General features: G+C 68.7%; 59 protein-coding genes, 3 tRNA genes, 1 rRNA gene, 1 other RNA gene and 1 pseudogene (1 of these 65 only partly in view). 43 read left to right on the plus strand and 22 right to left on the minus strand.

Going from position 1 to position 55,509, the window contains the following annotated elements; all coding sequences use genetic code 11:
- Nucleotides 1–105 precede the first annotated feature (105 nt).
- The 3 genes from rrf (at nt 106) to IE307_RS42800 (ending at nt 1,992) form a co-directional block, all read left to right on the plus strand.
- A 5S ribosomal RNA gene (gene rrf, locus IE307_RS42790) occupies nt 106–222 on the plus strand.
- A gap of 109 nt (nt 223–331) precedes the next feature.
- Nucleotides 332–1,156 carry a GNAT family N-acetyltransferase gene (locus tag IE307_RS42795; RefSeq protein WP_191305231.1) on the plus strand — a complete coding sequence of 275 codons (825 nt, stop codon included), beginning with the start codon at nt 332–334 and terminating at the stop codon, nt 1,154–1,156.
- The gene (locus IE307_RS42800) at nt 1,144–1,992 is read left to right on the plus strand and encodes a GNAT family N-acetyltransferase (protein ID WP_191305232.1); all 849 of its coding nucleotides are present in this window, start codon (nt 1,144–1,146) and stop codon (nt 1,990–1,992) included. The genes IE307_RS42795 and IE307_RS42800 overlap by 13 nt, the downstream gene beginning before the upstream one ends.
- Before the next feature lie 19 nt (nt 1,993–2,011).
- Here the strand turns inward: IE307_RS42800 and IE307_RS42805 are convergent, their stop codons facing one another.
- Nucleotides 2,012–2,461, minus strand: a complete 450-nt coding sequence (locus IE307_RS42805) for an Lrp/AsnC family transcriptional regulator (protein WP_191305233.1) — start codon at nt 2,459–2,461, stop codon at nt 2,012–2,014.
- 79 nt (nt 2,462–2,540) lie between these two features.
- On the opposite strand from IE307_RS42805, the gene IE307_RS42810 reads away from it, so the two are divergent.
- The 6 genes from IE307_RS42810 to IE307_RS42835 all read left to right on the plus strand — a co-directional run bounded on the left by IE307_RS42810 (nt 2,541) and on the right by IE307_RS42835 (nt 9,014).
- On the plus strand, nt 2,541–2,972 hold the full coding sequence (locus tag IE307_RS42810; protein ID WP_191305234.1) for a rhodanese-like domain-containing protein: 432 nt from the start codon (nt 2,541–2,543) through the stop codon (nt 2,970–2,972).
- A 25-nt stretch (nt 2,973–2,997) separates the two neighbouring features.
- A complete protein-coding gene (locus IE307_RS42815; protein WP_191305235.1) occupies nt 2,998–3,753 on the plus strand; it encodes a type 1 glutamine amidotransferase in 756 nt (251 codons plus the stop codon).
- A gap of 86 nt (nt 3,754–3,839) precedes the next feature.
- A complete protein-coding gene (locus tag IE307_RS42820; protein WP_191305236.1) occupies nt 3,840–4,973 on the plus strand; it encodes an inorganic phosphate transporter in 1,134 nt (377 codons plus the stop codon).
- Complete coding sequence (locus IE307_RS42825) at nt 4,970–5,155, plus strand: hypothetical protein (protein WP_191305237.1); 186 nt, start codon at nt 4,970–4,972, stop codon at nt 5,153–5,155. Before IE307_RS42820 ends, IE307_RS42825 begins: the two co-directional genes overlap by 4 nt.
- Nucleotides 5,156–5,184: 29 nt before the next feature.
- Nucleotides 5,185–8,085: a bifunctional [glutamine synthetase] adenylyltransferase/[glutamine synthetase]-adenylyl-L-tyrosine phosphorylase gene (locus IE307_RS42830; RefSeq protein WP_191305238.1), complete on the plus strand. Its 2,901-nt coding sequence runs from the start codon at nt 5,185–5,187 to the stop codon at nt 8,083–8,085.
- The gene (locus IE307_RS42835) at nt 8,082–9,014 is read left to right on the plus strand and encodes an NADP-dependent oxidoreductase (protein WP_191305239.1); all 933 of its coding nucleotides are present in this window, start codon (nt 8,082–8,084) and stop codon (nt 9,012–9,014) included. Before IE307_RS42830 ends, IE307_RS42835 begins: the two co-directional genes overlap by 4 nt.
- 63 nt (nt 9,015–9,077) lie before the next feature.
- On the opposite strand, the gene IE307_RS42840 is transcribed toward IE307_RS42835, so the two are convergent.
- Nucleotides 9,078–9,311, minus strand: a complete 234-nt coding sequence (locus IE307_RS42840; protein ID WP_191305240.1) for a hypothetical protein — start codon at nt 9,309–9,311, stop codon at nt 9,078–9,080.
- 136 nt (nt 9,312–9,447) lie between these two features.
- Here IE307_RS42840 and IE307_RS42845 point away from each other — a divergent pair, with 136 nt between their 5' ends.
- From IE307_RS42845 to IE307_RS42865, 5 genes are all read left to right on the plus strand, one after another.
- Nucleotides 9,448–9,987, plus strand: coding sequence for a hypothetical protein (locus IE307_RS42845; RefSeq protein WP_191305241.1), 540 nt, complete (start codon nt 9,448–9,450; stop codon nt 9,985–9,987).
- A gap of 31 nt (nt 9,988–10,018) precedes the next feature.
- A complete protein-coding gene (locus tag IE307_RS42850; protein WP_191305242.1) occupies nt 10,019–10,180 on the plus strand; it encodes a hypothetical protein in 162 nt (53 codons plus the stop codon).
- A gap of 19 nt (nt 10,181–10,199) precedes the next feature.
- On the plus strand, nt 10,200–10,697 hold the full coding sequence (ybiA, locus tag IE307_RS42855; RefSeq protein ID WP_229905597.1) for a riboflavin biosynthesis intermediates N-glycosidase: 498 nt from the start codon (nt 10,200–10,202) through the stop codon (nt 10,695–10,697).
- Between the two features lie 227 nt (nt 10,698–10,924).
- The gene (locus IE307_RS42860) at nt 10,925–11,176 is read left to right on the plus strand and encodes a hypothetical protein (RefSeq protein WP_191305243.1); all 252 of its coding nucleotides are present in this window, start codon (nt 10,925–10,927) and stop codon (nt 11,174–11,176) included.
- Between the two features lie 301 nt (nt 11,177–11,477).
- Nucleotides 11,478–12,053, plus strand: a complete 576-nt coding sequence (locus IE307_RS42865) for a hypothetical protein (RefSeq protein WP_191305244.1) — start codon at nt 11,478–11,480, stop codon at nt 12,051–12,053.
- A 335-nt stretch (nt 12,054–12,388) separates the two neighbouring features.
- Here IE307_RS42865 and IE307_RS42870 read toward each other — a convergent pair whose 3' ends face one another.
- From IE307_RS42870 to IE307_RS47170, 3 genes are all read right to left on the minus strand, one after another.
- Complete coding sequence (locus IE307_RS42870; RefSeq protein WP_191305245.1) at nt 12,389–12,799, minus strand: DUF4145 domain-containing protein; 411 nt, start codon at nt 12,797–12,799, stop codon at nt 12,389–12,391.
- 265 nt (nt 12,800–13,064) lie between these two features.
- Nucleotides 13,065–13,859: an inositol monophosphatase family protein gene (locus IE307_RS42875; RefSeq protein ID WP_191305246.1), complete on the minus strand. Its 795-nt coding sequence runs from the start codon at nt 13,857–13,859 to the stop codon at nt 13,065–13,067.
- Nucleotides 13,859–14,152, minus strand: a complete 294-nt coding sequence (locus IE307_RS47170) for a DUF5919 domain-containing protein (RefSeq protein WP_505744290.1) — start codon at nt 14,150–14,152, stop codon at nt 13,859–13,861. The genes IE307_RS42875 and IE307_RS47170 overlap by 1 nt, the downstream gene beginning before the upstream one ends.
- Between IE307_RS47170 and IE307_RS42885 the strand changes: the two are divergent.
- A pseudogene (locus tag IE307_RS42885) lies at nt 14,057–14,272 on the plus strand (tyrosine-type recombinase/integrase); the annotation flags it as partial. The gene IE307_RS47170 and the pseudogene IE307_RS42885 overlap by 96 nt on opposite strands.
- A 147-nt stretch (nt 14,273–14,419) precedes the next feature.
- Here the strand turns inward: IE307_RS42885 and IE307_RS42890 are convergent.
- Together IE307_RS42890 and glnA are read right to left on the minus strand one after the other, a co-directional pair.
- Nucleotides 14,420–14,734, minus strand: a complete 315-nt coding sequence (locus IE307_RS42890; RefSeq protein WP_191305249.1) for a hypothetical protein — start codon at nt 14,732–14,734, stop codon at nt 14,420–14,422.
- Between the two features lie 381 nt (nt 14,735–15,115).
- On the minus strand, nt 15,116–16,540 hold the full coding sequence (glnA, locus tag IE307_RS42895; RefSeq protein ID WP_191305250.1) for a type I glutamate--ammonia ligase: 1,425 nt from the start codon (nt 16,538–16,540) through the stop codon (nt 15,116–15,118).
- A 211-nt stretch (nt 16,541–16,751) separates the two neighbouring features.
- Here glnA and IE307_RS42900 point away from each other — a divergent pair, with 211 nt between their 5' ends.
- The gene (locus IE307_RS42900; protein WP_308436447.1) at nt 16,752–17,183 is read left to right on the plus strand and encodes an RDD family protein; all 432 of its coding nucleotides are present in this window, start codon (nt 16,752–16,754) and stop codon (nt 17,181–17,183) included.
- Here IE307_RS42900 and IE307_RS42905 read toward each other — a convergent pair.
- On the minus strand, nt 17,170–18,078 hold the full coding sequence (locus tag IE307_RS42905) for an AraC family transcriptional regulator (RefSeq protein ID WP_191305252.1): 909 nt from the start codon (nt 18,076–18,078) through the stop codon (nt 17,170–17,172). The genes IE307_RS42900 and IE307_RS42905 overlap by 14 nt on opposite strands.
- Before the next feature lie 89 nt (nt 18,079–18,167).
- Between IE307_RS42905 and IE307_RS42910 the strand changes: the two genes are divergently transcribed.
- Entirely contained in the window at nt 18,168–18,452 is a 285-nt protein-coding gene (locus IE307_RS42910; protein ID WP_191305253.1) for a DUF1330 domain-containing protein, read from the plus strand.
- Between the two features lie 63 nt (nt 18,453–18,515).
- On the opposite strand, the gene IE307_RS42915 is transcribed toward IE307_RS42910, so the two are convergent.
- A complete protein-coding gene (locus IE307_RS42915; RefSeq protein WP_191305254.1) occupies nt 18,516–19,247 on the minus strand; it encodes a DUF4191 domain-containing protein in 732 nt (243 codons plus the stop codon).
- A gap of 63 nt (nt 19,248–19,310) precedes the next feature.
- Here IE307_RS42915 and IE307_RS42920 point away from each other — a divergent pair, with 63 nt between their 5' ends.
- The 6 genes from IE307_RS42920 to IE307_RS42945 all read left to right on the plus strand — a co-directional run bounded on the left by IE307_RS42920 (nt 19,311) and on the right by IE307_RS42945 (nt 23,572).
- Nucleotides 19,311–21,380 carry an ATP-dependent DNA helicase UvrD2 gene (locus IE307_RS42920; protein WP_191305255.1) on the plus strand — a complete coding sequence of 690 codons (2,070 nt, stop codon included), beginning with the start codon at nt 19,311–19,313 and terminating at the stop codon, nt 21,378–21,380.
- A 152-nt stretch (nt 21,381–21,532) separates the two neighbouring features.
- On the plus strand, nt 21,533–21,808 hold the full coding sequence (locus IE307_RS42925; protein WP_191305256.1) for a hypothetical protein: 276 nt from the start codon (nt 21,533–21,535) through the stop codon (nt 21,806–21,808).
- 96 nt (nt 21,809–21,904) lie between these two features.
- Nucleotides 21,905–22,225, plus strand: a complete 321-nt coding sequence (locus IE307_RS42930; protein WP_191305257.1) for a WhiB family transcriptional regulator — start codon at nt 21,905–21,907, stop codon at nt 22,223–22,225.
- Nucleotides 22,222–22,437, plus strand: coding sequence for a hypothetical protein (locus IE307_RS42935; RefSeq protein WP_191305258.1), 216 nt, complete (start codon nt 22,222–22,224; stop codon nt 22,435–22,437). The genes IE307_RS42930 and IE307_RS42935 overlap by 4 nt, the downstream gene beginning before the upstream one ends.
- 74 nt (nt 22,438–22,511) lie before the next feature.
- The gene (locus IE307_RS42940) at nt 22,512–23,384 is read left to right on the plus strand and encodes a class I SAM-dependent methyltransferase (RefSeq protein ID WP_229905598.1); all 873 of its coding nucleotides are present in this window, start codon (nt 22,512–22,514) and stop codon (nt 23,382–23,384) included.
- Between the two features lie 41 nt (nt 23,385–23,425).
- On the plus strand, nt 23,426–23,572 hold the full coding sequence (locus IE307_RS42945; RefSeq protein WP_229905599.1) for a hypothetical protein: 147 nt from the start codon (nt 23,426–23,428) through the stop codon (nt 23,570–23,572).
- Nucleotides 23,573–24,455: 883 nt separating this feature from the next.
- Here IE307_RS42945 and IE307_RS42950 read toward each other — a convergent pair.
- From IE307_RS42950 to IE307_RS42965, 4 genes are all read right to left on the minus strand, one after another.
- On the minus strand, nt 24,456–24,998 hold the full coding sequence (locus tag IE307_RS42950; protein ID WP_191305260.1) for a hypothetical protein: 543 nt from the start codon (nt 24,996–24,998) through the stop codon (nt 24,456–24,458).
- A gap of 85 nt (nt 24,999–25,083) precedes the next feature.
- Entirely contained in the window at nt 25,084–26,394 is a 1,311-nt protein-coding gene (locus IE307_RS42955; protein WP_191305261.1) for an ABC1 kinase family protein, read from the minus strand.
- Nucleotides 26,391–27,185 (minus strand): cyclodehydratase, encoded by a 795-nt coding sequence (locus tag IE307_RS42960; protein WP_191305262.1) that lies wholly within the window; start codon nt 27,183–27,185, stop codon nt 26,391–26,393. Before IE307_RS42960 ends, IE307_RS42955 begins: the two co-directional genes overlap by 4 nt.
- Before the next feature lie 51 nt (nt 27,186–27,236).
- Nucleotides 27,237–27,392, minus strand: a complete 156-nt coding sequence (locus tag IE307_RS42965) for a DUF5679 domain-containing protein (RefSeq protein ID WP_169746029.1) — start codon at nt 27,390–27,392, stop codon at nt 27,237–27,239.
- Nucleotides 27,393–27,587: 195 nt separating this feature from the next.
- Between IE307_RS42965 and IE307_RS42970 the strand changes: the two genes are divergently transcribed.
- The gene (locus IE307_RS42970) at nt 27,588–28,115 is read left to right on the plus strand and encodes a M48 metallopeptidase family protein (protein WP_189160477.1); all 528 of its coding nucleotides are present in this window, start codon (nt 27,588–27,590) and stop codon (nt 28,113–28,115) included.
- Between the two features lie 145 nt (nt 28,116–28,260).
- Here IE307_RS42970 and IE307_RS42975 read toward each other — a convergent pair whose 3' ends face one another.
- Nucleotides 28,261–29,580, minus strand: coding sequence for a zinc-dependent metalloprotease (locus IE307_RS42975; RefSeq protein WP_191305263.1), 1,320 nt, complete (start codon nt 29,578–29,580; stop codon nt 28,261–28,263).
- Between the two features lie 44 nt (nt 29,581–29,624).
- Between IE307_RS42975 and IE307_RS42980 the strand changes: the two genes are divergently transcribed.
- Nucleotides 29,625–30,704 carry a YlbL family protein gene (locus tag IE307_RS42980; RefSeq protein ID WP_229905600.1) on the plus strand — a complete coding sequence of 360 codons (1,080 nt, stop codon included), beginning with the start codon at nt 29,625–29,627 and terminating at the stop codon, nt 30,702–30,704.
- An 89-nt stretch (nt 30,705–30,793) separates the two neighbouring features.
- Here IE307_RS42980 and IE307_RS42985 read toward each other — a convergent pair whose 3' ends face one another.
- Nucleotides 30,794–31,333 (minus strand): PPA1309 family protein, encoded by a 540-nt coding sequence (locus IE307_RS42985; RefSeq protein ID WP_191305265.1) that lies wholly within the window; start codon nt 31,331–31,333, stop codon nt 30,794–30,796.
- Between the two features lie 94 nt (nt 31,334–31,427).
- On the opposite strand from IE307_RS42985, the gene IE307_RS42990 reads away from it, so the two are divergent.
- From IE307_RS42990 to IE307_RS43000, 3 genes are all read left to right on the plus strand, one after another.
- Nucleotides 31,428–34,439 carry a UPF0182 family protein gene (locus IE307_RS42990; protein WP_268250477.1) on the plus strand — a complete coding sequence of 1,004 codons (3,012 nt, stop codon included), beginning with the start codon at nt 31,428–31,430 and terminating at the stop codon, nt 34,437–34,439.
- Between the two features lie 51 nt (nt 34,440–34,490).
- Nucleotides 34,491–34,564: transfer RNA gene (locus tag IE307_RS42995), tRNA-Met, on the plus strand.
- A 282-nt stretch (nt 34,565–34,846) separates the two neighbouring features.
- Nucleotides 34,847–34,920: transfer RNA gene (locus IE307_RS43000), tRNA-Met, on the plus strand.
- 113 nt (nt 34,921–35,033) lie between these two features.
- Here IE307_RS43000 and IE307_RS43005 read toward each other — a convergent pair.
- Nucleotides 35,034–35,243, minus strand: a complete 210-nt coding sequence (locus tag IE307_RS43005) for a hypothetical protein (RefSeq protein WP_090068106.1) — start codon at nt 35,241–35,243, stop codon at nt 35,034–35,036.
- Between the two features lie 385 nt (nt 35,244–35,628).
- Between IE307_RS43005 and IE307_RS43010 the strand changes: the two genes are divergently transcribed.
- The 6 genes from IE307_RS43010 (at nt 35,629) to IE307_RS43035 (ending at nt 40,434) form a co-directional block, all read left to right on the plus strand.
- Nucleotides 35,629–36,129, plus strand: a complete 501-nt coding sequence (locus IE307_RS43010) for a PadR family transcriptional regulator (RefSeq protein WP_191305266.1) — start codon at nt 35,629–35,631, stop codon at nt 36,127–36,129.
- 60 nt (nt 36,130–36,189) lie between these two features.
- A complete protein-coding gene (gene prfB, locus IE307_RS43015; protein WP_191305267.1) occupies nt 36,190–37,293 on the plus strand; it encodes a peptide chain release factor 2 in 1,104 nt (367 codons plus the stop codon).
- Nucleotides 37,294–37,467: 174 nt separating this feature from the next.
- A complete protein-coding gene (gene ftsE, locus IE307_RS43020) occupies nt 37,468–38,157 on the plus strand; it encodes a cell division ATP-binding protein FtsE (protein ID WP_030470385.1) in 690 nt (229 codons plus the stop codon).
- A gap of 40 nt (nt 38,158–38,197) precedes the next feature.
- Nucleotides 38,198–39,100 (plus strand): permease-like cell division protein FtsX, encoded by a 903-nt coding sequence (gene ftsX, locus IE307_RS43025; RefSeq protein ID WP_191305268.1) that lies wholly within the window; start codon nt 38,198–38,200, stop codon nt 39,098–39,100.
- Nucleotides 39,101–39,130: 30 nt separating this feature from the next.
- A complete protein-coding gene (smpB, locus tag IE307_RS43030; protein ID WP_191305269.1) occupies nt 39,131–39,607 on the plus strand; it encodes an SsrA-binding protein SmpB in 477 nt (158 codons plus the stop codon).
- The gene (locus tag IE307_RS43035; RefSeq protein WP_191305270.1) at nt 39,607–40,434 is read left to right on the plus strand and encodes an amidohydrolase family protein; all 828 of its coding nucleotides are present in this window, start codon (nt 39,607–39,609) and stop codon (nt 40,432–40,434) included. The genes smpB and IE307_RS43035 overlap by 1 nt, the downstream gene beginning before the upstream one ends.
- Here IE307_RS43035 and IE307_RS43040 read toward each other — a convergent pair.
- Nucleotides 40,419–41,060 carry a response regulator transcription factor gene (locus IE307_RS43040; RefSeq protein WP_176929964.1) on the minus strand — a complete coding sequence of 214 codons (642 nt, stop codon included), beginning with the start codon at nt 41,058–41,060 and terminating at the stop codon, nt 40,419–40,421. The two genes, IE307_RS43035 and IE307_RS43040, sit on opposite strands and share 16 nt — an antisense overlap.
- On the minus strand, nt 41,048–42,286 hold the full coding sequence (locus IE307_RS43045) for a sensor histidine kinase (protein ID WP_373306088.1): 1,239 nt from the start codon (nt 42,284–42,286) through the stop codon (nt 41,048–41,050). The genes IE307_RS43040 and IE307_RS43045 overlap by 13 nt, the downstream gene beginning before the upstream one ends.
- 122 nt (nt 42,287–42,408) lie before the next feature.
- On the opposite strand from IE307_RS43045, the gene ssrA reads away from it, so the two are divergent.
- Nucleotides 42,409–42,786: a transfer-messenger RNA gene (ssrA, locus tag IE307_RS43050) on the plus strand.
- Between the two features lie 141 nt (nt 42,787–42,927).
- Here the strand turns inward: ssrA and IE307_RS43055 are convergent.
- On the minus strand, nt 42,928–43,851 hold the full coding sequence (locus IE307_RS43055; protein ID WP_191305272.1) for a saccharopine dehydrogenase family protein: 924 nt from the start codon (nt 43,849–43,851) through the stop codon (nt 42,928–42,930).
- A 53-nt stretch (nt 43,852–43,904) separates the two neighbouring features.
- Here IE307_RS43055 and IE307_RS43060 point away from each other — a divergent pair, with 53 nt between their 5' ends.
- Nucleotides 43,905–44,849 (plus strand): GlxA family transcriptional regulator, encoded by a 945-nt coding sequence (locus IE307_RS43060; RefSeq protein WP_191305273.1) that lies wholly within the window; start codon nt 43,905–43,907, stop codon nt 44,847–44,849.
- Nucleotides 44,850–44,871: 22 nt separating this feature from the next.
- Nucleotides 44,872–46,284 (plus strand): amino acid permease, encoded by a 1,413-nt coding sequence (locus IE307_RS43065; RefSeq protein ID WP_191305274.1) that lies wholly within the window; start codon nt 44,872–44,874, stop codon nt 46,282–46,284.
- Here IE307_RS43065 and IE307_RS43070 read toward each other — a convergent pair.
- The 3 genes from IE307_RS43070 to hrpB all read right to left on the minus strand — a co-directional run bounded on the left by IE307_RS43070 (nt 46,269) and on the right by hrpB (nt 50,282).
- The gene (locus tag IE307_RS43070) at nt 46,269–46,871 is read right to left on the minus strand and encodes an HD domain-containing protein (protein ID WP_191305275.1); all 603 of its coding nucleotides are present in this window, start codon (nt 46,869–46,871) and stop codon (nt 46,269–46,271) included. The genes IE307_RS43065 and IE307_RS43070 overlap by 16 nt on opposite strands.
- A complete protein-coding gene (locus IE307_RS43075; RefSeq protein WP_191305276.1) occupies nt 46,868–47,926 on the minus strand; it encodes a macrolide family glycosyltransferase in 1,059 nt (352 codons plus the stop codon). The genes IE307_RS43070 and IE307_RS43075 overlap by 4 nt, the downstream gene beginning before the upstream one ends.
- Nucleotides 47,927–48,008: 82 nt before the next feature.
- The gene (gene hrpB, locus IE307_RS43080; RefSeq protein ID WP_191305277.1) at nt 48,009–50,282 is read right to left on the minus strand and encodes an ATP-dependent helicase HrpB; all 2,274 of its coding nucleotides are present in this window, start codon (nt 50,280–50,282) and stop codon (nt 48,009–48,011) included.
- A 26-nt stretch (nt 50,283–50,308) separates the two neighbouring features.
- Between hrpB and IE307_RS43085 the strand changes: the two genes are divergently transcribed.
- The 6 genes from IE307_RS43085 to IE307_RS43110 form a co-directional block, all read left to right on the plus strand.
- On the plus strand, nt 50,309–51,358 hold the full coding sequence (locus IE307_RS43085; RefSeq protein ID WP_229905601.1) for a glycosyltransferase family 2 protein: 1,050 nt from the start codon (nt 50,309–50,311) through the stop codon (nt 51,356–51,358).
- Nucleotides 51,351–52,160: a GNAT family N-acetyltransferase gene (locus IE307_RS43090; RefSeq protein WP_191305279.1), complete on the plus strand. Its 810-nt coding sequence runs from the start codon at nt 51,351–51,353 to the stop codon at nt 52,158–52,160. The genes IE307_RS43085 and IE307_RS43090 overlap by 8 nt, the downstream gene beginning before the upstream one ends.
- Nucleotides 52,161–52,210: 50 nt before the next feature.
- Nucleotides 52,211–53,497 carry an MFS transporter gene (locus tag IE307_RS43095; protein ID WP_191305280.1) on the plus strand — a complete coding sequence of 429 codons (1,287 nt, stop codon included), beginning with the start codon at nt 52,211–52,213 and terminating at the stop codon, nt 53,495–53,497.
- A 46-nt stretch (nt 53,498–53,543) separates the two neighbouring features.
- Complete coding sequence (locus tag IE307_RS43100) at nt 53,544–54,329, plus strand: DsbA family protein (protein WP_191305281.1); 786 nt, start codon at nt 53,544–53,546, stop codon at nt 54,327–54,329.
- A 268-nt stretch (nt 54,330–54,597) separates the two neighbouring features.
- Nucleotides 54,598–54,670, plus strand: a tRNA-Ala gene (locus IE307_RS43105).
- 561 nt (nt 54,671–55,231) lie between these two features.
- A protein-coding gene (locus IE307_RS43110; RefSeq protein ID WP_191305282.1) for a glycosyltransferase 87 family protein crosses the window boundary here: on the plus strand, nt 55,232–55,509 show its start. 985 nt of this gene lie beyond the right edge of the window; 278 of the gene's 1,263 nt are visible here — the first part of the coding sequence; its start codon is at nt 55,232–55,234; its stop codon lies beyond the right edge, outside the window.

Below are 55,509 nucleotides of genomic sequence, written 5' to 3' on the forward strand. Positions count from 1 at the left end.
GTACTAATAGGCCGAGGACTTGTTACAAAGACGCTACGCATCCACTGTGCGGTTCTGGAAGAACCGAGCGGCATATCGATCGCCGCACGTACAATTCCACAGAGTTTCGGTGATAATAGCGTTGGGGAAACACCCGGTCCCATTCCGAACCCGGTAGTTAAGCCCTTCTGCGCCGATGGTACTGCACTGGTTACGGTGTGGGAGAGTAGGTCGTCGCCGAACATTCTTTCCAGAAGACCCTTGAGGGTCGAGCACTCCGGTGCTCCCCTCAGGGGTCTTTTGGCGTGCCCGGACGAGGATTTTCGCTTGCCCACCCTGGTCTGATGGACGCATGGACGCGGTCGTGCACGCCACCCTGGAATCGTTCGACGCCGCCACACACGATCGGCTGACAGCCGATCCGGTGCGAAACACCATCGCACTCACGTCGCTGGACCGCATCCGCCGCCTGCCGGCCGAGCACTTCCCGACGCTGATCACCTTCCACGAGGACAACCAGGTCGTGGGTTCCCTGATCCGCACCCCGCCGTGGCCGTTCCAGGCAGCCGACCTACCGCCGGCCGCGGTCGACCTGGCCGTGGCGGTGGCCGCGAAGATCGACCCGGACGCTCCTGGCGTCACCGGCCCGCGGGAGAGATCAGAGGCGTTCGCCACAGCGACGGGCAAGAGCTACACCGAATCCCTGGCCACCAGGCAGTACCGCCTCGGCACGCTCGTGCCCCCGTCCGTCGAAGGCACCGGTCGCATGGCCGCGGAGGACGACGTCGAACTCCTGGCGGCCTGGCGCAAGGCATTCCTCGCAGAAGCCGTGCCGGAAGCACCGGACGAGCCGACGGCCGAGACCATGCGGAGCTCCCTGCGCCTGGGCAACGGCCACGCCCTCTGGGTGATCAACGGCACACCGGTCGCCTGGGCCGTCGCCAGTCTCCCGCAAGCCGGCATGACGAGGGTCGGCCCGGTCTACACCCCGCCCGAACACCGCCGGCACGGCTATGGCGCGGCGGTGAGCGCGATCGTCAGCCGGTGGGCGCTCGACCAGGGCGCCACGGACGTCCTGCTCTTCGCCGACCTGACCAACCCGACCTCGAACTCGATCTACCAGCAGATCGGCTACCAACCACTCGACGACTGGGCGGAGTTCTGGTGGAAGCACTGAGCCACAACGACATCAGGGACTTCCTCGCCGTGGCGGGGGACTTCCTCGGCGCCGATCCGGTGAACCACAGCGTGCACCTGACAGGCCTCGACGCCGCGCTGCAGGGACGCAGACCGGCGGTCACGCTGATCTCCCTGCACGACGACGGAAGCGTCGTCGGCGCGGCGACCAGGATGCAGGGCCGCCCGTTGCACGTCGCCGCGATGCCGGTCACCGCCGCACCGCTGGTGGCGGAGGCCCTGCGCGGCGAGGAGATCACCGAGGTCACCGGCACGCGGGACAAGGTCGAGGCCTTCCGCAGGCTGTGGCGAGAGGGCGGCACGGAGACCTACGCCCTGCGCCTGTACCGACTGGAGGACCTGGTGGTGCCGGACGTGCCGGGGGAGTCGAGGCTCGCCACCCCCGCCGACGACGACCTGATCACCGAGTGGTGGATCCAGTTCGTCGCCGAACTCGACGGCCTCCCGCGCGACGAGGCCGAGAAGCGGGCGGGCGACAGCCGGTGGATGGACGCGGGCCACGTCCTGTGGCTCGTCGACGGCGTCCCCGTGTCCTGGGCCGGGAGCACCGCCCCACTCGCCGGCGTGTCCAGGGTCGGCCCGGTCTACACACCACCCGAGCACCGGCGGCACGGTTACGCGGCCGCCGTCACCGCGGCGGTCAGCCAGTGGGCGTACGGCGAAGGCGTCGAGCACGTCGTGCTGGCGGCGGACCTCGCCAACCCCACGGCCAACTCCATCTACCAGGGCATCGGCTTCCGCCCGGTCTCCGACTGGTCGGAGTACCGCTGGGACCAGGCGCTGCCTCCGGGACCCTCGTCCGCGTCTCTCACCTGACGAACTCGCAGGGCAGCGCCTAGCCGAACAGCTCAGGCGACAGCGGGCGGTTGCGGACGTGGGAGGAGAACACGAGCGACGTGGTGGTGTCGCCGTAGCGCTGCATCACCTCGACGAGCTCCTCCAGTTCGGCCATCGACCGGCAGACGACCCGCAGCAACCAGCAGTCGTCGCCGGTCACGTGGTCGGCGTCGAGGACCTGGGGCAGCACCAGCACCTGCGCGCGGAACCGCGGCGTGTCCAGCGACCGCACCCGCACGCGCACGATCGACTCGATCGGCAGTCCCAGCCGGGCGGGCGCGAGCACCGCGGTGAAGCCCGTGATCACGCCGAGGGCCTCCAGGCGCCGCACCCGTTCGGTCACCGCCGGCGCGGACAGCGACACCTCGCGGCCCAGTGCCGTGAACGACATCCGCCCGTCCTGCTGCAGCAGCGACAGGATCTTCCAATCCACCGCGTCGAGTTCCACCTGGGAATCATAGGGAGAACGGTCCGAACGCCTGGAGTTCCGCATGTCCTGAGAGGACCGGCGCCAGCAGGATCAGGGCATGACGAACGCACTGCGCTTCCCCGCCGCCGACCCGCGGGCCGCCGCGGCCCACTTCGCCGCCGAACTCGCGTTCGAGGCCGACCCCGACGACGTGCACCGCGACCTCCAGGACGGCAACACCAGCGGCTACGTGCTCGTGGAGACGCGGGCACCGGAAGCGTTTGCGCAGGCTCGCATCCCCGGTGCTATCAACCTGCCCTACCGCGACCTGCCCGCCGTTCTCGACCTCGATCCCGGCTTGGTCTACGTCTGCTACTGCGAGAGCTTCCAGTGCAACGCGGCGACCAAGGGCGCGCTCGCACTCGCCCAGCGGGGGTACCGCGTGAAGCGGCTGTCCGGCGGCATCACCGCGTGGCGGGACGCGGGCTATCCGGTCGAGTCCGATCACCTCGCCGGAGCAGGTGTATCCAAGGTCGCGTGTCGCTGCTGAGGACGGCCCACCTAGGCTCAAGTGCGTGAACGCACCTCGACTGCTCGTTCTGCAGCCCTCGGAGTCGGACCCGCTGGCCAAGCTCGGTGACTGGCTCGAAGCCGAGGGCGTCGAGCTCGACCTCGTCCAGCTCAAGAGCGAACCCGCGCCGGCGAACCTCGACGGCTACCAGGGCGTCATCTGCCTCGGCGGCGAGATGGGCGCGCTCGACGACCTCGACCACCCGTGGCTCGCGGACGCGCGCCGGCTGCTCTCCAGCGCGGTGTCGAAGAAGGTGCCGACGCTCGCGATCTGCCTCGGCGCGCAGCTGCTCGCGGCCGCCACGGGCGGTCAGGTGCGCAAGGGTCCACAAGGGCCGGAGGTCGGCGTGCTGCTGGTGGCGAAGCGGGACGCGGCGGGCATGGACCCGCTGTTCGCCGACCTGCCGTTCACCCCCGACGTCCTGCAGTTCCACAACGACGAGGTGCACCTGCTGCCGCCCGGCGCGGAGCACCTCGCGGCGTCCCCGAGATATCCGAATCAGGCGTTCCGTGTCGGGGAGAGCGCTTACGGCCTGCAGTTCCACATCGAGACGACCCCGGAAATCGTCTTGCACTGGGCCGCGAAGGATCCGGATTCGGCGTCCTGCGCGCGGCCCCACCACTTCGACCAGGAGTTCCTCGAGGAAGCGCACCGCGACTTCGAGGAGGTGTGGCAGCCGTTCGTCGCCCGATTCGCGAAACTCGTTCGGGGAGAACTGTTGCCCGCGGGTGGTCTGGGCACACAACTTCCGTTGGTGTGACGTTACTTTCGTAGGTTTTAAGACATCCTCCGTTGGCGGTACCGTAATCTCCTGGACAGCTTGTTCGATCCAGCCGGAGGATCACTGTGGATCCCGCTCTTGTAGTGATCATCGTCGTCATCACTGCTCTCATCTTCGACTTCACCAACGGGTTCCACGACACGGCCAACGCCATGGCCACCTCCATCGCCACGGGTGCGCTCAAGCCCCGCACGGCGGTCGCGTTGTCGGCGGTTCTCAACCTCGTCGGCGCGTTCCTCTCCGTCGAGGTCGCCAAGACCATCTCCGGCGGCATCGTCGACGACGCCCAGATCACGCCCGCCATCATCTTCGGCGGGCTGGTCGGCGCCATCATGTGGAACCTCGTCACCTGGTACGCGGGGCTGCCGTCGAGCTCGTCGCACGCCCTGTTCGGCGGTCTGATCGGCGCGGCCTGGGTCTCGTCCGGTGTGGACGCCATCCACTTCGCGAAGGTCGTCGACAAGGTCCTGGTCCCCGCGATCGTGGCGCCGCTCGTCGCCGGTCTGGTCGCGGCCATCGCCACGATCATCGTGTACAGGCTGAAGAAGGCCGCTGACCCGCGCGTCGCGCACACCGGCTTCAAGGTCGGCCAGGTCGCGTCCGCCTCGCTGGTCTCCCTCGCGCACGGCACGAACGACGCGCAGAAGACCATGGGCATCATCACGCTCGCCCTGATCACGTCCGGCTCCCTCGCGCCCGGCTCCGGCCCGCCCACCTGGGTGATCATCAGCGCCGGTCTCGCCATCGCGGCCGGCACCTACCTCGGCGGCTGGCGCATCACGCACACCCTGGGCCGCGGCCTGACGACCATCGAGCCCGCGCAGGGCTTCGCGGCGCAGACCTCGACCGCCACGGCCATCCTCGCGTCGTCGCACCTCGGCTTCGCGCTCTCCACCACGCACGTCGCGTCCGGCGGCATCATGGGCTCCGGCCTCGGCCGCGACCGCCGCGGCGTCAAGTGGGGCACCATGGGCAAGATGGCCGCGGGCTGGCTGCTCACGCTGCCCGCCGCCGGCATCGTCGGAGCGCTCGCGGGCAAGTGGGCGTCCACCGGCGCCGTGGGGATCATCGGCGTCGCCGCGATCGGCATCGTCGTGTCGGCCGTCATCTGGATCCTGGCCCGGCGTGAGCCGATCAAGCCCGAGCACATCGTCGACGAGGTCGCCGCCCAGGCCGAGCTGCACAAGGTGGCGGCATGAAGGTCGACTGGTCGGCGCTGCTGCAGGTCTTCGGCGCCACGCTGCTGGTCACGGTTCTGGTCGTGACGTTGTTCGTCGTCGGCATCCGCGCTCTGTCGGGTGACAAGAAGGTCCCCGCGTACGCGAGCTTCGCCGGTTGTGTCGCCGTGGTGCTCTACGGACTCTCACTGATCGTCTTCTGACCGTGTGAGCGTATTAGGGTTTGCTCACGATGAGCGAACCAGTCCGCCACGCGTCCCCAGCACGATTCGGCCTCACCGAGCCGCGCAGCGAGGAAGTGCTGCGCGGCCTCGGCCTGTGGGCTGACAGACGGCCTTCCGACGGTTCGGAACCGGTGCTGGCCGCCCTCTCCCGCTCTCCCGATCCCGACCTCGCCCTCCGCGGCTTGGAGCGGCTCCAAGGCGTCGCCGACTGGGACGCCCTGTCGGCCGCGCTGCACGAGGACGTCGTGGTGCGCGGGCGGCTGCTCGCCGTGCTCGGCTCGTCCACGGCGCTGTCGGACTTCCTGGTCGCGAACCCCGGACGGTGGCGTTCGCTGACCGACGGGGTCGACGTGTCGCTGGACCTGGCAGAAGACGACGTGCTGCGCACCGAGTACCGGGCGAGGCTGCTGATCGTCGCGGCCAACGACCTGGCGCACGTCGTCGAGCCCGATCTGCCGTTCGTCCCTTACGACACGGTGGCCGCGCAACTGTCCGATTTGGCCGTGTCGGCTCTTCGGGCGTCGCTGAAGCTCGCCGCGGAACGCGTGAACGGTGCTGACCGCTGCCGGCTCGCGGTGATCGCGATGGGCAAGTGCGGCGCGAACGAGCTCAACTACGTGAGTGACGTCGACGTCGTGTTCGTCGCCGAGGGCGACCTGGGCGTGGCGACGCGGCTGGCCAGCACGATGATGCAGATCGCGGGCCAGTCGTGCTTCGAGGTCGACGCGGCGCTGCGGCCCGAGGGCAAGGCGGGCGCGCTGGTCCGCACGCTCGACGGGCATGCGTCGTACTACAAGAAGTGGGCGCGGACCTGGGAGTTCCAGGCGCTGCTCAAGGCGCGGCCGGTCGCCGGTGACGCCGAGCTGGGACAGGCGTACCTCGACGTCGTGCGCCCGTACGTGTGGACGGCGGCGGAGCGCGAGAACTTCGTCGAGGACGTGCAGGCGATGCGGCGCCGCGTCGAGGACCACGTGCCGACCGGGCTCGCCGACCGCGAGCTGAAGCTCGGCCGCGGTGGTCTGCGCGACGTCGAGTTCGCGGTGCAGCTGTTGCAGCTCGTGCACGGGCGGTCCGACGAGGGCCTGCGCATCCAGGCGACGACGGCCGCGTTGGCCGTGCTGGGCCAGGGCGGGTACGTCGGGCGGGACGACGCGGCGGACTTCGGGCGCTCGTACCGGTTCCTGCGCACGCTCGAGCACCGGCTGCAGCTGCAGCGCTTGTTGCGCACGCACCTCTTCCCCGCCGACGACGACGTGGCGGCGTTGCGCTGGCTGGCGCGGTCGGTCGGGCTGGCGGCGGACGGGCGCAAGTCCGAGGGGCAGGTGCTGCTCGCGGAGTTCCGCAAGCACGCCAACCAGGTCCGGCGGCTGCACGAGAAGCTGTTCTACCGTCCGCTGCTGCAGTCCGTGGCGGGCGTGCCGACCGAGGCGTTGCGGCTCACCACCAAGGAGGCCGTGGCCCGGCTGGCGGCCCTGGGCTACACCTCGCCCGACGGCGCGTTGCGGCACATCCAGGCGTTGACGCACGGGATGTCCCGGCGTGCTCGCATCCAGGGCGCGCTGCTGCCGGTGCTGCTCGACCTCTTCGCCGGCACGCCCGATCCGGACGGCGGTCTGCTCGCGTACCGGAAGGTGTCCGAGGCGCTCGCGGAAACTCCCTGGTACCTGAGGCTCCTGCGCGACGAGGGCGCGGTCGTCCAACGGCTCGCGGTGCTGCTGGGCACCTCGCGGCTGGTGCCCGATCTGCTCGTCCGCGCGCCGGAGGTGTTGCGGCTCTTGGCGGACACCGACGCGCTTGTTGGCGGAGATCCGCACGCGATCGGGAAACCCTTGCGCAGCGCCGTTTCCCGGTACGGGGACGCGGCGCGGGCGATCGCGGCCGCGCGATCGTTGAGGCGCCACGAGATGTTGCGGATCGCCGCCGCGGACCTGCTGGGGTTCATGCCGTTGAGCACGGTGTGCGTCTCGCTGTCCGAGGTGTGGGGTTCGGTGCTGCAGAGCGCTTTGGACGCGGCGGTGCGCGCGTCCGGTGAGCCGGTCGCGGCGTTGTCCGTCATCGGCATGGGACGGCTCGGCGGGCACGAGCTCGGCTACGGCTCGGACGCCGACGTGCTGTTCGTGTGCAGGCCGTTGGAGGGCGTGACCGACGCCGACGCGGTGAAGTGGGCCAGCGGGGTCGTGGAGAAGATCCGGCGGCTGCTCGGCGCCCCGTCGCAGGACCCGCCGCTGCAGGTCGACGCGGACCTGCGGCCCGAGGGCCGGCAGGGGCCGCTGGTGCGGACGCTCGAGTCCTACCGCGCGTACTACCGGCAGTGGGCCGAGATCTGGGAGAAGCAGGCGTTGCTGCGGGCCCGGTTCATCGCCGGTGACGCCGCTCTGGGCGCCGACTTCGAAGAGCTGATCGAGCCGCTGCGGTACCCGGCCGGCGGGCTGGACGCGGCGTCGGTGCGGGAGATCCGGCGGATCAAGGCGCGGGTCGACGCGGAACGGCTGCCGCGCGGCGCCGACCCGAGCACGCACACCAAGCTCGGCCGCGGCGGGCTCGCGGACGTCGAGTGGACCGTGCAGTTGTTGCAGCTGCAGCACTCCGGTGCCGTGCCGGGCCTGCGCACACCGTCCACAACGGCCGCGATGGAGGCCGCCGTCTCCGCCGGCCTGCTGGCCGCCGAGGACGCGGCCGCGCTGACGGCGGCGTGGAACCTGGCGACGCAGGCCCGCAACGCCGTGACGCTGGTGCGCGGCAAGGCGTCCGATCAACTGCCGACGTCCGGCCGCGACCTCGTCGCCGTGGCGTCGGTGATGGGGCACGAGCCCGGCGGTGATCCGGGGGAGTTCATCGAGGAGTACCGCAGGACCACCCGTCGTGCACGTGCGGTCGCGGAGCGTGTCTTCTACGGTGAGAAACCGTGAAAGCCATCGCGCTGACCGAGTTCGGCGACGCCGAGGTCATGTCGTTGCAGGAACTGCCCGATCCGCTGCTCGGGCCCGACCAGGTCCTGGTGGAGGTGCGTGCCGCCGGGGTGAACCCGGTGGACACCAAGATCAGAGCCGGGTACCTGCGGGGCCTGATGCCGCACCACACACCGCTGATCCCCGGCTGGGACGTGGCAGGCGTCGTGCGCGCGGTCGGCATCGGCGTGCAGGCCTGGAAGCCGGGCGACGAGGTGCTGGCGTACGCGCGCAAGGACCACGTCCAGTTCGGCGCCTACGGCGAGCTGATCTCGCTGCCGGACCGGCTCGTCGCGCGCAAACCGTCCACCGTGGACTTCGTGACCGCGGCAGCGTTGCCGCTGGCAGGGCTGACGGCGTTGCAGTCGCTGAAGGCCATCGGCGCCGGCTCCGGTGACGTCGTGCTGGTGCACGCGGCCGCCGGTGGCGTCGGGCACCTGCAGGTGCAGATCGCGCGGGTGCTCGGCGCGTCACGGGTGATCGGCACCGCGTCGCCGCGCAACCACGACTTCGTGCGTTCGCTGGGGGCCGAGCCGGTCGCCTACGGTGACGCGCTGGTCGACGCGGTGGCGGAGCTCGTCGGTGGCGACGGCCTGGTCGACGCCGTGGCCGACAACGCGGGCGGGCTCGCGTTCGACCAGTCGTTGCGGCTGGTGCGCGACCGGGCGCGGATGACGTCCATTGTGGACGGCCCGCGGGCGCTGGAGAACGGCGTGGTCAACACGTGGGCCCGGCCCGACGCCGAGCAGACGCGGTGGCTGGTGGACCTCGTCGCGGACGGCCGGCTTCGGGTCGAGGTGCAGCAGACGTTTCCCTTGGAGGAAGCCGTGAAAGCGCACAAGCTGCTCGAAGGTGGCCACGTGCGGGGAAAAGTTGTGCTGACGGTCTGAAATCTTCAGGTATTTCTTCAGGTTCGGGGGCGCTCCTGGCCGGAACGCCCCCGAACCGGGGACTCACTCCTCGTCGGCGTCCGGGTCCACCGCCGGAGCGCTGGTGTAGACCTCGACGACCCATTCCTCCACCAACGTGTCAGCGTCGTCGGTGTCGGGAACGAGCCTGTTGTAGACGCGGACACCGAGGTCGAGCACGTCAGCGGCCTGAACCGCTTCGAGGGCCTCGGCCGCCGAGTCGACGATGTGGGTGGTGAGCAGCTGCGGAGCCGTGAATTCGGCGACATCTTGGGACACGGCCGGACCCTAGCGCATTGACGTTTCACCCAATCGAGATGAGACTAGGCGCGCTCAGCGGGGGAGCTGTAGTCGTCTCGGGGGTCTAGCAGAGGAAGTCATGCAGCATCGCAGGGTCACGCGCCGAGGAAAGACCGTGATCGCCATCGCGGGCGTGGCTGCCGGAGTGCTCGCACTACTCGGTGTGATCGAATACGCACTGAGCGGTGGCAACTCCGCCGCTCAGCCCAACGTCACCGCGACCACGACTACGTCGAACGGCGTCGAAACTCCTGACGCCGCACTGGAAACGACGGAGCCGTCGGCGGACGTGAAGGTCGGGACCGGCTCGTTCAAGCAGCAGCGCGGCATGCTGACCATAGAGGTCAACCGCGTGGAAGCGGCCAACGGCCGCGTGAAGCTCTTCGTGACGGCCACCAACGCCTCCCAGGCCAGGATGACCCTCCCCGTCGTGGGAATCGCGGTCCTCGACGACCTGAACCGCACCTACGCGGCGTCGAGCAGCAAGTGGGACGGCCTCGTCACCCAGGGCACCACCACGTCGGGCACCGTCGTCCTCGACGAGAAGATCGGCACCGGTGTGAACTCGCTCACGCTGACGTTCTCCTCGATCTCCGGCCAGTTCGCCCCGACCGGCGCCGCGATCACGGTCACGGGAATCCCGCTGCCGAAGTGATTTTCCGACAGTTCCGGGTACGCCTGAACGCATGACCCAACGCGGCAGTGACACCCACGGCTTCCTGAAGGACGACCACCTGAAGAAGGAGGTCGAGAACGAGCTGCGCGCCAACGGCCCCACGCGCGCCGAGGCGTGGCGCGAACCGGAGATGCCGGAGCCGGACGAAAAGCCCGAGGAATCCCTCGGCTAACTCGCCTAGCCTGTCGCCCGTGAAGTACTTGTTCTTCTGGGGCCACCAGCCCGAACGAGACGGCGGCATCGGCAAGGGCTGCCTCTCGCAGTGGTGGCCGTGCACGTTCGTCGTGGACGGCCAGCCGTTCGCCTCCGCCGAGCACTACATGATGTGGCGCAAGGCGTTGCTCTTCGACGACACCTCGACGGCGTCACGCGTGCTGGCCGCCCGCACCCCGGCCGAGGCCAAGGCGCTGGGCCGCCAGGTGCCGGGTTTCTCCGGCGACGTCTGGGACGCCTCCCGGTTCGGGATCGTCGTCGAGGCCAACCTGGCGAAGTTCGGCCAGGACCCCGCGCTGCGCTCCTACTTGCTGGGCACGGGTTCCCGCGTCCTGGTCGAGGCCAGCCCGCAGGACCGCGTGTGGGGCATCGGCCTCGTCGCCTCCGACCCGCGCGCCGCGGACCCCGCCCAGTGGCTGGGCCTCAACCTGCTGGGAGAGGCCCTGATGGAGGTCCGCACCCGGCTCTCCGCCTGAGTCCTCTGTGGATCTTCGTGGGCCGCCCGGCACTGCCGGCAGTAGAGCCGGAACACGCCGGTCTGCTTTGGCCACTTCTCGAAGCTCGGCTGGTTTGCGTCGGCCAGCGAGGCCACGAGCCCGCCCGGGTCGAAGAATCGGAAGGCGAGCGCGCCCAAGCCCGGTGAACCCGCCAGCCGTCCCGCCCGTGTGTCAGGACGTCAGGGACATCTCGCAGGGGAGAACTGATGTTCAGCTATTCGGGACCGGCCCGGCTCATCTACGCGGACGGCACCGCGTTCGCGATGGAGCGGGTCGATCTGATCGAGACCGTGAACGACATCGGTGAGTGGCAACTGTCCGGAGCCGGCACCGCCGCCGAGCCCCTCACCGGAGGCGAGGCCCGGATCAAGCTGCCGACCGGCGGTGATGCCGACGTCATCGTCTCCAACGTGCGGGTCAGCGGGTCGTCGTCCACGGTGACCCTGCTCGGCGCTTAGACAGGCCGAAGGCCCGGCGGGAACTCCCGCCGGGCCTTCGCCGCAAAGCTCAACCGATCACACGTCGTAGGTTTGTCGGTGGTCGCCGGATACCTGCGGCTCGCCCTATTGCGCCTAGTCTGACCTGCTGGTTTGCTGTCGACGTTTGTGGTCGTTGATCGACGCTGATCCACGTCTGACGGCCTGGAGACGGCCTGATCTTGGTCCGTCACGCCTTGGTATAAACACTCGTCGACCTGGAATAGTGATTCGGTCAGGGTGGCACGAGTAAGAACTTTAAGATCTGCTCTACAGTGCGCCGGTGGCGCTGAAGAAGAGCAAGCCGTCCGTCCAAGCGGTGTCTCTTAGTTGGGTCAAGCTATGGCGCGACGACCTGGCGGAAATAGCCGACTTGATGTTGGAAGCCGCCGAGCCTGGCGAGTCGCTGCTGATCCAGATCGACGAGGACTACACCGCAACTGCTGTCGAAGACCTTGCAGACCATCCGAAGCCTCGTGTCGATCAGGTCACTATGGTTGTTGGTGGTGGTCGCATCCGCCTTGTGCTTGCGCCCACCGAGGCTGCTCTTGAAGTCGTCGAGCCGGACTTGGCCGCCACCGGAATGTTGATGAAGGTCCTGGCAGTCGCGAGGCGATGTCGCACGAGCTCACTGTTGTTGAGGCAGGCCGCCGAGATCATGGTCGAGGCAGTGTTCTCTGTGGTTACACGCAGATGGCCGACGCCACCTCGGATCAACAGATCGGGTGCAGTCGTGCTGACGCGGACGCGCGCAGAGGCGCCATCGTATTGGGCCAGGAAACGCGACGACGTGATGCTTGCAATCGTCTCTGCGTTGGTGGGCGGGGTCATTGGTTACTTTGTGAACATGATCTCATAGCCCGAGCCATCATCGCTGGCCGTTGACGTGGAGCGTTGACGGGCGTCGATCGCCGTGCCCAGCTTGGTCAAGTCGACCACTGTGCGATCGTCCCGACCGATGTTCGCTGGCAGCTCGTGGTTCTGCTTTTGGCGGCGCGCTGCCACGCCACCACGGGGACTGCGCCGCCGTGGCCGGCGGGCGGAGCGAAGCGGGAGCCCGACGTGCCCGGATGGATGCGGGTCGCGCTGGTAGGCGACTGGCCCGCCGCGCGCCGCCGACGGCGGCGCCTTGATCCTATAGAGCTGAATTCAGCAGTGCACCGAGCCCAAGCAACGGCGATCACGACCACGGCATCAGGGAGCGGGTAGAAACTGCTGCACCTTGTACGGCATCTCGTAGATCATCCGCAGCAGTTGAGTTGTGAACGTGAGCGTTCCAAGTGCGCGCTCTCGGTCTGTCGCAGGGATCTCGTGCGTTGCAATGTTGCCGTGCTGACGGATCAGGTCAGTCCACGGATGCATAGGGGGAGTGATGTACCCCTCGTCTTGCAGATATGAGATGTAGTTAGCGAAGCTCTTCTCGGCTTCTGCGCCCTTGTCCACCGCGACATGCATAAGGATCTTCCTGCACATGAGTTCGCTCGACGTATAGGCGGCGACTGAGGCGCTGCGTCGGGCTTCCGTGTAGGCGGCGGCCACGTCTGTCGGGAGGCCTTCCACAGCCTCACCTGCGGCGCCCGTTGGCGCTAGCTCATGCGCGTTCATCACGGCACCCTTATGGCATGAAGTGCAACGGAGCCAGTGGACGGTCGTGGCACCAGCCTCCATAGAGTCCGAGATGTAGGCCACGACTGCTCCGTTCACCTGAGCGTCGCAGTGAGGGCAGATAAACGGCATATGCGCTGCGGCGTCCGTGATCTCGATCGCCGCGCTGCCGGGTGCACCTCGGACATATCTGATGCTGCTGTGACCAGCCATGAAGGGTAAATTAGTCCGCTCGCCAAGAGATTCGTGCCGACACGCGCAACTCCTACTTGATGGATCGGACCAGAGACAGAAGTTGGTTGGCGATGCCAGGTGCGGCAGCGATCGTGTGCGTTGATGCCCGCGTGTGTTCGGCACCTGAACTGTCCTTTACTAGGACACCTGCCTCGCGCGCGATGAGGATGCCTGCGGCAAGGTCGAGGGTCTTGTTGGACATGACCACCGCACCGTCAATGCGCCCCTCTGCCAACCACGCAAGATCATGTGCAGCGGATCCGAACATCCGGACGCGCTCGACCTGGGCGGCAAGCTCGGCGGTGAGGGCGATCCTCTGGCGGTTCTTGTCTGCGGCGTCCTCGCCCAGCGCGTAGTCGCCAATCGCCACGATCGACTTGGACAGTTCGGCTGTCTTGCTTGCTTCGAGCCTCTTCCCGTTGACGAACGCGCCTCCGCCCAGAACGGCGGAGTAGTGAAGATCCAAGTAGGGAAGCGAGATCACTCCGATCACCGTGCGGTCGCCCTGGAGCAGCGCCAGAGAGACGCCGCACAGGGGCACACCATGAACGAAGTTGGCGGTGCCATCGATCGGGTCTAGCCCCCACACGTACGGGCTGTCGGTGCTGGCGTCGCTGCGGCCCTCCTCCTCACCCACAAAATCGATCTCCGGTGTTGCCTCGGCGAGAAAGGCGCGGACCTCGTGCTCAATCCGGACGTCCACCTCGGTGAAGGTGTCACGGTCGGACTTCTCGGTGACGGTGTGCGGGCGGGTGTTCTTGATCAGCTCGTTGCCGAGTCGGACGGCGCTCCTGGCCACGTCCGTCAGGTGGTCGAGCTGGTGCATCAAGCAACCTCCCGTGCGCGGTCCCACATGGAGTCGAAGACCTGGGCGAACGTGGTGTAGAGACCGGGCATGGTCTCGTCCTTCTCGATCACGAGCGTCGGTGACTCCACCCCGCGTGCGTCTGGCAGGTAGGGCTGCACCAGGCACTTGAGCTGATCGATGATCGCGCTCGTGGAAGTCGGCGTGCTCGCCCCTGACGTGCGGAAGGCTTCCACGCGCTGCGGCACTTCTTCGCGTCGATGCTCCTGGAGCAGGGCATCGGCATCAGGGCGTTGGCGGAGTTCCTCGGCCACGCTGACCCGGCGTTCACGCTCCGGGTCTACACCCACCTGATGCCGTCTAGCTTCGAGCGAGCGCGGCTGGCGATCAACACCGGTCTAGGGCTCGCTGACTTGCGGGCGAATGCCGCATGATTTCAAGCAGACTGAGGATCGGGTAGGTAAATCGAGATCGTCACTCGATCCTCAGTCTGTTTCGGTCAGAAAAGATCTCTAGTCGATATTCAAAAGAGGTCGAGATCTTGCGGGGTGAGATTTTATTTGTCTGGATTTGAGTGTTGGTCACACATCATTTCGCGGCTCAAAATCCAGCTCGCGGGGAAGGAGGCGCAGGAGGTTAAGTACCACCTCTGGTGGCCGCTTCGCGCTGCGGGCGGCCAGCTGCGTCAGCGCGCCGCAGATGTCGGTGAAGCAGAAAAGCAGTGCAGTCTCTCCCGCTGTGCCGTGTTGGGCAAGCAATGCTTCTGCGGTCGCGCGGGCATGCTGCTGACGGCTGATCACATCCTGGGTACCGGTGCTTACAAAGCACGAATCGATCAACTCGCAGATGGCGTGCCAAGCGTCGAACCGGGCGCGATTGAAATTACGATTATCCACTCTGGGGCTCCACGTTTCGTGCCCAATGAGGGCAGCGTTAACAGAGCCACACCAGACGCGGACCGAGTAGTCGGTGTTGGCTGGGGATACCGAAACGGATTGTCTCTTCCGTTCCCCTCGCCACGATCGCCCCTACTAACCGTCCAGCGGCCTAGGGGAGCCGATCCGCGCGCGCAGCCTATCGGATGGGGTTGCTGGCACTTGTTGAGGGCTGGCCTCACTGGGCAGAGCCCCAGCAGAAAGGCCGAGGGCCGGGCGACTGAAACAGTCACCCGGCCCTCGGCCTGTGGTCGATCAGGCGGCCTCTCCACGGCGGACGGCCTGGAGACGGCCTGGCTGGGGCTTCAACCGGTGAAACGCCCGGTCAAAGCCCCGCGCCGATCACACGTCGTAGTACAGCGCGAACTCGTAGGGGTTCGGGCGCAGACGCAGCGGGTCGATCTCCTGCTCGCGCTTGAACGAGATCCAGGTGTCGATCACGTCCGGCGTGAACACGCCGCCCTCGAGCAGGAACTCGTGGTCGGCCTCCAGGTTGTCCAGCACCGCGTCGAGGGTGGCCGGGACCTGCTTGACGTCGCGGGCCTCCTCGGGCGGGAGCTCGTAGAGGTCCTTGTCGATGGGGGCCGGCGGCTCCATCTTGTTCTTCACGCCGTCGAGGCCCGCCATGACCATCGCGGAGAACGCGAGGTACGGGTTGCCCGAGGAGTCGGGGCAGCGGAACTCGACGCGCTTGGCCTTCGGGTTGTTGCCCGTGATCGGGATGCGGATGCACGCCGAGCGGTTGCGCTGGGAGTAGACCAGCGAGACCGGGGCCTCGTAGCCGGGGACCAGGCGGTGGTAGCTGTTCACCGTCGGGTTGGTGAAGGCCAGCAGCGACGGCGCGTGGTGCAGGATGCCGCCGATGTAGTGGCGGGCGGTGTCGGACAGGCCCGCGTAGCCGCTCTCGTCGTGGAACAGCGGCTGGCCGTCCTTCCACAGCGACTGGTGCGTGTGCATGCCCGAGCCGTTGTCGCCGAACAGCGGCTTCGGCATGAAAGTGACGGACTTGCCGGCCTGCCAGGCGGTGTTCTTGATGATGTACTTGAACAGCATCAGGTCGTCCGCGGCGTGCAGCAGCGTGTTGAACTTGTAGTTGATCTCGGCCTGGCCGCCGGTGCCCACCTCGTGGTGCGCGCGCTCGACCGTGAAGCCCTGGGCCTCCATGTTGAGGACCATCTGGTCGCGCAGGTCGGCGTAGTGGTCGTTCGGGGTGACCGGGAAGTAGCCGCCCTTGTACTTGACCTTGTAGCCGAGGTTGCCGCCCTCTTCCTCACGGCCGGTGTTCCACCAGCCGGAGACCGCGTCGATCTTGTGGAAGCTGGCGTTCGCGGTGGTGTCGAACTGGACCGAGTCGAAGATGTAGAACTCCGCCTCGGCGCCGAAGTACGCGGTGTCGGCGATGCCCGAGTCGGTGATGTACTGCTCGGCCTTGCGCGCGATGTTGCGCGGGTCGCGGCTGTACGCCTCACGCGTGAACGGGTCGTGCACGAAGAAGTTCACGATCAGCGTCTTCTCGATCCGGAACGGGTCGAGGCGCGCGGTGAACAGGTCGGGCAGCAGCAGCATGTCCGACTCGTGGATGGACTGGAAGCCGCGCACGGAGGAGCCGTCGAAGGCGAGACCCTCTTCGATGGCGTCAGCGTCGAACGCCTTGGCCGGCAGAGTGAAGTGCTGCATCACGCCGGGCAGGTCGCTGAACCGCACGTCGACGAACTTGACGCCCTCGTCGGTGATGAACTTCAGCACCTCGTCGGAATTCTTGAACACCCTCGTCGACTCCTTGACTATGGACAACGGCTTGTCATCACGAGCGACCGTATGCGGGCGGTGTTGCCCGTCCGTCACTCCGATGTTTCGCCAGTGTTAACGGGGCCGTCCAACGGGGCAAGGCGACCTGCCCGTGCTCACCCGTTGAGCACGGCTTTACTCTGGTGGGGTGAGCAGGTGGACCGGTTCGTGGCTGTCTGGACCTAATTCGGTGCTGTCGCCGGGTGACGACTCGAACGACGGCACGCAACAGCGCTGGCGTGGTGAGCGCCACGGCTTCCCCGAGAAGGGGCCGGGCTCCATCGCCTCGATCGGGCGGCGCACGTTCGCCATCCTGGTCGACTTCCTCCTCGCGGCGGGTGTCGCGGGACTGTTCACCATGCCCGACCTGCCGAAGAACTGGAGCCTGCTGGCCTGGTTCGTCATCACCGTGGTCGCGGTGGCGTTCTTCGGGTTCACGCCGGGGCACGCGCTGCTCGGGCTGCGGGTGGCGCGGATCGACGGCAAGACGTTCGTGCACCTGCCGCGCGCGTTGCTGCGCACCGTGCTCATCTTCCCGCTGATCCCGGCCCTGGTCTGGGACGCGGACGGGCGGTGCCTGCACGACAAGGCCGCGGGCACCGTCGTCATCAAGGTTCGCTAGCCGCCCGCCGGAACCTGCCCGGCGCGACGCCGAACTCGCGCTTGAACGCCGTCGCGAAGGCGAACTCGGACGTGTAGCCGACCTGGCGCGCCACCGCGGCCAGGGTCTCGTCGCCGTCGCGCAGCAGCCGTGCGCCGCTGCTCAGCCGCCACCAGGTCAGGTACGCCATCGGTGGCTGTCCCACGAGCGCGGTGAACCGGCGGGCGAACGCCGTTCTCGACATGCCCGCCCGGCCCGCGAGCTCGGTGACGCTCCACGGGTGCGCCGGCTCGCGGTGCACGTGGCGCAGGGCGGCGGCGATGACCGGGTCCGTGAACGCGGCGCACCACCCGGCGCCGGGACTGCGTTCGGACTCCTCCTCCAGCCACGCGCGCAGCAGGTAGACGAGCAGCAGGTCGATCAATGCGGGCAGCGCGGCTCCCGCGCCGGGCCTCGACTCCGCGACGTCCGCGCCGAGCAGGTCGACGGCGGCACGCAGCGCGGGATGCCTGCCGGGCCGGGCGCGCAGGTGCAGCACCTCGGGCAGGGTGCGCAGGAACGGGTGGGCCTGGCCCCGGTCGAGCCGGTAGGCGCCGCACACCAGGTGGGTGTGCGCGTCGGGATCGTCCGGCGCGTCGTCCTCGTCGCGGGCCGGCGGCAGTTCGGCGACGGTGCGGTCCGGGCGGTCGCTCAGGCCGTGCATCGCGCCGTGCGGGAGGAACACCACGTCACCGGCGTCGAGGCGGATCGGCGCGCCGGTCGGGGGGATCAGCCAGCACGACCCGCGGACCACCACGTGGAAGCCCGCGCCGGGGTACGGGCCGAAGCGGTGACCCCACGAGCCCGTGAAGCGCGAGCGCGTGAACTTGGCGCGACCCACGCGCATGGTGGCGATGGCATCGGTGAAGACGTCCACCGTGCCACCCTAGCCGCGGTCCGATCGCGTATTTTCCGGGCGGTTTCGAGCATGGGAACGACCGTTTGCCGGTACCTACGGTTGACCACATGACCGCTTACGTAGTGATCGACTCCGACATCGCCGACGACGAGGGCTTCCAGCAGTACGTGGACCAGGTCTTCCCGCTGCTGGAGAAAGCAGGGGCGCGCAACGTCCTGGACGAGGCCGCGCCGCTCGTGCTCGAGGGCGACTGGTCGTGGCGCAGGCTCGTGGTCCACGAGTTCGAGAGCAGGCAGGCCGTGGAGGAGTTCTGGAACTCGCCCGCGTACCAGCCGCTCAAGGAACTGCGGCGCAGGTACTCGACGGTGCGGGTCGTCGTGGGCGGGGCCTGACGCGAAACGGCGCCTGTCCCCGCTGGTGAAGGGGACAGGCGCCGTTTCGGCGGAGCGGGTTCGTCAGCCGCGGCGGCGCATGGCGCGCTGGACGTTGCGCATCTTCGCGCCCGCGGGCATCGGGCCCTTGGGCAGCGCGGCGCCACGGCTGGCCAGCGCGGCGAGGCGGGTCTCGAGCGTGTCGACCTGGGCGGCCGTGATGTTGCGCGGCAGCTTCATCAGGGTCGACTGCAGCTTCTTCAGCGGGATCTGCCCGTCGCCGCTGCCGATGATGAAGTCGTAGATCGGGGTCTCGCCGATGACGCGGGAGATGCGCTTCTTCTCCTGCGCGAGGAGCGGCTTCACGCGCTGCGGGGCGCCCTCGGCGACCAGGACGACGCCCGGCCGGCCCAGCACGCGGTGCACGGCGTCGAGCTGCGTGGTGCCCGCGACGGCGGGCGTGACGCGCCAGCGGCCGCGCAGGTTCTCGAGCGCCCAGGCGCCCGCGCCCGGCTGACCGTCCGCCTTGCGGAAGACGTTGCTCTGGACGCGGCGGCCGAAGATGATCACGGCCAGCAGCGCGCCGATCGCAATGCCCAGCGGCACGAAGATCCACACCGCGTTGAAGACGATGCCCAGGACCACGGCGACCGCGACGGCGCCGAGCAGGACGCCCAGCATGATCGGCACGAGCGCCTTGTCCTCGCGGCGCTGCATCTTGAACGCCTCGAAGATCTGCTTGCGCCGTTCGCGCGATGCCGCACGGCGAACCTTCGCCGCTTCCTTCGCCGCCGCTTTGTCCTGCTTACCAGCCATGCCTGTCAGGATACGGCGCGCTGGTCTCGGTGTTGCATCGGCCGTCTGCGAGACTGCCTGGCTATGGACGCGTTGCTGGAGGGTCTCGATCCGGAACAGCGTGCAGCGGTCGAGGCTCCACGCGGTCCCGTGTGCGTGCTCGCGGGCGCCGGTACCGGCAAGACGCGCACCATCACGCACCGCATCGCCTACCTGTGCCAACGCGGCCACGTCGCTCCGTCGCAGGTCCTCGCCGTCACGTTCACCAAGCGCGCCGCGGGGGAGATGCGCACACGTCTGCGTTCTCTGGACGTGCACGGCGCACAGGCCGTGACGTTCCACGCCGCCGCCTCACGTCAGCTGCGCTACTTCTGGCCGCGCGTCATCGGCGGTCCGCGCTGGGACCTCGTCGACCAGAAGATCCGCGTCATCGCCCGCGCCGCGTCCCGGCTGGGGATGCCGACCGAGACGGACGCGCTGCGCGACCTGACCAGCGAGATCGAGTGGGCGAAGGCGTCGCTGCTGACGCCGGAGGACTACCCGGCCGCCGCCGCGCGCGCCGCACGGGACATCCCGGCGCCCGCCGAGCAGATCATGAAGCTCTACACGACCTACGAGCAGCTCAAGAACGAGGCGCAGCTGCTCGACTTCGACGACCTGCTGCTCTACACGGCGGGCGCGCTGGAGGACAACGCGGAGGTCGCGCAGGAGTTCCGCGACCGCTACCGCTGCTTCGTCGTCGACGAGTACCAGGACGTGACGCCGCTGCAGCAGCGCGTGCTCGACTCGTGGCTGGGCAACCGCGACGACCTGACCGTGGTCGGCGACGCGAACCAGACCATCTACTCGTTCGCCGGCGCCTCGCCGCAGCCGTTGCTGAACTTCGGCCGCCGGTTCCCCGAGGCGGTCGTCGTGCGGCTGGAGCGCGACTACCGCTCGACGCCCCAGGTCGTGGAGCTGGCCAACGACGTCATCAAGTGGGCGCGCGGGCGTCCGGCCGGGTCGCGGCTGCAACTGATCGGGCAGCGGCCGGACGGGCCGAAGCCGCGGTTCCACGAGTTCGACGACGAGCCGAGCGAGGCCGACGCCGTCGCGGGCCGTGTGAAGACGTTGCTCGACGAGGGCGTCGCGGCGTCCGAGATCGCGGTCCTCTACCGCGTCAACGCGCAGTCCGAGGTGTACGAGCAGGCGCTCGCCGCGCTCGGCATCCCGTACCTGGTGCGCGGGGGCGAGCGCTTCTTCGAGCGCGCCGAGGTGCGCCAGGCGATGATCACGCTCCGCTCCGCGGGCGAGGTGTCCGGGAGCCTGCCCGAGGTCGTCCGCTCGGTGCTCGGCCGCGTCGGGCTGACCGACGAGCCGCCGACCGGGGGCACCGCGCGGGAGCGCTGGGAGTCGTTGCTCGCGCTGGTCGAACTCGCCGAGGAGTTCGCCGTCTCCTCTCCCGAGGCCGACCTGCCGCGGTTCTGCGTCGAGCTCGACATGCGGGCCGAGGCGCAGCACCCGCCCACCGTTGAAGGCGTGACGCTGGCGTCGCTGCACGCGTCGAAGGGCCTCGAGTGGGACGCCGTGTTCCTCGTCGGACTGGTCGAGGGCACGATGCCGATCCAGTACGCCGACGGCGACGACGCGAAGATCGAAGAAGAACGCCGCCTTCTCTACGTAGGTGTCACACGCGCGCGTGAGCACATCTGGCTGTCGTGGGCGCTGGCGCGCGCTGCCGGCGGGCGCAAGTACCGCCGCCGTTCGCGGTTCCTCTACAGCCTCGTTCCCGAGAACCACCCGGCCGCACGGGTATCCAGCGGCGCGCAACGGCCTCCTCTCATGAAGAAGGAGAAGCCGACTTGCCGCGTGTGCGCGTCGACCCTGGTCGAGGCGCAGGCCGTCAAGCTCGGCCGATGCAGGTCCTGCCCGTCCGATGTGGACGAAGATCTGCTCGAGTCGCTGCGCCACTGGCGTGCGGGGCGGGCGCGGGAGCTGAAGGTGCCCGCGTACGTCGTCTTCACGGACGCCACGCTGATGGCGATCGCGGAGCAGCGGCCCACGGATTCGGCAGGGCTCGTCGCGATCTCGGGCATCGGGGCCTCGAAGCTCGACAAGTTCGGCGACGACGTGTTGGGCCTGGTCCGAGCCGGTGTGGGGTACTCCGCCACCTGATCGGGACAAGTTTCGTTAAATAGGTTGCGAGCCCCAGGTACGGGGTCATAACCTGCTCATGCCGGGTCCGGAGGACCCGTCTGGGGAAGAAGAACTACTACTACACGCTCTAGCTCTCTGCAGCAGAGCTCTCTATGGAGGAGGTGGCCGTTGTGAAGCTCTTCATGACTTCGCGCGCGCTCGGCCTCCCCATGTCCGAGGGCCTCTGCACGTCCGCATCCGCTCAGGCCTCGTGGCAGCAGTCTGCCCTGAAGCCAGTGGCGCTGCTGACTCGTGAGCGGGCCACCGGACTGCGCGGCACCGCCCTGGGTGGCGGCGAACTGCGCAGCGAGCAGCCGATCGTCGCGCTGCCGGTGATCGATGGCGTCCACAACTACACGAATGCGCTGTCCGCGCATCAAGTGAGAAGGCTCCTGCCGACCCCATAGGGGTCGAAGGACCACCAGGCTCACGAAAGCCGCGGACTCGCACAGAGTCCGCGGCTTTCGTGTTTTTGCAGTACCCCACACAAGGAGAAAACCCTGATGTTGACCGCGACCGTCCCGCTCACCGGAGAGGGACTGCCGGACCTCGCGGAGGGGCTCGACATCCCCTGCCGCACCCACAACCCCGACCTCTGGTTCGCTGACGCGCCTGCTGACCTCGAGAAGGCGAAGTCCTTCTGCGGGACCTGCCCGGTCCTCGCGGAGTGCCTTGCCGGCGCGATCGCTCGTCACGAGCCGTGGGGCGTCTGGGGTGGAGAGATCTTCGAGCGCGGTGTCGTCATCGCGCGGAAGCGGCCGCGTGGCCGTCCGCGCAAGGACGCCTCGGTCGTCACTGCCAGCAAGACGGAGGCGGCGGCGTGAACACCGTGAAGCTCAACGACAGCACGATCCCCGCCTACCTGAACGAGGGCCTGACACCCATGTCCCTGAACGAAGAACTCGTGCGAATACGAATACAAGAAGCCCAGAGGTTCGCGGAAGAGCAACGCCTGGCGAACCGCCTCGCGTCAGCGCAACGTTGGCGCAGGTTGTCGCGATGGGCGGGACGCAGAGCGGCTCGCTTCGACCTCTGACAGTCTCGAGCTGAGGCCGTCATCCACGAGAAGGTGGATGGCGGCCTCGGCCGTTCCTCCGTACCGTCCCCCTTGTGCCGCACCACACTCACGACGGAATCGACTGGTCCTCCCGCCTCCACGCGATGAGGCGCTACGGCTCGCTGCAGGCGGAAGCGCTGGCCTCGGTCGCGCGCCGCCTGGTCGAACCGCTGCCCGACTCACCGGTGGTGATGGACGTCGGCTGCGGCGCGGGTTCCATGAGCGTGCCCCTGGTCTCCGCGCTGCGCGACCACGGCGGCGGCGTCCTCGTGCTCGTCGACGCCACCCCCGAACTCCTCGACGCGGCCTGCGCCGCGGCCCGCCTCGAAGCAGACGGCGTCGTGCAGGTGAAGCCCGTGCTCGCCGACCTCACCGCGGAAGACCCGCTCTCGTTCGCCGGCCCGGTCGAGCTCATCTGGGGCTCGCGGGTGATCCACCACCTCCCCGACCAGCTGCGCGGAGTCCGCCGCCTGGTCTCGGCACTCGCTCCCGGCGGCTGGCTGGCCCTGGCCGAAGGCGGCCTGGAAACCCGCTTCCTCCCGTGGGACCTCGGCGTCGGCGCCCCGGGCCTGCAGGACCGCATCGCCGCGGCCCGCGCCGACTGGTTCGTGTCGATGCGCGAGAACATGACCGGCACCGTCCGCCTGCCCGTCGGCTGGAACGTCGCCCTCGCCGACGCGGGCCTCGGCGAGATCAGCGCCTTCAGCTTCGTCGTCGACCACCCGGCCCCGGCCAAGCAACTCGTGCGCGACTGGGCAGTCGACCGCCTGACCTGGCTCGCCGAGATCACCGGCCCGTCGCTGCACCCCTCCGACCGCGAGGCGCTGCGCCGCCTGCTCAACCCCTCCGACTCGGAGTACGTCGGCGCCCGTGAGGACGTCTTCCTGCTGGAGACCGACACCGTGCACGTGGGACGGCGCCGGTGACGGCTGGGTCTTCGCCGGTCGCCACGTGTTTTCGGTGCGGGGTGTCGCGTTCCTCCGTTTCTGACCTGGAGTTCCTGGCCTGGTCGTCGGAGCGGGCCGGTGGTGGGGTTCGGTGGTTGTGCCAGGTGTGCTCGAAGGCCCATGTGCGGGACATCGAGGGCAAGCTGCCGGACGAGTACTGGCGCTGACCTCGCCCAGGTGGTGGGTCGTGCGGTTCGCGAGGCACGGCGTCGGGCCCCTGGAGTGTGGGGTGAGGCGCGGCGGGTTGGGTTGTTGGTTTCACGGGTGAGGGCTGCGGGTTGCGCAGGCCCCGAGGCAGCGTTGGGCCCATGTGTGGGTCGTTGGTCCCGCGTCGTCAGGGCAGCGGGGTTACGCGGGCGAGGCGGAGTGGCCTCAGGGGCTGGGGTCCAGGGGTTACGGGTCCATTGGATGCGAGGCCTGTGGGGTGCGAGCCGCTGCTTGTGGGGTTGAAGTGGCACTTCTGGTGGTGCGTGAAATCGGGTGCGGCTCGCGCGGGGTGGCTTGAGGCCCCTGGGTGTCGGGCCGTCGGCTGCTCAAGGGTGAGGACCGCGGGTCGCGCGGCGAGGTGGAGTTGGGTCCCTGGGGTGCGGGGCCTTGAGCGCGGGCTTTGGGGTGCGGGGACTCGAGCGGGCCTTGGGGTGCGGGGACTTGAGGTGAAGGTCTTGGAGCGGGCCCCTGGTACGGGGCCTTCGGTGAGAGGCTTGGGCGAGGGGCTTGGGCTGGAGGTCCTGGGAGTGAGGTTCGCGCCGGGCGCGTCCTGTGGGCACGGGTCGCTGGGCGTGCGTTCGAACTGACCTCGGGCAAGCCAGAGCCCGCACGCCATTCGCGCGCAGGTGAGGCCCGTTGGTGTGGGCCACCGCGTATGGATCGCCAGGTGCGCGGTCCGGTGTGGATGCCCAAAGTGCGCGGAATCCGGTGTGGATGCCCAAAGGTGCGCGGATCCGGTGTGGTGGTTCGCACGGATGACCATCGGACGCCGTCCAATGGTCATCCGTCGGGTGAGCAGGCGGCGTGCGTCGATGACACTGCCGACACCGAGACCGACGGCGGTCAGGTCGGGTACAGGTGGGCCAAGGCCTGTCTGACCAGGGCAGTTCCCCGGCGGCTGCCCGCCGCCACCTCCTCCCGGAGGTCGGCGGGCGAGCACAGCCGCGCCCCCATCACGGCGTCGAGGATCTGCACGACGGCGCGCGGGTTCGTCTCCCGCCGGGCCATGTCCACGGCTGCCCGCGCGGCACCCGCGAGCCGCAGTCCGTGGCGCTCCACCACGTCGGGCGGGCGGCTCGTGCGTTCGAGAAGAATCCACGGGTGTGCTCTTCGCGCATTCGTTCCGCCGAGCACGTGAATGTGCCGCGGAAGGGGAAGTGGAGCGCCTTGCCGAACCAGCGCGTCGGCTCCCGTGATCACCGAGGAAAGCCCGGCGAAGGCGAGAACGGCGCGCAGCCGGTCGAGTCTGGTCGGTGGGGACGGAGTGGTCAGGACGACGCCGGGTAGAAGGCGTTGCCACGAGCCGAGAGGTGCGCAGTGGCGCAGGACCTTGCGGGAGTGGATGCCGGATCTGCGCAGCTCAGCGGTGGTGGTGATGGGTGCCATGGGTTCATCGTGGCGCACGCCGGGACCACGAAAGGGGGCGAGAACCCAACCTGTGGATAACTTGCCGAGGGTTCACTCGGACGAGTTAGTCGTCGAATCCCGGCTGCCAGCGGGCGACGATTTCGCGGGCCGTCACGTGGGCGTCGAGTTGGCAGAGAATGCCCGTCGCGCCCATTGTCACGCGGTGGATCAGCAGGTATTGCGGGGGCAGGTTCAGCGAGCGGCCCGTTTGTGAGTCGGGGCCGCGCAGGTCGCCCACTCGTTCCGCCTGCGACTGCAGCCAGCGGCGGGTGAAGTGGAACGACTCGGCGCGCAGCGGTTCTACGAACGGTGCCAGGTAGCCCAGCACGTCCTCGCCGTGCAGTTCCATGCCCTCGCGGATGAAGTTCTCGGTGCGCAGCAGCTCGACCAGGTCGGCGGAGCGGCCGTCGAGGGCGAGGCGGGTCATCAGGCCCAGCGTCTTCGGCAGGCCGTCGGGCAGGCGTGCCACGGCGCCGAAGTCGAGCACGCGCAGGCGGCCGTCGTCGCCCAGCATGAAGTTGCCGGGGTGCGGGTCGGCGTGCAGCAGGCCCGAGCGCGACGGGGCCGAGAAGTGGAACTCGGCGAGCAGCTGCCCGGCGCGGTCCCTGTCCTCGGCGGAGCCCTCGCGGATGATGTGCGCCAGGCCCACGCCGGACGTCCACTCGGTCACCATGACCTTGGGCGACGAGGCGATGACGCGGGGGACCACCACGTGCGGGTCGTTCTCGAAGGCCTTCGCGAACGTGCGCTGGTTGGCGGCCTCGTCGCGGTAGTCGAGCTCCTCGAGGTACCGGTCGCGCAGCTCCTCGAGCAGCGGGCGCACCTCGGCGCCGGGCATGATCGCCTGTAGGAGCCTCGAGAAGCGCAGCAGTTGCTTCAGATCCGCGCGCAGGGCCTCGTCCGCGCCGGGGTACTGCACCTTCACGGCCACGTCGCGGCCGTCGTGCCACACGGCGCGGTGCACCTGGCCGATGGAGGCCGAGGCGGCCGGCTCGTCGTCGAAGGACTGGAAGCGCTTCGCCCAGGACGCACCGAGCTGCTCGGCGAGCACGCGGTGCGTGGTGCGGGCGGGCATCGGCGGTGCCGCGGTCTGCAGCTTCGTCAGGGCCTCGCGGTACGGCGCGGCCATCTCGTCCGGGACCGCGGCCTCGAACACGCTCAGGGCCTGGCCGAACTTCATCGCGCCGCCCTTGAGCTGGCCGAGCACCGCGAAGACCTGTTCCGCCGTCTTGGCCGTCACCTCGGCGTTGACCTCGTCGGCCGCGCGCCCGGTCAGTCGCTTCCCCCAGCCGCCGACAACCCGGCCGGCCACCCCGAGCGGGAGGCTCGCCAGCTTGGCGGTGCGCTGCACGGACTTGCGCGGAATCTCGGTCACTCGGCCATGTTATGTGCGGAGCACTGACAGTCAGGGTGCGGATACCAGCTTCGCCTCTCAGCTACACCCGATGTGAGGTCGAGTTCGAGAGTGGCGTTGAGCACGGGCGGAGGGGCCAGGTCGTTGCCGCGGACGTAGACCAGCGACTCCAGGACCTGCGCCACGGCCAGCGCCGCGGTGCCCGACGCGAAGAGCACGTCGGTGGACGCCGGCCTGCCCACGAGCTGGGTCGCGATGACGGGCCAGGCCGGGTCCTGGTCGGCGCGGTGCAGGTCCGCGCAGTTCAAGCACGAGGAACGGCCGGGCAGGACCAACGGCCCGACGATGCCCACGCCTTCACGCACGCGCACGGCCAGATGAGGCGTCCGGAACGCCATGAGCGTGCTGACCAGGTTCGGATCGGGGACGAGCGTCGCCGCCAGGACGGTCAGATCCGCGTTGTGCGCCAGCTGGACGCTCGACTGCGCCAGGAGCGAGGTGATGGAGAGCGCGAGGTGCCCGGCACCGTGGACCGCGGCCGTTCCGCCCTGCGCGGGGGAGTCGCCGTCGAGCAGGCCGGCCTCGTCGAGGGAAGCGAGAACTTCACCCAGCTGGGTGGGGTCCTCGCCGCGGGATTTCAGCCTTTCACCCAGTTCGGCGACCGTGTGCCGGCCGTCGAGGGTGATCAGTTCGTCGACCAGCGCCTCGGGCAGCGAGTCGATCACGACTGCGTGCTTCGGGTCGATGCCGACCTGGACGGCGCCGGGGGCTCTGCGCACCACGGCCAGTCCTGCACGCACGCGAGGTCTCATGTCCACGACGGCAAGACTGGCAGGGGGCGGCGCCCCCTGCCAGCGCGAACGTCAGACCTTGGCCTTGCCGAGGATCCGCGTCATCTTCGTACCGCAGACAGGGCAGGTGCCCTTCGCCATGCGCCGACCATTGGTCTCCTCGACGTTGCCGTCGAAGTCGCGCTTCTCGCGACACTTGACGCAGTAGCCGTTGTAGGTGTCGGCCACAGCCCCTCCCTTGCAGTTGTGAGTGCGGACACACTCGGGGACCTTGGCGCGACGGTACCTCCGCGAGAGCGAGAAACCGCGCATGTCGTTCCCGCGCGTGTCCAGCCGCCGTTCGGTGGAACTTCACCCGCCGGGTGCGCGCCTGCCGCCGGTTGGGGGCCGAAAATTGTCGGTGGCGGCGTTTACGGTGACTGCATGGCCGAACCGCGGGTGGAAGTGCGGCGGAGCCCCCGGCGCCGCCGCATGGTCAGCGCGTACCGGGAGGGTGACACCGTCGTCGTCCTCCTACCGGCACGGATGACCAAGGGGGAAGAGAAGCACTGGGTGGCGGAGATGTTGAGCCGCCTCCAGCGCAGTGAGACGCGCAGGAAGTCCCCTGCGCGGACATCGGACGAGGCGCTGATGGCGCGGTGCGCCGAGCTGTCGGCGCGCTACCTGGACTCGCTGGCCGAGCCGGTGAGCGTGCGCTGGGTGCCGCCCATGCGCACGCGCTGGGCGTCGTGCACGCCGACGGAGGGCACGATCCGCGTGTCCGAACGGCTGCGGGACGTGCCGCCGTGGGTGCTCGACTACGTGCTGGTGCACGAGCTCGCGCACCTGCTGGTCCCAGGGCACGGCAAGGACTTCTGGGAGTGGGTCCACCGCTACCAGAAGACCGAGCGGGCCATGGGCTACCTGGAGGGTCTCTCGGCCGCCGCAGGCTGGGGGATCACCGAAGACTGAGCTGGAGGGCGAGGTTCGCTCGCGGAGAGCGTTCGCCCGTCTCCCCGTTCAGGTGTTCTTCCGGAGGCGAGCCCCCGGACCCCGGAAACGCAGCGCGCCCGGTGAGGGAAGTCCTCACCGGGCGCGTCACACGTTCAGGTACTGGTCAGGCTCCTTCGGGCTTACCGCCGGCCTCGGGCTCGTCGTCCTTCTCGCTGGCCTCGCGCATGGTGCGCTCCAGCTCGGCGATCGGGTCCTCGAGGGCGTTGCGGGTGTTCGTCAGGCGCTCGGCGAACTCCAGCGGGTCGTCCAGGTCCTCGGCGGTCGGGACGAGCTCGGCGTGCTCCCAGATGCCGTCGCGCACCTCGACTCCGTGCTGGTCGCCGACGAGCTTCCACAGCGCCGAGGCGGCACGCAGCTTGCGCGGGCGCAGCTCCAGGCCGACGAGCGTCGCGAAGGTCTGCTCGGCCGGGCCACCGGAGGCGCGGCGGCGGCGCAGCGTCTCGCGCAGCGCCGGGGCGCCGGGCAGGCGTTCGGAGACGGCGGCGTCGACCACGACGTCGACCCAGCCCTCGACGAGCGCGAGCAGCGTCTCGAGGCGCTCCAGGGCGGCCTTCTGCTCCGGGGTGGTCTGCGGTTCGAGCAGGCCCGAGCTCATGGCCTCCTCGATCGACGCGGGGTTCGACGGGTCGATCTGGCCCGCGAGCTGCTCCAGGGCCGAGGTGTCGACCTTGATGCCCTTGGCGAACGCCTCGACGGTGTCGAGCAGGCGCGGCCGCAGCCACGGCACGTGCGTGAAGAGGCGCTGGTGCGCGGCCTCGCGGGCGGCCAGGAACACCATGACCTCGGACGCGGGGCGCTCCAGGCCCTCCGTGAACTTCTCGATGTTCGCCGGCAGCAGGGCCGCGGTGCCCTCGGGCCCGAGCGGCAGGCCGACGTCGGTCGAGGTGAGCACCTCGGCGCCGAGCTGCGCCAGCGCGTTGCCGAGCTGCGAGCCGAACGCCATGCCGCCCATCTGGCCGAGCATCGCGAGCAACGGGCCCGCCGCCTGCTTGGCCTCGTCGGGCATCGCCTCGACCCACGCACCGGACATGCGCTGCGCGACCGGATCGCACAGGCGCTGCCAGGTCGGGATCGTGCGCTCGATCCAGTCGCGCGCGGTCCACGCCTGCGTCGTGCGGGTGCCCGCGGGCAGCGACGTGACCGGGTCGAGCCACATCTCGGCCAGGTGCACGGCGTCGGTGACCGCGCTCGTCTGGTCGCCGGCGAACCCGATCGTGGTCGTCGTCGAGGACAGCTGCTGGAACGCGATCTGCTTCGCGAGGTCGTAGTTGACCGGCCCGCTCGACGACCCCGCGTTGCTCAGCATGGAGCCCAGCTGGCTGAGCATGTTGCCCAGCTGACTGAAGTCGAACGGGTTGTCTCCCGGCTTCCCGCTCTTGTCGTCGGGGTCGTGCGGGCTGAACCCGAACGGCACGTCACTCATGCCTCTACCGTACGCGGACGGACATGGTCGTACGCTGTTCAGCCGTGAGTGAAACCGTCACGACCGCACCCGCACCCGCGCCCCCGCCGAGGGACCGCGGACTGACCCGCCGGACGTGGACGCTGATCGTCAGCTTCCTGGTGGTCGCGATACTCGGGACAGCGGGCGGCTTCGTCCAGGTCCCGTACGTCGCGCTGGGCCCCGGCCCGACCTACGACGTGCTCAGCAAGGTCAAGGACGCCGACGTGGTGTCGGTCGACGGCCAGGACACGTTCCCCACCGGGGGAACCCTGCGCATGACGACGGTCTCGCTCACCGACGACGTCTCGCTGTTCGGCGCGCTCGGCCTGTGGCTGTCCGGCCGCTACGCCCTGGCGCCGCGCGAGGAGTTCTTCAAGCCCGGCGAGTCCGAAGAGCAGGTGCAGAAGAACAACGAGCTCGCGTTCAGCGAGTCGCAGACCTCCGCCGAGGTCGCCGCGCTGAACTACCTCAAGTATCCGGGCATGGTGATCGCGAACCAGGTCACCAAGGGCAGCCCCGCGGAGAACGTCATCCCGCTCGGCGCCCGCATCATCTCGGTGAACGGCAAGCAGGTGCGCAGCGCCGCGGACGTGAGCAGCGCGCTCGAGAACACCAAGCCCGGCGACCGCATCGAGGTGGCGTTCGAGAAGGACGGCACCTCGCAGTCGGCCCAGCTCACCCTCGGCACCCGCGACGACGGCCGCCCGGCGGGCTTCATCGGCATCTCCCCGGTCGACCGCGCCGACGTGCCGTTCAAGATCAAGATCAGCCTGTCGGACGTCGGCGGTCCCTCGGCCGGCCTGATCTTCGCGCTGGCGATCGTCGACAAGCTGACGCCGGGCGAGCTCAACGGCGGCAAGGCCATCGCGGGCACCGGCGAGATCACCGGCGACGGCACGGTGAAGCCCATCGGCGGCATCGCCTTCAAGATGGTCGCCGCGAAGGAGGCGGGCGCGCAGGCCTTCCTCGTGCCGGCCGCCAACTGCACCGACGCGAAGCAGCAGGCACCGTCGGACCTCAGGCTGATCAAGGTCGAGACGCTGACGGACGCGGTGTCGTCGCTGGAGGCGCTCAACGGCGGCAAGGACACGCCGGGCTGCTGACCTGTCCGCTCGTCGCGAACAGCGCACAACGAGTTGACAACCCCGGCGCGTTCACGTGCCGGGGTTGTGCCAGCCTGGGGGCGTGACGACTAGGGCCGCAGCGTGGCGAGCAGCGCGTCGGTGAGGTTGGGCGCCAGCTCGGGGTGTTCGACGAACTCCTCGGGCACCTCGACCGTCCCGCGCAGGCGCAGCACGCAGGAGACCGAGCCGTCGCGCAGCACGGCCGCGACCAGGCGGGCCTCGCGGCGCGACGGGTGCTCCGCGGCGAATCGGCGGGCCGCCTCGTCGTCGAGCTCGCCGTGGCTCAGCTCCGTCTCGGCCTCCGGGGGCAGCACGACTATCTCCTGGGCCAGGGCGCAGCCGGTGACCGTCGGCGGCCACTCGATTCCCGCCAGCGCGTCGCCCAGATCGCCTTCCAGGGCGTCCTGGGCGATCGGGGTCAGCGGGCTCGACTCCGGGTCGAGCTGGCTGCGCAGCTCCGGCTGCTGGTCGAGCAGATCTGAGGTGGCCACGAGGGCGAAGAGCTGCGGAGGCTGCTCCCAGCCGCCTGCCGCTACGAACTCCTCAACCTCGCGGGCGACCGTCGGGAGGATGACCGCTGGCGTTTCACTCGATGACACGCGTGTCATCGTAAGACTGCGGACTTCACGGGAACCCAGGGCGTCGTCCGTAGAGTTGGACTAAACGTACGTATCGATTTACCGCGATCCAGGAGCGTGCCTCGTGGCCACACGGCCTCCGGTCGGACTGCCGAAACTGTCCCGACGCAGCCGAATACTGCTCATCGTCGGTGTTGTGCTCCTGTTCGGTCTCATCACGGGATCGCGGCTGCTCGACACCTACGTGAACTGGCTGTGGTTCGGCGAGGTGAAATTCCGCGACGTCTACAGCACAGTGCTGTTCACCCGCCTGGGGCTGTTCGTGGCCGTCGGCGCCGTGGTCGGCGGCATCGTCGCGCTCAACCTCTACCTCGCCTACCGGGCCCGGCCTGTGTTCGTGCCGGTGTCCGGGCCCGACGACCCGGTGGCCCGCTACCGGACCGTCGTGATGCGGCGGATGCGCCTGTTCTCGATCGGCATCCCCGTGTTCGTCGGCCTCATCGCGGGCGCGTCGGCGCAGGCCGACTGGCAGCAGATCCAGCTGTTCATGAACTCCCAGCCGTTCGGCGTGACGGACCCGCAGTTCAAGCTCGACATCGGGTTCTACGCGTTCCAGCTGCCGTTCTACGAGTGGCTGCTGTCGTGGCTGTTCATCACGGTCGCGGTGTCGTTCATCGGCGCGGTGATCGCGCACTACCTGTTCGGCGGCATCCGGCTGGCCGGTCGCGGCGGTCAGCTCTCGGGCCCCGCCCGGTTGCACCTGGCGCTCGTCGCCGGCGCGTTCGTGCTGCTCAAGGCGGTCGCGTACTTCTTCGACCGGTACACGCTGCTGCTGCACGAGAACGAGAAGTTCGTCGGCGCCAGCTACACCGACCTCAACGCGGTGCTGCCGGCCAAGCTGATCCTGCTGTGCATCGCGGTGTTCTGCGCCGTCGCGTTCTTCGCGGGCGCGTTCATGCGCAACGTGCAGCTGCCCGCCATCGCGACCGTCCTGCTGGTGCTGTCGAGCGTGCTCGTCGGCGCCGCGTGGCCCGCGGTGCTGGAGCAGTTCTCGGTCAAGCCGAACGCCATCCAGAAGGAGGCCGAGTCGATCACGCGCAACATCGCGGCGACACGGCAGTCGTTCGGGTTGACGGAGGACAAGGTCGAGACGAAGCCGTACGACGGCAAGCAGAACGTCACCAACGACCAGATCAAGTCCAACGACGCCGCCACCCTGGGCAACATCCGCCTGCTCGACCCGGCGGTGCTCTCGCGCACGTTCACGCAGTTCCAGCAGCTGCGGCCGTTCTACGGCTTCCCGAACAAGCTCGACGTCGACCGGTACACAGTGGACGGCAAGCTCCGCGACTACATCGTCGCGGTGCGCGAGCTGAAGCTCGACAGCCTGCCGCAGGGCCAGCGCGACTGGATCAACCAGCACCTCATCTACACGCACGGCAACGGCTTCGTCTACGCCGAGGCGAACAAGGTGAACGCGGTCGCCGACGAGTCCAACGGCGGCTACCCGGACTTCAAGACCGGTGAGGTCAAGTCCAACGGCGACGTCGGCAACGTGCCGAACGGCATCAAGGTCGACCAGCCGCGCACCTACTACGGCGAGCTGTTCGGCGTGAACGACTACTCGATCGTCGGCGGCCGCCCGGCCGGCTCGGCTGCGGAGTACGACACCGACGCCAAGTCCTACACCTACACCGGCGGCGGCGGCGTCCCGATCGGCAGCCTCATCAACAAGCTCGCGTTCGCGGCCTACTACGGCGAGCGGAACATCCTCTTCAACCAGTCGATCGCCGACGACTCGAAGATCCTGTTCAAGCGCACGCCGCGCGACCGCGTGCAGGCCGTCGCCCCGTGGCTCACGGTGGACAGCGACCCGTACCCGGCCGTCGTCAACGGCCGCATCACGTGGATCGTCGACGGATACACCACGCTCGAGAACTACCCGTACGCGCAGCGCACCCAGCTCGGTGACGCGACGAACGACTCGCTCACCGCGGACGGCGTCGTCATCTCGCAGGTCAACAAGCCCGTCAACTACATCCGCAACTCGGTCAAGGCCACTGTGGACGCTTACGACGGCTCGGTGAACCTGTACCAGATCGACGAGAAGGACCCGGTCCTCAAGGCGTGGATGGGCGTCTTCCCCGGCACGGTCAAGCCGGGCAGCGAGATCTCCAACGAGCTGCGCCAGCACTTCCGCTACCCCGAGGACCTGTTCAAGGTGCAGCGGCAGATCCTGTCGAAGTACCACGTCTCGTCGCCGTCGGACTTCTACTCCGGTGTCGCCTACTGGGCGCCGCCGCAGGACCCGACGATCGACAACGTCACGACGGCCGACGCCCAGCGCGACGCGGCGAGCAAGCGCCGGGACGCCCAGCCGCCGTTCTACGTCCTCGCCGGTGACCCGAGCGACCCGAGCAAGGTCCGCTTCCAGCTGACCAGCCCGCTCGTCCGCGAGAACCGCGAGTTCATGGCCGCGCACGTCTCGGTCGGGTCCGATCCGGACAACTACGGGAAGATCAGCGTCCTGCAGCTCAACCAGGACGCGAAGGGCCCGCAGCAGATCCAGACGCAGTTCCTCACCTCGGACAACGTCAGCCGCGAGCTCAACCTGCTGACCCAGCAGAAGACGACGGTCGTCTACGGCAACCTGCTCACGCTTCCCGTGGGCGGAGCGCTGCTCTACGTCGAACCCGTCTACATCGAACGCGCGTCGAACAACACGTCGTACCCGCAGCTGTCGAAGGTCCTCGTCTGGTACGGCGACCGGGTCGGCTACGCGTCCACGTTGAACGAGGCGCTCGACCAGGTGCTCAGCGGTGCCGGCGCGGTCGTGCCGCCGCCTTCGGACGGCAACGGCAACGGCAACGGCCAGACCTCCACGCCGCCGTCGACGCCGCCTCCGGGTACCGGCACCGGGACCCTGAGCCCCGAGCTGCAGAAGGCGATCAACGACATCGGCACGGCGCTGGACGACATCACCAAGGCGCAGCAGAGCGGGAACTTCACCGACCTCGGCCAGGCCTACGGGCGCCTGGACGACGCGAGGAAGAGGTTCAAGCAGTACAACACCGCTGCGGCGACGCCTCCGACCGGCCAGTCGTCGGTTGTGCCGAGCCCCACACCGTCTGGCTGACCTGACGATTTGCATTTAGTGCTCCGCCCCGCGTAAGGTTCTAATTACCGACGCGGGGTGGAGCAGCTCGGTAGCTCGCTGGGCTCATAACCCAGAGGTCGCAGGTTCAAATCCTGTCCCCGCTACAAAGTGGAAAAGCCCTGTCTGCGGAGATCGCAGACAGGGCTTTTTCGCATTTCACATTGGGGGCGCAGCCCCCAAACCCCACCCGGCGGGCAAGCCCCCGGACCCCCTGGCTCGTGCCACTTCGCGTCCACGAGCCTTGTTCGGCGGTTGGCTGGTGTTCCTCGTGATTCGAGGGGGTTGACCTGCGGGAACGGCGTTAGTGGGGGGTGGTGAAAATGCGGTTTTCGGGGGGTGTAGAGTTCTCCTTACAACAGCAAGACAGCAAGAAAAGCTAGAAGCGGCGCGGGGTGGAGCAGCTCGGTAGCTCGCTGGGCTCATAACCCAGAGGTCGCAGGTTCAAATCCTGTCCCCGCTACTAGTCAAGAAGGCCGGAGCCATCAGGCTCCGGCCTTCTTCGCGTTGTGGTGCGGTTGCCGTCTTCCGGTCGTGCCGGGGGTGTGCGCCCCCGGACGCCACGGGTGGGGTCTTTCAGGTCATGTTCTCCGCCCAGTACTGGGCGCACAGCATGCTGGAGCAGATGCGGCCCTGACCGTTGACGGTGCGGTGCTTGCGGATCTGCTTGCCGCACACCATGCACTCGTCCTTGCCCGCCTGTTCCGGGATGCCGCCCGTCACCCACGCCCTGGTGTGCGCCGCCACCTTCTTGTGGTCCAGCCACTTCAGGTTCAGGTTCTTCATGGTCCCCGACCTCCGTCGTCCGTGCGCCTGCCTGGCAGTGATCATTTTCCCGCAGATGCAGGCGTGGGAAAGAGGTCGGAGCCGACATCACCAGGTCGTGCTACGCCTGCCCCCGACCGTCCATTCGGGTGGCTCCGGCCGGTGAGAGTCGTACCGCCGATCGAGTGAGAGCGGGGGACTTTCGTTTCTGCGAAAGGACTTTTCCATCCGGGATGGACACAGACGGTCAAGAGGCCAAACGCGTGAGGTCTGAAAACTGCCGCTTACTCAGCGAGACTTTTCGTTGCTCCGCATGGCCCATCAGACTAGCCCGGTGATCAGCCACTGTGGACAGAACGGCTGACCATTGTGGACAGCTTCCCCCGGACGTGGGAACGTTGTTGGCGTGTCAGACCTGAATGCGACCGCAGCCGCCCTGCTCGGGCTGCTGCACGACGGACCCAAGACCGGTGGCCAGTTGGTGGCGGAGGCAGGAGACCGCTTCGGCGCGTTCTTCAGCGTGACCCGCTCCCAGGTGTACCGCGAGCTGCCCGCGCTGGCAGACCTTGGCCTGCTTCGCCTCGGCAAGCAGGGACCGCGGTCGAGCCAGCAGTACGTGCTGACCGCCGCGGGCAAGAAGGCCTTCAAGAACTGGCTGCTGTCCGAGCCGGGCCCGGACCACCTGCGCAGCCCGCTCATCCTGCGCCTGGTGCACGCCGGCTCGTTGACCGCGAAGCAGCGCGAGTCCCTGATCGCGACCGCACGCACGACGTACGGTCAGGAGCAGGAGAGCGCGAAGAGCGCGGCCAAGACGGCGGAGGACCCCTACGCCAAGGCGGTGGCCGAGTTCGGCCTCGCTCACGCGAAGGCGGTTCTCAAGCTCCTCGACGCGATTCCGACCGCGTAGAAGAGGGCGTCCGCGAGCACCGGTCGCGAACTGTGACCGGTGCTGGCGTAATCTTTTTGCGTGAACCCGGACGTCGAAGCAGACATCAAGGAACTCTCCGCGACGCTCTCGAGCATCGAGGCGGTGCTGGACCTCGATGCGTTGCGCGCCGCTGTCGCGGACCTGGAGGCGCAGGCCACCCGCCCCGACCTGTGGGACGACCAGGAGAAGGCGCAGAAGGTCACCAGCCAGCTCTCCCACAAGCAGGGTGAGCTGCGCCGCGTCACCGGCCTGCGTTCGCGCCTCGACGACCTCCCGCTGCTGTACGAACTGGCGGAGGAGGCCGAGGACGCCGAAGCGGCGGCCGACGCCGACAACGACCGCGCCAAGCTGCGCGAGGAGATCGCCAGCCTCGAGGTGCGCACGCTGCTGTCCGGCGAGTACGACGAGCGCAACGCGCTCATCACCATCCGCGCCGAGGCCGGTGGCGTCGACGCCGCGGACTTCGCCGAGATGCTGCTGCGCATGTACTCGCGCTGGGCTGAGCGCCACAACTACGGCGTCGACGTGTTCGACACGTCCTACGCCGAAGAAGCGGGCATCAAGTCCGCCACGTTCCGCGTCAGCGCCCCGTACGCCTACGGCACGCTGAGCGTCGAGCAGGGCACGCACCGCCTCGTGCGCATTTCGCCGTTCGACAACCAGGGCCGCCGCCAGACGTCGTTCGCCGGCGTCGAGGTCGTGCCCGTCGTCGAGCAGACCGACCACGTCGAGATCGACGAGAAGGACCTGCGCGTCGACGTCTACCGCTCGTCCGGCCCCGGCGGCCAGGGCGTCAACACGACCGACTCGGCGGTGCGCCTCACGCACATCCCGACCGGCATCGTGGTGTCCTGCCAGAACGAGCGCTCGCAGCTGCAGAACAAGGCCACGGCCATGAACGTCCTGCAGGCCAAGCTGCTCGAGCGCCGCCGGCAGGAGGAGCAGGCCAAGATGGACGCGCTGAAGGACTCCGGCTCCAGCTGGGGCAACCAGATGCGCTCCTACGTCCTGCACCCGTACCAGATGGTCAAGGACCTGCGGAACAACCACGAGGTCGGCAACCCGTCCGCGGTGCTCGACGGGGAGATCGACGACTTCCTCGAGGCCGGCATCCGGTGGCGCAAGCAGTCCCAGCAGGGCTAGCGCACGATCTGAGTCGAAGAGCACGTTCTGCCCCGAACGAGGGCCGGACGTGCTCTTTTCGTGAACGGGTCGTGCCTGGTCGGACACACCGCGTCGAGGTCCGAGCCGCCCTTCCGGGGCCGGAAGTTAACCGGAACGGGGGCTTTACCCCGGCCATGAGTAGACTCGCGCCTCGTGATTCGTCTCGAACACGTTTCCAAGGTCTACAAGACCTCCACGCGTCCCGCGCTCGACGACGTGTCCGTCGAGATGGAAAAGGGTGAGTTCGTCTTCCTGATCGGGCCTTCCGGGTCCGGCAAGTCGACGTTCCTGCGCCTGCTGCTGCGCGAAGAGGTGCCGACCAGGGGACGCGTCTACGTCTCCAACTTCGACGTCGCCAAGATGTCGCGGCGCAGGGTCCCCCGCCTGCGCCAGTCGATCGGCTGCGTGTTCCAGGACTTCCGCCTTCTGCCCACGAAGACGGTCGCCGAGAACGTGGCGTTCGCGCTCGAGGTCATCGGCAAGCCCCGCAACACCATCGTCAAGGTGGTGCCGGAGGTGCTGCAGCTGGTGGGCCTCGACGGCAAGGAGGACCGGTTCCCGACCGAGCTGTCCGGTGGTGAGCAGCAGCGCGTCGCGATCGCCCGTGCGTTCGTGAACCGCCCGCTGGTGCTGATCGCCGACGAGCCGACCGGAAACCTGGACCCCGACACGAGCCAGGACATCATGTTGCTGCTGGAGCGGATCAACCGCACCGGCACGACCGTCATCATGGCCACGCACGACCACGGCATCGTCGACTCGATGCGCCGCCGAGTGGTGGAGCTCTCGTACGGCAAGGTCGTCCGTGATGACGCGCGCGGCGTTTACGGCGTTGGCCGTTAAGCGTCCCTAGATCCCCGACCCCCAAGGAACCCCGCCCCCGATGCGTACCAGCTTCGTGTTCAGCGAGGTCATCACCGGACTTCGCCGGAACGTCACGATGACGATCGCGATGATCCTCACGACCGCCATCTCGCTCGGGCTGCTCGGCGGTGGCCTGCTCGTCGTCCGCATGGTCGACAAGATGCAGGCCAACTACGCGGGCAAGCTCGAGGTCTCCGTGCTGCTGACGAACGACGTCAGCGCCAACGACAAGGACTGCACCCAGCAGCCGTGCGCAGGTCTGCGCAAGGACCTGGAGTCGACCTCCGGCGTCGAGACGGTGGTGTTCCAGAACCGCGACGAGGGCTTCGAGCGCTTCAAGCGGATCTTCGAGGCCCAGCCGGAACTGCTCAAGCTCGCGCGTCCCGAAGCCATCCCGGCGACGTTCCGCGTGAAGCTCGAGGACCCGGAGCGCACCGACGTCATCAAGACGGCCTTCGAGGGCAAGCCCGGTGTGAAGGGCGTCGACGACCAGGGCAAGTTCCTGGAGAGGTTCTTCGAGGGCCTCAACGGCATGCGCGACGTCGCCCTGATCCTCGCGCTCATCCAGGCGTTCGCCGCGCTGCTGCTGATCTCGAACACCATCCAGGTGTCGGCGTTCACCCGCCGCGTCGAGGTCGGCATCATGCGCCTGGTGGGCGCGACCCGGTGGTACACGCAGCTGCCGTTCCTCATCGAGGCGGTCGTCGCGGGCATCATCGGCTCGGTCACCGCGGTCGGCGGCCTGGTGCTGTTCAAGGCGTTCTTCCTCGACCGGATCACCCGCAACCTCACCGAGTCGGGCATCATCCCGCCGATCGGCTACCTGGACATCCTGATCGTGTCGCCCTGGCTGTTCCTCGTCGCGATAGTCATCTCGGCGACCACCGGCTACGTGACACTCCGCCTCTACGTGCGCCTTTAAGTATTTTGCCGAGCATTTAGACTGGTCGTCATGGTCAAGGAACGCGGGCAGAAGGTCATCGCGTCGAACCGCAAGGCTCGGCACGACTGGTCCATTCTGGACACCTACGAGGCGGGCATTCAGCTCGTCGGCACCGAGGTGAAGAGCCTGCGCATGGGCCGGGCGTCCCTCGTGGACGCCTTCGCCCAGGTCGACGACGGCGAGATCTGGCTGCACGCGCTGCACATCCCGGAGTACGTCGCGGGCACCTGGACGAACCACGAGGTCCGGCGCAAGCGCAAGCTCCTGCTGCACAAGGCGGAGATCGAGCGGCTGATCGGCAAGACCAAGGAGTCCGGTCTGTCGCTCGTGCCGTTGCAGATGTACTTCAAGGACGGCTACGTCAAGGTCGAGATCGCCCTCGCGAAGGGCAAGAAGGCCTACGACAAGCGCCAGGACCTCGCGAAGCGCGACGCGAACCGCGAGATCGCCAGGGCGCACGGACGGGCGCTGAAGGGTCGTTACTGATGGCACTGGTGGACGTCCACGTCCACTTCATGCCGCAGAACGTCCTGGACAAGGTCTGGGCGTACTTCGACCGCGTGCGCGAATCCGGTGTCGACTGGTTCATCCAGTACCGAACTGACGAGAACGCCCGCCTCACCGCACTGCGGGAGGTGGGCGTTTCCGCGTTCGCGCCGCTGGTCTACCCGCACAAGGCCGGCATGGCGCAGTGGCTGAACGACTGGGTGGCCGACTTCGCGGCGCGGGTTCCCGAGGCGGTGCCGACGGGCACGTTCTACGCGGAACCGGGCGCCGAGGCGTACGTGCGCAAGGCGCTGGAGGCTGGTGCGCGGTGCTTCAAGTCGCACGTGCAGGTCGGTGGTTACGACCCGCGTGACGTGCTGCTGGACGGCGTCTGGGGGCAGCTCGCGGAGGCGGGCGTGCCGGTGGTCGTGCACTGCGGAGACGGGCCGTACCCCGGCGAGCACACGGGGCTGAGCATCTTCGACGAGGTGCTGCGACAGCACCCGCGGCTGACGGCGGTCATCGCCCACGCGGGGATGCCGGACTACTCAGGCGCGCTGGACCTGGTCGAGCGCTACCCGAACGTGCACGTCGACACCACGATGGTGGGCGTTCCGTTCGTCGAGCGGATGACACCGCTGCCGCCCGGCTGGCGTTCGCGGATCGCGGGGCTCGCGGACCGGGTCGTGCTGGGCACCGACTTCCCGAACATCCCGTACCGCTACGAGGTGCAGCTCGACGCCATCCGGTCGTGGGGCCTGGACGCCGCGGCCGAGCAGGCGGTGCTGCACGACAACGGCGCCCGTCTGCTTCAGCTGTCGAGGTAGGCGAGAACGGCGCGCACCCGGCGGTGCTCGGAGTTCGACGGCTCGAGGCCGAGCTTCGCGAAGATGTTGCCGACGTGCTTCTCCACCGCGCCGTCCGAGACGACGAGCGTGCCGGCGATGGCCGTGTTCGACAGGCCCTGCGCCATCAGGCCGAGCACCTCGCGTTCGCGCGGCGTCAGCTTGTCGACGGGGCTCTTCTTGCTGCGCACCATGAGCTGCGTGATCACCTCGTGGTCGATGCTCGTGCCACCGTCGGCGACCCTGCGCACCGCGTCGACGAACTCCTTGACGTCGGCCACCCGTTCCTTGAGGAGATAACCGACGCCGCTCGCACCGCCCGCGAGGAGTTCCACGGCGTAGCGCTCCTCCACGTACTGCGACAGCACCAGCACCGGCAGCCCGGGATAACGCCGGCGGCACTCTATGGCGGCCCGCAGACCCTCGTCGGTGAACGTCGGCGGCATCCGCACGTCCACCACGCACAGGTCCGGCCGGTGCTCGGTGACGGCGTCCAGCAGGTCGTCACCGTTCTCCACCGCCGCGACGGTCTCGATGCCCTCGTCGGCGAGCAACCGCTGCACGCCCACCCTCAACAGCACCGAGTCCTCGGCGATCACCACGCGCACGGCAACTCCGCTCGAATAACGGTCGGCCCACCGTTCGGGCTGACGACGACAACCACACCGTCGATCGTGGCAGCCCGGTCCGCGAGCCCGGCGAGACCGCCACCCGGCTTCACCTCGGCGCCGCCCTGACCGTTGTCGGTGACCTCGACCAGCACCCCCGTGTCCACCCTGTTGACCCGCACGGTCGCCTTGGTGCCGTTGGAGTGCTTGGTGATGTTCGTGAGCGCCTCGCCGACGGTGAAGTACGCGGCGCTCTCCACCGCCGTCGGCGGCCGCGGCTCGACGTTGACCTGCAGGTCCACCTCGATCGGCACACGGGCGGCGAGCGCGGACAGCGCGGCGTCGAGCCCCCGGTCGCCCAGGACCGACGGGTAGATGCCCCGCGCCAGGTCCCGCAGCTCCTTGATGGCGAGCTTCGCGTCCGCGTGCGCCTCCGCGATGAGCTCGGCCGCACCCTGCGGGTCGCTGTCCATCTTGGACTTCGCCCGGCCCAGGCCCATGGCCACCGCCACGAGCCGCTGCTGCGCGCCGTCGTGCAGATCGCGTTCGATCCGCCGGCGCTCCGCCTCGGCCGCCTCCACACCACGCGCACGGCTCGACTGCAGCCGCTCCGCCTCGATCGCCAGCGCGTCCGCACGCGTCGGCCCGAGCATCGCCCGCGCGAACTTGCCGTGCACCGAACCGAGCCACCGCGTCCCCAGCGCCGCGAACGGGATCAGCGCCAGCCCGATCAACGACACCGGCAACGCCGACACGAACGAGTCGATCGTCCAGAACTCGCCCACGATCACCGCGAACGGCGCCGAGCCGATCCAGAACGGCACCGCGATGAACCCCGCCACCACCGACCACATGGCGACGACCGAGGCGAACTCCAGGATCCCGATGGGCAGCAGCAGCAAGAGGTAACCGAAATCGCGCCACGTCGCCGGATCCGTGAACTGCGCCTTCCAGCGCTGCCACAACGTGCCCGGTGGCGTCTCCCGGTACGGCTGGGGGATGTCCGTGCGCAACGCCGCCCGCACCCACGACCGCTCGATCGTCGCGCCACCCCGCACGACGTTCATCGCGAGCCACAGCAGCGGCAGACCCACCCAGATGATGGCGGTCGCGAACCCGACCACGGTCAGCACGACGGAGAGGGTGAACCAGAAGATGCCGGTCACCAGGTTGGTCAGCAGGTAGAACCCGGCTGCGAGCGCGTTCGGTTTCCTCATGACGTCCATGGTGTCGTTCCCGCTGGTCAGAGACCATCTGGCCAGCCATCCGGTCCGAGGTGGGGACAGCCCTACCTGCCTCGGGAAGAACTCGCTGGCCCCAGTCGTTATGCTAGGCGCAACCACTACCAGGGGGTGAACGGTTTCGACTGTGGACGTTGATTCAGGGGAAGCGTGCCGGTGCAGGCGAGAGACCACCGTTAAGCGTCATCGCAAACCAATAAGCGCCACGTCTAACGACAAGCGCACCGCTTACGCTCTCGCTGCCTGACAGCAGAGCTAGTGGTTGTCGACCTAGGAGTGCCTTCGGCCTAGTGCTCGGCATCAGCTAGAGGGCTTACCTGCAGTCTCGGTCGCGGAGACTGTTCGGGAAACTCACAGCGACTGGGCCCGTCACACCAGCTCGTCCGCATGACTGGTGGGGTCAAGCAGAGACATCGCGGACTGCGCACGGAGAAGCCCTGATGAACCGCCACAGGACCCGGGTTCGATTCCCGGCACCTCCACTCGTTGGGCGAGTGCTGCTCGTGGAGCGCACTCGCCCTTCCTCGTTTCGGGCGTCTTCTGGGGGCCGAGCCCCCAGACCCCCGGCCGGCGGGCTCCGCCCCCGGACCCCCGACCGGCTCGTCGCTTCGCGACGTCGCGGTCCATCAAGAAGAGTGCTTGGTCTGGATTGCGTTCGTGAGGGAGTTCAGGAAGTCGGGGGCGTCGAACATCTTGCCTGCCGAGGCGACGCCTGTGGTGGTGAAGCGGCCTGATAGCAGGCGTTCTGCGGCTTCCACGGCTAGAGGGGCGCTTACGGCGTAGATGTCCTTGCCGGTGGCGGTGAGGCGGCGTTCCTCGTCTGCTCGGCGGACTCGGACGTCCACCTCGAAGGTTTCTGGTTCCTGGCGTTCGGCCGCGGCTTGGAGGCCTTGAGCGGCGGAAAGCGACATGTAGTTGGTCACCGACGGGATTTTGAGGTGGCTGGGGATCGTGATGACGTCGGCCATCGAGAACTCGGCGATCACCTGGCGGGTGCCGTCGGTGAAGTCCCAGTCCAGGGTTGTCGGGGTGTCGTCGTGGTACTGGAGTTCGGACTCGTGGAAGCGGACGCGGCGGCCGTTGCGTCGTTCGCGGGAGACCCGGCCTGCGGTCAGGGTGCCGGGGGTGGGTTGCCAGTTGCTCAGGTTGTAGGCGATGTGGGCCTCGTCGGCCGTGGTCCAGTCGGCCATCGCGGCGGTGACGAGCAGGTCGCTCAGGCCTCCGAAGAAGGCCATGGCGGGTACTGCCGGGATCTTGGCGCCTCGGGCGAACGTGTCGGCGTTCGCTTCGATCTCGGCTGCCACGTCGACGTACGGGATGCCGGCGCGTTCGGCGGCGGCTAGCAGGGGCAGGGCTGTTGTCGCGAACGGGCCGGCGGTGTTGATGACCGCTGAGGCGCCGGTGAGGGCGCGGTCGAGGGCTGCCGGGTCGTCGGCGGTGGCATGGGCCCTGCCGAACGGGAGCGGGGTGTGGCCGCGCTTCTCCAGTTCTGCCACGACGAAGCTGCCGGTCGTTCCCGAAGCGCCGTAGACCGCGATGTTGTGTCCCATGTGGACCATTCAAGGGGTGGGATCGGGGAGTAGCTAGTGTCTGGAACGACGTGATGCGTACAGTTTCGGACATGCTGGCGTTTGCTGTGACGGACGGGATGCTGCACTTCGAGCTGACCGCCACGTACGAGATCTTCACCGCCCCGCAGCTCGACTACGACGTCAGGTTCTGCGGTGACGCGCCGGTTCGCGCCGGGCGGTTCACGCTGGAGCCTGATCTTCCGCTCGACCGGCTCGTCGAAGCGGACACGGTGGTGGTGCCGGCCGTGGAGGACGTCGACCGGCCGCTCGACCCGGAGCTGGTTCGCGCTGTCGGAGAGGCCCACGGGAGAGGGGCGCGGATCATGTCGTTGTGCACGGGTGCGTTCGTGCTGGCCGAGGCCGGGCTGCTCGACGGGCTCCGCGCGACCACGCACTGGGGGCACACCGACGAGCTGGCCAGGCGGTATCCGCGCGTGGAGGTCGACCCGGACGTGCTCTACGTCGACAACGGGCAGGTGTTGACGAGTGCGGGCAAGGCGGCGGCGATCGACCTGAGCCTGCACGTGATCCGGAGTGATCACGGTGCCGCGACGGCGAACACGGCGGCGCGTCGGCTCGTCGTGCCGCCGCACCGGGACGGTGGGCAGGCGCAGTTCGTGCTGGCGCCGGTGCCGTCGGGGGAGGGGCATCCGCTCACGGAGCTGTTCGAGTGGGTGTCGGCGCGGTTCGACCGGATGATCACGGTCGAGGACATGGCGCGGCAGGCCAACATGAGTTCGCGGCACCTCGCGCGGCTCTTCAGGGCCGTCACGGGCACCACTCCGCTGCAGTGGCTGCACGTGCAGCGGATCCGGCGGGCGCAGGAGCTGCTGGAGATGACGGACGACAGCGTGGACCAGATCGCGGAGGCGTCCGGGATGGGGACGGCCACGACGTTGCGCCGGCACTTCCACCGGACCGTCGGTGTGCCGCCGGACACGTACCGCCGCACGTTCCGCCCCGTCGGTGGCAGATAGGGCAGGGCGTTAGGTTGTCCTGATGAGCAACGGACAGCGCATCGGGGCGCGGGTGTTGCGGCGCAAGCCGATCGACCAGCTGACTCATCCCGGCAGCGAACTCAAGCGCACCATGGGTGTCGGCCACCTCACGATGATCAGCATCGGTGCCACGCTCGGCACCGGCATTTTCGTCGTGCTGGGGGAGGCGGTGCCGCAGGCCGGGCCCGCCATCGTGCTGTCGTTCGTGCTGGCGGGCATCACCGCGTTGTTCTCCGCCTTGTCGTACGCCGAGCTCGCGGGCCTGATCCCCGCGTCCGGCTCCTCGTACTCCTACACCTACGCGACCCTCGGCGAGATCGTGGCGTGGGTCTGCGGCTGGTGCCTGGTCCTGGAGTACGGCGTCTCGGTCGCGGCGGTCGCGGTCGGGTGGGGGCAGTACGTCAACGAGCTGCTGCACCTGGTGACGGGTCTGCGGATCCCGGACGTGCTGAGCCAGCCGCCGGGCGCGGGCGGGATCGTCAACGTCCCCGCCGTGCTGGTCGTGGTGATCTCGATGCTGGTGCTGCTCGGGGGCGCGAAGGGCAGTGCCCGCACGAACACCGTCCTGGTGTGGGTGAAGGTCGGCGCGCTGCTGATGTTCTGCGCGGTCGCGTTCACCGCGTTCAAGGCGGGCAACTTCGCGCCGCTGTTCCCGCTGGGGCTGGCCGGCATGAGCGCCGGCGCGGCCACGTTGTTCTTCTCCTACATCGGTTTCGACGCCGCGTCGACCGCTGGCGAGGAGGCCGAGAACCCGCAGCGGGACCTGCCGCGCGCGATCATCATCTCGCTGGTCGTGGTCACCGCGCTGTACTGCGCGGTCGCGCTGGCCGCGGTCGGGGCGATGCCGTGGCAGACGTTCGAGGGCACGGAGGCGGCGCTGGCGCGGGTGCTGACGGACAACACCGGGAGCACGATCTGGCCGATCCTGCTGTCGATCGGTGCCGTCGTCGCGATCACCTCTGTGGTGCTGACCGTCCTCTACGGACAGACGCGCATCCTGTACGCCATGTCCCGCGACGGGCTGGTGCCGTCGTTCTTCTCGAAGCTCAGCCCGCGCACCGGTGTGCCGTTCGCGAACACGGTCGTCGTCGGCCTGTTCATCGCCGTGCTGGCCGCGCTGGTGCCGCTGGGGGCGCTGGCCGACGCGACGAGCATCGGCACGCTGTTCGCGTTCGCGCTGGTCAACATCGCGGTGATCATCCTGCGGCGCACCGAACCGGACCGCGAGCGCAGCTTCCGGGTGCCGCTCTCGCCCGTGACCCCGTTGCTGGGACTGGCGTTCTGCGTCTACATGATGTTCAGCCTCGGGCTGGAGACCTGGATCGCGTTCCTCGGCTGGATGGCCCTCGGGTTCGTCGTCTACTTCGGGTACGGCGTGCGCAAGGCCCGTCTCGAGGTTCAGGCCAGCGACTGAAGCTCGCGGGCGAGGTTGGCCCGCGCGTGGGCGTCCCACAGCTGCCGCGCGGGCTCGCTGACGAACAACTTCTCGCGCTCCAGCAGGGTCTTCAGCACCTTCGACCGGCCCGCGCGCCACGTCTCGTCGTCGTACTGCGAGTACTCCTGGCGCACGGCCGCGCTGTAGCGCTCGTAGTGCTCCGGCTCCGAGCCGAGGATCGCCAGGTCGGCGTCGAGCAGCACGTGCGCCAGCGGGTCGTCGGACGAGTGCGTGATCGTGGCCAGCACCAACGACTCCACGCGCGCGACATGCGCCTCCTCCACCCCGGCCAGGCGTTCGCGGGCCCACGCGGCTGAGGCCCGTTCGTCCTCGCCGGGCTTGCCGTCGTAGATCACGTCGTGCGCGCAGGCCGCCAGCGCGAGGACCGCCCGTTCCTCGACGGTGAACGCGAACGCGTCGGCCAGCGCCGACGAGTCGCGGACGACGGACACCACGTGGAAGGTGTTGTGGTAGGTCCGGTGCGGTTCGGCGTAGCGCTCCATCAGGTCGCCCGCGTCCGGCGCACCGCCGAGCGCGCGGACCGCGTCGTCCCAGATCCGTCTCACCGCGCCAGTTCCTCCTCGACGACGTCCGCGGCGACCGCGCTGCCGCCCGCCCGGTGAATCATCCGCTGCATGTCCTTCACCCGCGCGGAGATCGCGGAATCCGACATCAGCTGATCCACCAACGAGCGCACACCCTCCACGGTCACCGTGTCGAGCAGCACACCGAGCCCCAGCTCCTCGACGCGCTGACCGTTGAGCCGCTGGTCGGTCATGTGCGGCGCGACGATCATCGGCACGCCGTGGTGCAGCGCCTCCATCACACCGCCCATGCCTCCTCGCGTCACGAACACGCTCGCGTGCTCCAGCACGGCCGGCTGCGGTACGTCTTCGTGCGTTTCGACGTTCATGGCAGGACTCAGGACTTTGCCCTTCGTGACGAGGTGCCACGGCATTCCACGCGCGGCGTCCGCGCAAACCTGCGTGCCCGTCGTCGCGAGCACCACCGGCCTGTCCGGCGGCGGTTCCCACGTGCCCTGGAAAGCGCGGGCGGACAGGCAGGGGCCGGTGAAGGCGACGTGCTCGCCGAACGTGTCGCCCTCGGGCTGGAACTGCCGGGGGAACAGGGCGATCCGGCGGCGCGCGCCCGAGACGAACTCCGGCAGCGCGCTGCCGAGGAAGCCGTGCACCCTGGTGAAGAACCTGATCGCGTCCGGGTCGAACGCGCGCGGCGGCACCACCGCGGTGCCGAGCGACCAGTGCTCGTTGCTCGTCAGCAGGCCTTCCACCAGCACGTTCGGCACCTCCAGGCGGTGCGCGACGACACCGCCGGACCAGGCCGCGATGTCCCACACCACCAGGTCCGGCCGGTCGTCGCGGAACACGTCCTCGAGCTGCGGCAGCACCGACTCGGCCTCGGTGAGCGCCAGCCGGGTGGCCTCGTAGAGCGAGCTGGGCAGCGCGTCGGGAAGCGTTGTCGCGTACGGGATCGCGGTCGCGCCGCACTCGGCGACCGCGGGGGCGAACGGCGCGGTGGCCGGGCAGCTCACCCGGTGGCCCCGGCGCACGAGCTCGGCGATCAGCCCGAGCGCGGGCAGGAGGTGTCCGCGCTCGGCCATGAGGAAGACCGCGATGTGCGCCACAAGACAGGTAAACGTCGTTCGATTCCTGGTGGTTCACCGGCACTTGTCGTGAATCTGTTCAGGTTTTCCTGCTCTTGTCCCAAGGGCGTTCCGGCCAGTGGTGCTTGGGATACCTGCCCTTCAGCTCACTGCGCACCTTGAGGTAGCCGTTGCGCCAGAACGTCCTGAGGTCGCTCGTCACGGCGGTCGGGCGGCCGGCGGGCGAGAGCAGGTGCACCACCACCGGGACTCCGGCGATCTGCGGGGTGTCGGCCCACTTCATGGCGTCCTGGATGCGGACGGAGAGCACGGGCTGGTCCTGCGTGTAGTCGACCTTGCCCTGGCCGATGCGTTCCGGTGCGAGCTTGTCGAACTCCGCCGCCTCCGGGTACGGGAGCAGGCTCCGGAGCAGGTTCGTCGTGTCGATCTTGGCCAGGTCGGAGCGCTTCTTCGCCTTGCCGAGGTCGATCGCGCGGATCAGGTGCTCGTCGTCGACGCTCGGCCAGCCGCGGGTCCGGTGCAGGAACGCCATGCGCTCGCGCAGGCGAAGCGCGCTGTCGGGCCACTTGAGCAGGCCCAGGCCTTCGGCTTCGAGACCGAGGCGGAGTGCCTGCTGCGACTTCGCGAGGTCGTTGAGGGGGCGTTCGTCGAGGGTGATCGCGCCGAGCTTGCGGACCTCGTTCGCGATGACGTCGCCGCCCCAGCGGATGTCGTCCTCGGTGTGCACGAGGGCCTCCGCCGCGGTGACGGCGAGTTCCTCGTCGGCCGGGGCGGCGAGGCGGACGCGGCCGTGCTTGCTGCCCGGTTCGCGGTCGGCGATCGCGATCGCCAGCCACTTGTTGTGCGAGTCGGTGTGCTCGACGGCCGTGCCGTTGGCCATCAGGTAGACGTTGCTGTTCTTGGACCGGCGCTTCGCCAGTCGTTCCGGGTAGGCGAGTGCGACGACGAGCGCGGGGTCGCCGTTGCCGACCGGGTTGGTGCCGAGTTTCTCGAGCTTCTTGACCTCCTTGCGCCACTTGCCCGGTGACTTCAGGGCGGTCGCGAGATCGCTGGTGCTGGGGTGCGTGCTGTCGTCGAGCAGTGCCACGACCTCGGCGGCGGTCCGGTTGCCCGCGAGCGCGCTGCCGTCGATGAGGGCGCGGCCCAGGCGCGGGTGCAGGCCGACGCTCGCGATGCGGTCGCGGCGGCCGGGTTCGAGCGCGCCGATGGCGTCGAGGGTCTCCCGCCCCGCCATGAGCGCACCCTCCGGCGGGGCGTCCCACCAGTTCAGGGCGCTGCCGTCCGGGGTGCCCCACACCGCCAGCTCGAGGGCGAGCCTGGTGAGGTCGGCGGTCTTGATCTCCGGTTCCGGGTAGCGGGGCAGCGTCGAGTGCTCGTGCTCCGGCCAGCAGCGGTAGACGCGGCCCGGTGCCTCACGTCCGGCGCGCCCGGCGCGTTGCTCGGCGACGGCCTGCGAGACGCGGATCGTGGCGAGGCCCGCGAGACCCCGGCGGTGGTCGACGCGCGGCACTCGGGCGAGGCCCGCGTCCACGACCGCGCGGACGCCGGGGACGGTGAGGCTGGACTCGGCGATGCTCGTGGCGAGCACGACCCGCTGGTTCGGGCCGGGCCGCAGGGCGGCGTCCTGGGTCTGGGCGTTGAGCTGGCCGTGCAGGACGACCGTGTCGGCGTTGAGCAGGCTCGCCGTCCGGTTGATCTCCCTGACACCGGGCAGGAACGCGAGCACGTCACCGTCCACTTCGGACAGTGCCTTGTTGATGGCCCGCGCGACCGTGGTCTCGACGTGCTCGTTGCGCGCGGGCGGGACGTACGTGATCTCCGTGGGGAACATGCGCGACTCGGTGTGCAGGACCGGGGCGTTGAGCAGGTCCGAGAGTCTTTGTGCGGCAACGGTTGCTGACGTCGCCAGGAGTTTGAGGTCCGGGCGCAGGCCCGCTTTGGCGTCCAGCAGCAGCGCGAGGAGGAGGTCGGCGTCGAGGTGGCGTTCGTGGCACTCGTCCAGCAGGACCGTGCCGACGCCTTTGAGCTCCTGGTCGTGCTGGAGCCGGCGCACGAGAAGACCGCTGGTCACGACCTCGATGCGGGTGTGCCTGCTGGTCTTGCGGTCGCCCCTGACCGAGTAGCCGACGGTGTGGCCGACCGGTTCGCCCAGCAGGCTCGCCATCCGCGCGGCGGCGGCGCGGGCGGCGATCCGGCGGGGTTCGGCGACGACGACCCTGCCTTCGAGCGCGAGCGGGACCAGCGTCGTCTTGCCGGTGCCCGGCGGCGCCACCAGGACGGCTGCCCCGTGTTCCTGGAGCTGCTCCAGGAGTTGCGGGAGAACGGACTTCACCGGGAGATCGGGCAGGTGCACGCCGTTGAGTGTGTCAGGGTGGCCGCATGGGGATGATCGGCGTGGCATCTGGGGTCCTGTCCTCGCTGCGGTCCGGGCGGACCGTGCGGCAGTGGCGGCACGTGCCGATGGTGTCGGCGTCGTCGATGACGGCGTCCGTGCTGGCCGTGGTTCCCGCACGCGACGAGGAAGCCACGTTGCCGCGGTTGCTGCCCGGCCTGGTCGGGCAGCCGGGCGTGCGCGTCGTGGTGGTGGACGACGCCTCCGGGGACGCGACGGCCTCCGTTGCCCGGTCTCTCGGCGCCGAGGTGGTCGAGTCGTCAGGGCCGGCCGACGGCTGGGCCGGGAAGACGCACGCGATGCACCTCGGCGTTCAGGCCGTCCGGGACGAGGAGTGGCTGTTGTTCGTCGACGCCGACGTCACGTGTGCTCCCGACCTCGTCGGGCGGTTGGTCGCCACGGCCTCCGAACTGGGCGCGGACCTGGTGTCGTCGTCGGGGCGCGGAACCGGACCCGCCTGGTGGTTCCTGCTGCCCGCGTTCAACACGCTGGTGTTCGAGGGTTCGCCGCCGGACGGCCGCGGGGCCACGGCGCTCGCGGTCGGGCATTGCGTCCTGGTGCGCCGCACCGCCTTCGAGGCCGCGGGCGGCTGGGAGGCGATCGCGGGCACCCACGCCGACGACGTCGGGCTGGGCACGCTGGTCAGGGACTCCGGCGGTGTCGTGCGTTTCGTCGACGCCACGGCGTTGCTGACGACGTCGGGCATCGGCACGGTCGCGGACTGCTGGCGCTTGTTGCGCAAGAGCATCCAGCCGGCGTTCCGGGAGATGTTCGGTCCGTGGGGACGCCCCCTGCTGGTGGTCGCGGGGGTGCTGCACCTCGCGTACGGGCTGGTCCCGGTGCTGCGGTGGCGGTCGCCGTGGGCGTGGCTGGCGTGGTTCGCGCAGGCCGTGCCGCACCGCGAGTTCGTGCGGCGGATCGGTGCTCCGGAGGCCTCGGCCGTGCTGGCTCCGTTGTCGTGGGCGACGATTGGCGTGTTCCTGCTGGACTGCGCGTTGCGTCCAGGTGCCCAGTGGAAGGACCGCCGCGTTGGTTGACCCGTTGCGCGACCCGGACGACCCGGAGCTGCTCGACCCCTACCAGTCGCGCTCGCTCGCGATCCTGGTCGAGGGGGCGCGGCTCGCGTCGGGCGCCGTCCGGTACGGGAAGGTGGGCAAGGTCGGCAGCGCGGCCGTCGTGATCAACCGCGAGAACCCGCTGCCGTCCGGCAACTTCGGGTGCGCGCTGGACGGGACGTCGGTCGAGGTCGCGTCCACGTTGCTGCGGCTGGAGCAGACGTTCGCGGACGCGGGCCGCGCGGAGGCCGTCGTGTACGCGTCGCCGACGACCGTGGACGAGATCGAGGGGATCGCCGACGACTCCGGCTGGTACGCCGTCGAGGAGCTGCAGACCGTGGTGCACCGCGGGTCCGCTCCGGAGTCCTCCGAGGTCAGGCGGGCCGTGGACGCGGACCTGCCCGGCATCGTCGAGCTGCTGTCCGACGAGCTGGTCGGCAACCGGGAGCGCCTGGGCCGGTGGCTCGGGCACCGGCTGGACGACCCGCGGTGCCTGGTGCTGGTCGTCGACGACGGCGACCGGATCGGCGGGTTCGTGTCGGGCTTCGCCGAGCGCGGCGTGGGCCTGGTCGAGCAGTGCGTGGTGCGTCCGGCGCGCCGCCGCCGGGGCGTGGGGCGGTCGCTGGTGGTCTCCGCTGTCGCGGCCCTGCGCTCTGCCGGCGCGATGCTGGTGGCGTCGCAGGTGGACGAGGGTCCGGGAGAGCGGTTCGCCGAGGCGTGCGGGTTCGTTGCGGCGTATCCGGTGACTGCTTATGTACGCAGAGTGGATGAGCTACTCGACTGAGTTAGTTAGTTGCCGCGTGACATATCCTTAGCAGGGCTAAGGGAGGCTTTGTGCGCGAGCGGTTGCCGGTCGAGGTGTGGGTTCTGGTCGCGGCGAGTTTCATCATCGCCGTCGGGTTCGGGATCGTGGCACCCGTTCTGCCGGTGTACGCGGCTTCGTTCGGTGTGGGTCACACCGCCGTAGCGGCCCTGATCAGCGCGTTCGCGTTCGTCCGGCTGGCGTTCGCGCCGGTCAGCGGCAAACTCGTCAACCGCTTCGGCGAGCCTCGCGTCTACATCGTCGGCATCCTCATCGTGGCCCTGGGCACGGCGATGAGCGGGTTCTCGACGAGCTACGCCGAGATGCTGTCGTGGCGTGCGCTGGCCGGCGTCGGGTCGACGATGTTCACCGTCGCCGCGCTGGGCCTGTTGATCCGGATCACCCCGGCGCCGATGCGCGGGCGGGCCTCCGGGATGTGGGCCGCGGGGTTCCTCATCGGCAACGTCGCCGGCCCGATCGTCGGTGCGGGCCTGGTGCCGTTCGGGCTGTGGGTGCCGTTCGTGTCGTACGGCCTGTTGCTGTGCCTCGCGGCGTTCGTGGTCTGGTTCTTCCTGCGGCGCTCGACGCTCGTGGAGATCGACAGGACCAACACCGACGTTCCCATGACAGTGCGCGAGGCCGTGCGTCACGGCGCCTACCGGGCCGCCCTGGCGTCCGGGTTCGCGAACGGCTGGGCGGTGTTCGGCGTCCGCATCTCGCTCGTGCCCGTGTTCGTCATCGAGGCTCTGAAGCACAGCCCGGCCGTCGCCGGCATCTCGATGTCCGTCTTCGCCGGCGGCAACGCGGCGATGCTGTTCGTGTCCGGCCGCATCGCCGACACCCGCGGCCGCAAGCCCGTCGCCATCGTCGGCCTGCTGGTGAGCGGCGCCGCGACGGTCTGGATGGGCTTCACCGGCGACCTGTGGACGTTCATGGCCGCCTCGCTCATCGCGGGCATGGGCGCCGGCCTGCTCAACCCGCCGCAGAACGCCGTCGTGGCCGACGTCATCGGCCCGCGCGGCAAGGGCGGCCCCGTCCTCGCGGGCTTCCAGATGGTGACGGACCTGGGCGCGATCATCGGCCCGCTGTGCGCGGGCCTGCTGGCCGACTCGTTCGGCTTCGGAGCCTCGTTCGCCATCACCGGCGCCGCACTGCTGCTCTCGGTGCTCTTCTGGTTCAACGCTCCTGAGACCCTGCCCACGCACGAGGAGGAGCACACGGCCACCGCCGTGGCACCGGAGTGCGGCTGCCTGGACGAAAGCGCCGAGATCCCGACCGGCGAACGCGTCGGCGGAAAGCCACGTCACCCGGAAGCGTGATTGCGCGCTCAGCTTTCTTTTAGTTTGTGTCGCTACCCTCGTCGCCGTGGGTGGAGCAGAGCGCAGTGCGCGGAAGAAGAAGCAGGCCGCGCGTGCGGTGGTCCAGGCCCGTTCGACGGGCGGTTCCGATCGCACGAAGGTGATCGCGGGCATCGCCGTGGTGGCCGTACTGGCCGTGGCGGTCATCGGGTACGTCATCTACGAGCAGATGAAGCCCTCGACCTCGGCCTCGGACGCCATCCCCCTGGCCCCCGCCGACCACACGATCTCGGCCCCAGCGGTCCGCGAGGGCAACACCGTCCTCGTCGGCAAGGACACGGCCACCGTCACGGTCGACGTGTACGAGGACTTCCTCTGCCCGATCTGCGGCACCTTCGAGAAGACCTACGGCACCGAGATCAAGAAGGCCGTCGAGGACGGCAAGGTCAAGATCCGCTACAACGTCCTCCCCATGCTCAACCGCCTCTCGAAGCCCGAGGGCTACTCCACCGAGTCGGCCAACGCCGCCCTCTGCGTCGCCGACGACGGCAAGTTCAACGCGTTCCACGCGGCCCTGTTCAACAAGCAGCCCGAGGAGGGCGACGCCGGCTACACCAAGGACCAGCTCATCAAGCTGGGCAAGGAAGTGGGCGTGACTTCGCCGACCTTCGAGTCGTGCGTGCAGAACCAGACCTACAAGACGCAGCTCGACGAGCTGATGTCCAAGACCAGCAACGACCCCGTCCTGCGGGACGGCGAGACCGGGCGGTTCCGCGGCACGCCCAGCGTCGCCTCCGGCGGCAAGCTCGTCGACCTGGACAACAAGAACTGGCTTTCCGACCTGGCCAAGTAGGCCTCTGCTCGACGCCCGGTCCTGGGTTCTGGGGCCGGGCGTTGTGCTTTCCCATCCTTTGTGGACTTCGGTGCGTGGTGCGCGTCACGTCCTGGCGGGGGTGGTCGGTGTTCATCAGGCGATTCGTGTGGCGGTCTTTCGGTGAAACGTGGTCTCACCAGGCCGGACGTGTCTCGGCCACCCCCGATTTTTATCTTGTGGCAGGGGTGTTGTACGGTATAGCCACACGAGAACGACGGGGAAACCCGGCGGGAACGTGGACCTTCAAGGGGCTGTGGCGCAGCTGGTAGCGCATCACACTGGCAGTGTGAGGGTCAGGGGTTCGAGTCCCCTCAGCTCCACTTGAATTGAGAGCCCGTCTGATCGAGCGGTTTCCGCTGGTCAGGCGGGTTTCTTGTTGTTCTGGGTGGATCTTGGGTGATCGTGGATTGCTGCCCCTGTGGAGCACTTCTAGAGCAGTGAGCTCCGGCTTGATCGGTGTGCTGGTCGCTGGACAGAGTGATCGTCGCGCCCCTCCATCAACGGTGCGAGGGGGCAGCGGATTGCTTACGCCGCAAGCAGCCCTGAAAGATGGCGTTCTGCAGGTTCCGGCGCGGTCGGGTGAGTCCAGACATTCAGCTCCGCTACGTGCCAGCGCCGTTGGAGGTCGTCAGTCCAGGCCGGATCGGCATCGTACGGATCCTGCCCGTGGACGTCCTTCGTCGCCATTGACCGCGGGTTTGAGCACTCGGCGGATGAACGTGCTGCGCCACAACCAGGTTCCGCGGTCTGATCATCGCTTCCGTCATCACTTCCGATGTGCTACCCCGGTAGCGCAAGGCGGGTTGCGGCTACCTGGGTTGGACGTGAAGTGAGATCCCGGGTACGACGATTTCAAGTGATCACTTACCTACGTTGTGATCATGACACAGGCAGGACTCGCAAGGATCACGGCTCGGATCCCCCAGACCTCCGTCCTCCTCGCCGCAGCTCTGTTCCTGGTCGGTGTGGTCTTTTGGCTGCTCGACGCGCCGCTCGGAATCGACAGCGCTGTCTACCGTTCGGGCGCGCTCGCCGTCATGCGCGGCGAGCCGCTCTACGGGCCACTCGCGGCCACTCCACCGTGGTCGCCCGAGCTTCCCTTCACCTATCCGCCGATCGCGGCGGTGTTGTTCGCGCCGTTGGCGTTGTTGCCGCCGCA

Origin of the sequence: Lentzea cavernae (assembly GCF_014653695.1) — a bacterium.
GTDB lineage: Bacteria > Actinomycetota > Actinomycetes > Mycobacteriales > Pseudonocardiaceae > Lentzea > Lentzea cavernae.

Coding starts and splice junctions, on each gene's coding strand:
- IE307_RS42830 (WP_191305238.1), top strand. CDS start 5,185: ATGAGCGAACCAGTCCGCCACGCGTCCCCAGCACGATTCGGCCTCACC.
- smpB (WP_191305269.1), top strand. CDS start 39,131: ATGGTCAAGGAACGCGGGCAGAAGGTCATCGCGTCGAACCGCAAGGCT.
- IE307_RS42910 (WP_191305253.1), top strand. CDS start 18,168: ATGACCGCTTACGTAGTGATCGACTCCGACATCGCCGACGACGAGGGC.
- IE307_RS42950 (WP_191305260.1), bottom strand. CDS start 24,998: ATGGCACCCATCACCACCACCGCTGAGCTGCGCAGATCCGGCATCCAC.
- IE307_RS42930 (WP_191305257.1), top strand. CDS start 21,905: ATGTTGACCGCGACCGTCCCGCTCACCGGAGAGGGACTGCCGGACCTC.
- IE307_RS42810 (WP_191305234.1), top strand. CDS start 2,541: ATGACGAACGCACTGCGCTTCCCCGCCGCCGACCCGCGGGCCGCCGCG.
- IE307_RS42920 (WP_191305255.1), top strand. CDS start 19,311: ATGGACGCGTTGCTGGAGGGTCTCGATCCGGAACAGCGTGCAGCGGTC.
- IE307_RS42960 (WP_191305262.1), bottom strand. CDS start 27,185: ATGAGACCTCGCGTGCGTGCAGGACTGGCCGTGGTGCGCAGAGCCCCC.
- IE307_RS42970 (WP_189160477.1), top strand. CDS start 27,588: ATGGCCGAACCGCGGGTGGAAGTGCGGCGGAGCCCCCGGCGCCGCCGC.
- IE307_RS42875 (WP_191305246.1), bottom strand. CDS start 13,859: ATGCACCAGCTCGACCACCTGACGGACGTGGCCAGGAGCGCCGTCCGA.
- IE307_RS43060 (WP_191305273.1), top strand. CDS start 43,905: ATGCGTACAGTTTCGGACATGCTGGCGTTTGCTGTGACGGACGGGATG.
- IE307_RS42975 (WP_191305263.1), bottom strand. CDS start 29,580: ATGAGTGACGTGCCGTTCGGGTTCAGCCCGCACGACCCCGACGACAAG.
- IE307_RS43045 (WP_373306088.1), bottom strand. CDS start 42,286: ATGGACGTCATGAGGAAACCGAACGCGCTCGCAGCCGGGTTCTACCTG.
- ftsX (WP_191305268.1), top strand. CDS start 38,198: ATGCGTACCAGCTTCGTGTTCAGCGAGGTCATCACCGGACTTCGCCGG.
- IE307_RS43055 (WP_191305272.1), bottom strand. CDS start 43,851: ATGGGACACAACATCGCGGTCTACGGCGCTTCGGGAACGACCGGCAGC.
- IE307_RS42795 (WP_191305231.1), top strand. CDS start 332: ATGGACGCGGTCGTGCACGCCACCCTGGAATCGTTCGACGCCGCCACA.
- IE307_RS43085 (WP_229905601.1), top strand. CDS start 50,309: ATGGGGATGATCGGCGTGGCATCTGGGGTCCTGTCCTCGCTGCGGTCC.
- IE307_RS42860 (WP_191305243.1), top strand. CDS start 10,925: ATGTTCAGCTATTCGGGACCGGCCCGGCTCATCTACGCGGACGGCACC.
- IE307_RS43075 (WP_191305276.1), bottom strand. CDS start 47,926: ATGGCCGAGCGCGGACACCTCCTGCCCGCGCTCGGGCTGATCGCCGAG.
- IE307_RS43005 (WP_090068106.1), bottom strand. CDS start 35,243: ATGAAGAACCTGAACCTGAAGTGGCTGGACCACAAGAAGGTGGCGGCG.
- IE307_RS43065 (WP_191305274.1), top strand. CDS start 44,872: ATGAGCAACGGACAGCGCATCGGGGCGCGGGTGTTGCGGCGCAAGCCG.
- IE307_RS42850 (WP_191305242.1), top strand. CDS start 10,019: ATGACCCAACGCGGCAGTGACACCCACGGCTTCCTGAAGGACGACCAC.
- IE307_RS43035 (WP_191305270.1), top strand. CDS start 39,607: ATGGCACTGGTGGACGTCCACGTCCACTTCATGCCGCAGAACGTCCTG.
- IE307_RS42985 (WP_191305265.1), bottom strand. CDS start 31,333: ATGACACGCGTGTCATCGAGTGAAACGCCAGCGGTCATCCTCCCGACG.
- IE307_RS42870 (WP_191305245.1), bottom strand. CDS start 12,799: ATGAACGCGCATGAGCTAGCGCCAACGGGCGCCGCAGGTGAGGCTGTG.
- IE307_RS42825 (WP_191305237.1), top strand. CDS start 4,970: ATGAAGGTCGACTGGTCGGCGCTGCTGCAGGTCTTCGGCGCCACGCTG.
- IE307_RS42915 (WP_191305254.1), bottom strand. CDS start 19,247: ATGGCTGGTAAGCAGGACAAAGCGGCGGCGAAGGAAGCGGCGAAGGTT.